The sequence below is a fragment of the Mesorhizobium sp. M0016 genome (genome assembly GCF_040324035.1).
Lineage (GTDB): Bacteria > Pseudomonadota > Alphaproteobacteria > Rhizobiales > Rhizobiaceae > Mesorhizobium.
Map to the genome: position 1 here is coordinate 1 of NZ_JAMYVM010000020.1, position 53,598 is coordinate 53,598.

The following is a 53,598-nucleotide window of genomic DNA, read 5'->3' on the forward strand; positions in this document are numbered from 1 at the left end:
ACAAGCATCTCAAATCCACCAACATGCTGGAGCGGCTCAACGAGGAAATCCGCCGGCGCACCTATGTCGTGCGCATCTTCCCCAATACCGAAAGCTGCCTGCGCCTGGTCAGGGCGTTGGCCGTCGAGACCAATGAAAACTGGATGGAGGCCAACCGATACATCAACATGGACGACCTGCGCGAGCACAAGAAGCTCGCTCTGCGCCAAGCCGCATGACCAGCATCATGGCCGCCCCATTTTGCAGAACTTGACGCACACAACCGCATCGAGCCGGCGGTGGTTCCACAGGGCATAGGCAAGGATGGTGCCCGCACCCAGCGCGCCCGGATATTGTCCCAGCGAGCCAGGCCGAGGCCGCCCAGCAGCGGCTTTCCACGATGGTGACCTGCCACAGTCGACCAGCGCCCTTCGATTTTACGACAGGCGCAATTTCGATCAAACTGGCCTCGCAAAAGCCGACAAAATGTGCCGCCAAATGCGAGGAGACCTATGAACCCGACCGAGAAAGCGCTGTGGTTTGTCGAGAGCCATCTGCCGGAAGCGATCTCGCTTGAGGATGTCGCGCAAAGCAGCGGCGTCTCGCGCTTTCATGTGACGCGCGCCTTTGGCGCCGCCACCGGCCGTTCGGTGATGGGCTATATGCGCGCGCGCCGGCTGACCGAAGCGGCGCGCAAGCTGGCCTCCGGCGCGCCCGACATCCTCGCGGTCGCGCTCGATGCCGGCTACGCCTCGCACGAAGCCTTCACCCGCGCCTTCCGCGATCAGTTCGGCACGACGCCGGAACTGGTGCGCGCGCAGGGCAGCCTCAGCAATCTCGACCTTGTGGAGCCGATCATGATGGACCAGTCCTTCCTCGCCTCACTGCCGCCGCCGCGCTTCGAGACCGGCCGTCCCTTCCTCATTGCCGGCCTCGGCGAGCGCTACAGCTGCGAAACCAGCGCGGCCATTCCGATGCAGTGGCAACGCTTTGGGCCCTATATCGGCAACATCCCGGGCGAGACCGGCGACGTCGCCTATGGCGTCTGCGTCAATGGCGACGATGCCGGCAATTTCGACTATATCGCCGGGGTCGAAGTTTCGGATTTCTCGGACCTGCCGAAGGAGCTTTCGCGGGTGCGGGTGCCGGCGCAGAAATACGCCGTGTTCACCCATGCCGAGCACATCTCCACCATCCGCCGCACCGTCAACACGATCTGGAACAAATGGCTGCCGGCCTCGGGGCACGATATAGCCGACGGCCCCGAATTCGAGCGCTACGGCCCGGAGTTCGATCCGCGCAGCGGCAATGGCGGACTGGAGATATGGGTCCCGGTGGCCTGAACGCCGCTACAGCTCCAGGTTCCAGTTCTGGCCGACCAGATCCTTGCCGAAGGCGTGATGGCGCTCTTCGTCCACCAGCCTGAACCCGGCACTCTCGTAGATGTGGCGGGCGGCGGTCAGGATGTCGTTGGTCCATAGGGTCAGCGTCGTGTAGCCCTTGGCACGAGCAAAGCCGATGCACTCCTGAACCAGCCGCTTGCCGATGCCGAGGCCGCGCGCCGATGGTTCGGCATAGAGCAGGCGCAGCTTCGCCACCGCGTCGGATTTGCGCACGACGAAGACCGAGCCGACCACCTCCCCTTGCCGTTCGGCAATCCAGCTGCGTTCCCATTCTGGATCGAAGGATTTTACGAAGGCGCCGAGGATTTCGGCGACCAGCGCCTCGTAGGTTTCGTCCCAGCCATAGTCCTGTGCGTAGATCTGTCCTTGGCGGCGCACCACCCAGCCGATGTCGCCGACCTGCAAGGGGCGCAGCATATACGGCACTTTGGACTCCGGGCTGTCGCCCAGGAGTTGCTGCACCGTCTGCATGGCCTTGACCAGCCGGTCCTGTTCGGCAGCAGGAAGCCGCTCCAGCAAGGCCGCGACCTGGTCGTGCGAAGCCCGGTTCAGCGGCGCGAAGGCCTGCCGCCCCACCGGCGTCAGCGTGATCGACGACTGCCGCGCATCCGACGCCAGCGGCGCGCGCGCAATCAGCTGCAGGTGCTCGAACTTCTTCAGGAGCCGGCTGACATAACCGGCGTCGAGGCCGAGATCGCGGATGAGATCGCTGGCGGTCAGGCCATCGCGATGCGCCAGTTCGTAGAGCACCCGCGCCTCGGTCAGCGAGAAGGCGCTTTTCAGCAGGCCTTCGTCGAGCAGACCTATCTGGCGGGTGTAGAAGCGGTTGAAAGCCCGCACCGCGTCGATGCGTTCCTTGCCGGGTTGATGATGGATCGTCATGGGAAGCCTCCTGCCCCATCAACGATCGGTCATTTATTTGACTTAGTCAAGTATCGAGGAGATGCTCCCCCGGTCGTGTCTCAGGCGATGGCGCGGCGGCGCCGTGCGATCAGGACGAACAGGCCGAGCAGCACAACGCTGGCCGCAGCACTGGCGGCGGCAAATTCCGGCACCGGCCGAAAATCCTTGCCGTCGATCAGCAGCGATGCCGCGACCGGGCCGATCGCCAGACCGAAAAGCTGGGCCGCCGGCACCAGAAGCACGGCCGTGCGCGTCTCGTCGGCGGTGATCGCCAGCCGGATCTGATAGGGCACGATGAACAGAAGGATGAAGCCCATGATCAAGGCCGCGACCCAGAAAACCGTCAGGCCGGGGCTGCCGGCGAGCATCACGGAACTGGCGACGGCGACCACGCCGATCGCCACGATGGCGAAGCGGTAATCGATGCGCGCCTCGAAGACGGTAGCCGTCATTGCGCCCAGCACCTGCAATGCGAGGTTGGCCGAGACGATCAGGCCGACGGTGCGGCCATCGATGCCGTATTGTGCGCCAAGTGGCTCGAGAAACGCCCAGACCGAGCCGAAGAACATGAAGTAGCAGAAGACGCTCAGCAAAGCGGCAAGCGAAGGAACGGTCAGCACATTGCTGAACTGTTCCTCCTTGGGCAGGTCGGCATAGCTACCCGGGACGATGAAGGCGACGGCCACCGAGGCGATGCAGACGACGGCAAGAACGATGAAGCCGCCCGCCGATCCGGCGGCCGGGATGACGTAAAGCGCCAGCAGCAGGGCAAGGGCGCATTGCGCCAGGGTCTGAAGGGTGACGAAGAAGCCGCCGATGCGCTCGGCCCGGCGTGAACGGGCGATCAGTTCCGTGGCGACCGCCACCAGCCCACCCTCGGCGAGGCCTGCCACCGCGCGGGCGGCAATCAGCGAGGTCGAGGTCAGCGCATAGGCGGTCGCCCCGTTCGCCAGCGCCAGCAAGAGCAGAAGGACGGCACTTTTCAAGCGCATATTGTGGGCGGACAGCATCATGGCGATGGCCGCCGATCCGATGCCGATGGCGATCATCTCCGCCGTGGCGACCAGCGCGAGTTCGTCACCGCTGACATGCCCTTCGGTGTAGAGCGCGCCGAGAAGCACCGGCTGCAGCCCGAGAATCAGCAGGCCGACCGAGCCGATCCACAATGCCGAGGCGAGCTGCGCCCCAGTCGGGTTGCCGACCAGCCAGTCGCCGTTCCCGGCATCGGCGTTACCAGCAGAAGTCACGGTCGCCTCCCAACGTCCTTGCCTGTCGGCAAAAAAACTGACAGTCTGTCAGCATTTAGAAACTGATACTCGATCATATTCGTTTGTCAATCAGTAGCGGGACTTGGCACCAACAAGGCTGGGGATGGTCTTGGCGATCGAATGGTCTGGGCGATCGAGAGGATGGCGGCATGAACGAAGCAGTGCAGATGACGACCGAACCGAGGCGCAGGCCCAAACAGGAGCGCAGCCGCGAGCGCATCGACGCCATCCTGTCGACGACCATGCGGCTGATCGGCGAGAAAGGCATCGACGCCGTCACCATGAAGGAAGTCGGCGCACAGGCCGGCGGGCCGATCGCCACCGTCTATCATTACTTCCCCAACAAGTCGGCGATCCTGGCGATGCTCTACGAGCGATTCTCCGAAGTGAGCCGCGCCCGGCTTGCCGCGATCGTTGCCGACGTCGGCGGGCTGAGCGACGTTATCGCTGCGGCCGACCGGCTGCTCGACGACTACTATGAGCGCGTCGCCGGCGACCCCGCCATTCAGGACCTGCAAAACGCCATCCAGGCTGACAAGGCGCTGAAGAATCTCGACATCGCCGAAACCCGGCGCCAGGCGACGATGTTCTGCGACCATGTCGGTCCCTTTCTCGCAGCCGAGCGACGCAATGAGTTCGGCCGTATGGTTTTCCTGATCTTCCAGCTGGCCGGCGGCGTCGTGCGCATGGCGCTGACCCAGAACCAGGAGGAAAGCCGCCACACCATTGAGGACTACCGGTCGATCATCCATACGCAGTTGGGACTGTTTCTCTAGCGCCCGATTCGACCCCGTCCGGTCTGGTGGATGAGGTTTTCGAAGCCGTCGGCCAGGTTGGCTGTGCCGGCGGCAACAATCTTCGACAGGTTCCTGGCGCGACCTGGGGTCTTGTTGGCATCGAGCAGCACGGCCCTGCCCTCATGCACGACAAAGTCGAATTTGCCATAGTCGAAGCCCAGCTTCCGACGCAAGGCGCGCAGTTCGTCGGGAACCGCAACCGGCTGCCGGCGGACGGTGTCGTCGCCCTTGACCAGGCGCTGCGGCGAGACATAGCGGGTGCAGCGCTCCCGATCGCCGCAGAATATCCAGAACCGCGCCGCAAACCCGTCGGGCTCGATTTCGGGAATGAATTTTTCCACGATCAGGTCGGCACGCCTGAAAATCTCCGGCGCCACATCGGCCAGCGAGGCATGCACCTGATAACGGTCGAAGGTCTGCGCGCCCGGGAAAGGCACTGCCTTGCCGGCGCGAACGGATTTTCGGTTGAGCTGCTCCTCGGGCGTCCCCCAATGATTGAGGTTGCTCTTGACGATGACCTGGCCGCTCCAGTTGGCACCCTCCTCGAGGATCGCACCACTGATGCGGCGCTTGGAAATGTCGGTTGCACCAAGATTGAGACAAATCGGAAATCCGCGCGCGTAGTCGACATAGTCCGATGGCGTCACTGTCGCGTCGACATGCAGGACGGCAATATCGGCGTTATGACTTGCCGAGGGTCCACGCATGATCTGCACGGAGTGACCGCGCCGTTTCAGCTCCGCCAGGACGTCGAACAGCATGTAGGGGCTGTCCTGGCGCAGCAGGAGGCCCCGCCGGCTCTGGAAGCGGTCAAATTCATGCGTTATGACGGCAATGCGGGCCATGGCCTTTCCTGCATGAGGTAACTCGCAAGGCAACCAACAGCCTGGAAGGAAATATGTCCAGCCTTTCCCCAAACCGTTCCGCATGACTGAGCATTGGGACGCAATTCGCCGTCATTGGCGGCTTCTCGGGTCGCCGCTGTGTCCGCCCCCGGAAGCTGTCGCCGCCTATGAGCGCGAACTTAGCCTGCAATCAGTCGATGTGGTGCTGCTCGGGGTCACGCCGGAGCTTGCCGGCCTCGGAAGGACCATGCTCGCGATCGACGAGTCCACTGCCATGATATCGGGCATCTGGCCGGGCGATACCGCCTCACGCAAGGCGGTGATCGGCAACTGGCTGGAGTTGCCGCTGGGCGACGAAAGCGCCGGGGCGGTGATCGGCGACGGCTGCCTGTCGGCGCTGGACTCCTCGGTTGCACGGCAGGCGCTGCTTGCCGAGATCGCGCGTGTGCTGAAGTCCGGTGGGCGGGCTGCATTGCGCGCCTATGCAAGTCCTCAGGTACAGGATGATCTGCAGGAGGTCCGGGCGCTGACGCTTTCCGGTGGTGTCGCGACCTTCCACGAACTCAAATGGCGCATTGCCATGGCTTGTGCTGGCAGCGATCCCGACCGCGCCATTCCGGTGCGGGCGATCCTCGATGCCTTCGATGCGCTGTTTGCCGACCGGGAGGCCCTTGCCGCGACGACCGGATGGGAGATGCCGGTCATCGGCACCATCGATGCCTATGCGAATTCGAAGACTGTCTACAGTTTCGCCCCGGCGGCGACGCTGGTCGAAGAGGCGAGCCGGTTTTTTGACAGTGTCCGCCTCGCGCCGACAGGGACCTATGGGCTGGCTGAACGCTGTCCGCTTCTGGTGCTTAAATCGCCGCGGCGCCGATAGGGTCTGCCGTCGGATCGCGGCACGGCTCCAATTGGCACAATTGTGCTCACCGTTCGCCTTGACTCTCGAAAGCCACGCGCTTATTTCAGCGCGACGTTAGCACTCTCCCCAGGTGAGTGCTAACGCACATCCGGCACCGCCGGATCGAGGAACAGCTCTCACCGTTCTCATTCGAGGAAGAAAAAATGGCAAAGTCGAAGTTCCGCCCGCTTCATGACCGCGTGGTCGTACGCCGGGTCGAATCCGAATCCAAGACCGCCGGCGGGATCATCATCCCGGATACGGCAAAGGAAAAGCCGCAGGAAGGCGAGATCATCGCCGTCGGCTCCGGCGCTCGCGACGAAGCCGGCAAGCTGGTCCCGCTGGACGTCAAGGCCGGCGACCGCATCCTGTTCGGCAAGTGGTCGGGCACCGAAGTCAAGCTCAATGGCGAAGACCTTCTGATCATGAAGGAATCCGACATTATGGGCATCATCGGCTGATTATCGGCCTCACCGTCAACTAATTTCGGGCTTGATCGCAAGCCCCCTGCCAGGAGCTAAAAAATGGCTGCTAAAGACGTAAAATTCTCCCGCGACGCCCGCGAGCGCATGCTGCGCGGCGTCAACATCCTCGCCGACGCAGTGAAGGTCACGCTCGGCCCCAAGGGCCGCAACGTCGTCATCGACAAGTCGTTCGGCGCACCGCGCATCACCAAGGACGGCGTCACCGTCGCCAAGGAAATCGAGCTTGAAGACAAGTTCGAAAACATGGGCGCGCAGATGGTCCGCGAAGTTGCTTCGAAGACCAACGACATCGCCGGCGACGGCACCACGACCGCGACCGTTCTGGCGCAGTCGATCGTCCAGGAAGGCCACAAGGCCGTTGCCGCCGGCATGAACCCGATGGATCTGAAGCGCGGCATCGACCTGGCCGTGACCGAAGTCGTCGCGGCTCTCGGCAAGGCTGCCAAGAAGATCAAGACCTCCGAGGAAGTTGCCCAGGTCGGCACGATCTCGGCCAATGGCGACGAGTCGGTCGGCGCCATGATCGCCGAAGCGATGCAGAAGGTCGGCAATGAAGGCGTCATCACGGTTGAAGAAGCCAAGACCGCCGAGACCGAGCTGGAAGTCGTCGAAGGCATGCAGTTCGACCGCGGCTATCTCTCGCCCTACTTCGTCACCAACGCCGACAAGATGGTTGCCGAGCTCGAGGACGTCTACATCCTCCTGCACGAGAAGAAGCTGTCCAACCTCCAGGCCATGCTGCCGGTTCTCGAAGCCGTCGTGCAGACCTCCAAGCCGCTGCTCATCATCTCGGAAGACGTCGAAGGCGAGGCTCTGGCCACGCTGGTCGTCAACAAGCTGCGTGGCGGCCTGAAGATCGCCGCCGTCAAGGCGCCGGGCTTCGGTGATCGCCGCAAGGCCATGCTGGAAGACATCGCCATCCTGACCGGTGGCCAGGTCATCTCGGAAGACCTCGGCATCAAGCTCGAGAATGTCGGCCTCAACATGCTCGGCCGCGCCAAGAAGGTGTCGATCTCCAAGGAGAACACCACCATCGTCGACGGCGCCGGCAAGAAGGCCGAGATCCAGGGCCGCGTTGCCCAGATCAAGCAGCAGATCGAAGAGACCACGTCGGACTACGACAAGGAGAAGCTGCAGGAACGTCTGGCGAAGCTCGCCGGCGGCGTTGCGGTGATCCGTGTCGGCGGCGCGACGGAAGTCGAAGTCAAGGAAAAGAAGGACCGCGTCGATGACGCCCTCAACGCGACCCGTGCGGCCGTGGAAGAAGGCATCGTTGCAGGCGGCGGCGTCGCTCTCCTGCGCGCTTCGGCGAACATCAAGGTCACCGGCGTCAATGCCGACCAGGCTGCCGGCATCAACATCGTTCGTCGTGCACTGCAGGCTCCGGCCCGTCAGATCGCTTCGAACGCAGGTGCTGAAGCTTCGATCGTCGCCGGCAAGATCCTCGACAACAAGGGCGCGACCTACGGCTACAACGCCCAGACCGGCGAGTATGGCGACATGATCGCCATGGGCATCGTCGACCCGGTCAAGGTCGTTCGCACCGCTCTCCAGGACGCGGCTTCGGTCGCCGGCCTGCTCGTCACCACCGAAGCCATGATCGCGGAGGCTCCCAAGAAGGAGTCGGCTGGCGGCGGCATGCCTGGCGGCATGGGCGGCGGCGGCATGGGCGGGATGGGCGGCATGGATTTCTAAGAATCCATAAAGCCGCCCATGAGCTAAAGTTGCTCAAGCCCGCAAGCGGGCTTGAGTGGCGGCATGGATTTCTAATCCAGCCAACCTGGCTTATGGATAAGGAAAGGGCGCCGAGAGGCGCCCTTTTTGTTTTAGAGACCAGTTAGTTAGGCCGCGCTCTCCGCCTGCCGCGCAACCTTGCCCGCAAGCACCGCCTGCTCGACGAATGCAGCCACCTCATCGGCCACCACCAGCACCGGTGCACGGTCGCGGGTGGCCCGCGCAATCACCATCAGCCCTTCCAGCGAGGATTCGATCAGCAGCGCCAAAGCGTGCGCGCGGCGTTCGGGCACCCCTGCCCTGACGAAGGCCTGTCGCAGCAAGCCGATCCATTGCTCGAAAGCCGATCGGCAGAGTTCCGCCAGTTCCGGCACATCGGTGGGTGAATCCAGCACCACCGGCGCGATGGGGCAACCCAGCGAAAAATCATTGTCCTCCAGCATGCGCCCGACCGACTGGTAGATGTGATGGACGGCCACTGCAGGATCGCTCTCGGCTGCCAGTGCTTCGCCCAGCCTTTTCGTGACGTCGGCAACGCTGTTGCGCGTCACCTCGATGACCAGTTGGTCCTTGCCGCCTGGGAAATGAAAATAGAGCGAGCCGCGCGGCGCCCCGCTGGCGCCCAGAATGTCGTTGAGCGAGGTGCCGTGATAGCCACGCTGCCTGAGCAACAGGCCTGTGGTCTCAAGTATGCGGGTGCGGGTGTCGTTGGCCATGTCAACCTCTGTCAGCAGTGACGCATTATAGGGCCTTGCCAAGAATATGACAATCGGTCTATATAATATGTAAATCAGTCTATATATTACAAGGAGAGTGACATGCGCAGCTACCGTCTTGAAGGGTTTGGTGGAACCGAATCCCTGGCGATGCGCGACGAGGCGCGGACGGAACCGAAACCGCATGAGATCGTGGTGCGAGTCCGCGCCGCCTCGCTCAATCGGCGCGACACGATGATCCTTGGCGGCACCTATCCGTTGCCGCCGCGGCAAGGCATCGTGCCGCTGAGCGACGGCGCCGGTGACGTCGTCGCAATCGGCGATGCCGCTACCCGTTTTGCCGTCGGCGACCGCGTCACCGGCAGCTACTTCGCCCGCTGGATCGATGGCCGCATCAATGCCGGTCTGATCGACCAGCTCGGCTGTACGCTGGACGGCATGCTGACTGAGTTTGCCGTGCTCGACGAACAATGGGCGGCGCGACTGCCCGATCATCTGAGCTGGCACGAAGCGGCGACGCTGACCTGCGCCGGCGTGACGGCCTGGAACGCGGTGACCGGGACCCGGATTCCGAAGCCTGGTCAATGGGTTCTCACCATCGGTTCGGGTGGCGTTTCGCTGTTTGCTCTGCAGTTCGCCAAGTTGCTCGGCTGCCGGGTTGTCGCCATCACATCGCGCGCGGAGAAGGCCGACAGGCTGCGGGCGCTGGGCGCCGACCTCGTTGTCTCCAGCACCGACATACCGGAATGGCGCGGCTGGGCGCGCGAGCAGACAGGCGGCATCGACCTCGTCGTCGAAACCGGCGGCCCGGCCACCTTCGCGCAGTCGCTGATTGCCAGCACGCTTTATGGACACATCGTGCTGCTGACGCTGCAGGACACTAGTGGCAGATCGATCGAGATGCCGGCAGCGCTTTATCAGCGCAGCCTCGTCACCATCAGCCGCCTGTTCGTCGGCAGCCGCAGCAATCTCGAGGCCATGCTGCGCGCCGTGTCGCAGCATCGCCTCAAGCCCGTTGTCGACAGGGTCTTTCCCTTTGCCGAAGCCCCCGAAGCGTACCGCCACTTCCAGCAGGGCGACGTGTTCGGGAAGGTTGTCATCGACTGCGCCTGACCCAATTGCCCGCTTTTCAACCCCGAACCAGGAGAACGACCATGACCATCCGTGAAGCTTCCGCAGAATGGCAAGGCACGCTGAAGGAAGGCGGCGGCCGTCTGCGGCTTGGCAGCGGCGTCTTCGAAGGCGCCTATTCCTTTCCGTCGCGGTTCGAGAACGGTCTGGGCACCAATCCCGAAGAGCTGATCGGGGCAGCACATGCCGGCTGCTTCTCGATGGCGCTGACCTTCGTCCTCGGCCAGGAAGGCCACGTCGCCCGCACCATCCGCACCGTCGCCAAGGTGCATCTCGGCGCGACCGCCGCCGGGCCGACGATCACCCGCATCGAGCTCGAAACGGAAGCAGAGATTCCCGGCCTTCAGCCTGCCGAATTCCAGCGTATGGCGGAGACGGCGAAGACGACCTGCCTTGTCTCTCGCGCTTTGGCCGGCGTTACAACCATCACCCTCAAGGCCGAGCTGGCCGCCACCACTGCCACGGACAATGAAAACCAGGAGGTATGAGATGAGCCAGGACAGCATCACGAGCATTCATCCGGGCGACCACTCTAGCCAGACGGCCGAGATCATGCGTCGCTTCAACGATGTGTTCCAGCTGCACGATCCGTCCGCGCTTGCCGAGTTGGTGGCGCAGGATTGCGTTATCGAAAACACCGTGCCGGCGCCGGACGGCGCCCGCCATGCCGGCAAAGAGGCATGCATTGACCTATGGTCGGCGATCGCCACCCAGCCCGGCACGCGCTTCGACCTTGAGGAAACCTTCGTCGCCGGTGAACGGGCGACGATCCGCTGGCGCTACTTCATGGCCGACGGCAACTCCATCCGCGGCGTCAACCTGATGCGTGTCGCGGACGAGCTGATCGTCGAGGCGATGGGTTACGTCAAAGGATAGAAGCGTTGCCCGGCACTCCCGTTCCCAGCCCGGAATCTCGCTCAAGTCGAGTTTCCGGGCCGGTTTTCTGGTCATTGGATGACGCGGTGCAGCTTCACCGTGGTGCTGGGACTGTTCTGGATGGTCTGGAAGATCACGCAATAGCGATCCGTGAGTTCGAGCAGTTGGTCGAGCTGACTTTGGGGAGCGTCGGTGTCGATGTCGAACCGCAAGCGGATTTCCTTGAAGCCGACTGGAACACCCGCAGTCACGCCGAGCGTGCCGCGAAGATCGACGTCACCTTCCGCGGAAACTTCGGCGGACCTGATCGGAATTTCGAGCACGGCCGCCGCCGCGCGCATCGAGACACCGGCGCATGCGATCAGCGCCTCCAGCAGCATGTCGCCGGAGCACAGTTCCTGGCCGCTGCCCCCGGCCATCGGATGGATGCCGGCAAGCGCCAGTCCGCGTCCGGTCTCGACCTTGCAGGTCACGGTGGACGCGTCGGCGACGCCTTTGGCCTTCAAGGTGAGGAACGCGGCCTTCGCATCCCTGCGATAGAGATCCTTGATCGGCTCCTGCGTGGCGCGAAATGTTGCGATTTCCATGAACAATCTCCTGTCTTGAATTGTCGTTGTCAAAAATGGCGAGCAGTGGCCGGGCCTTATTCCGGCACCGCGATGCCGGAGCCGCCGAGCTCAGCCGGAAAGTCCCTGAGCTTGGACAGCCCGTCCTTCATCGGCAGCACGGTCTCAGCGTAGTTGACGTGAACCCCAGGCGTGAATTTCACGCCTGGTATCGTTGCCGCATAGACATCGACCAGGCCGAGCGGCGGATGAACGGTCATCAGATGACCACCGCATTTGGTGCAGAACTGGCGATCGCTCATTTCGGTCTTCTCGAACCCGGACAGGAACTCCGCGCCCCTGGTGACCTTGACATTCTGAGGCTTACACAGCGTGAAGGCGTTCACGGGAGACGCCGACCACGATCGACACGAACCGCAATGGCAATAGCCCATTGCCTCGGCGGCTCCGTGCACTTCGATTTCCACGGCGCCGCAAAAACACTCGCCCTTATGTACCGTCATGACTTTTGTCCCTGGTTGGTTTCGACAGCACTCAGCGCCCACTCTCGGCAGCGCTTGAGCACCGGTGCAGGTTTAGGAGTTCTGGCCGCGAACTGAATGATACGGCGTCCGCCTCGCTTGACAGCGCGTCCGGAACTCGAAAGGGATGGCTAGCCGGGTGCGGGACGAAACGGAATGGCCGGGGATGCTCTGTCTGACCTGTTGAGGACGGTACGCCTTACCGGCGCGACGTTTTTTGACATTGAGGGCCACGAGCCGTGGGCCGTCTGCTCGCCGGCGCCATCGTCCATCCTGCCGAAGATCCTGCCCGGTGCGGACCATCTGATCTCCTACCATGTGGTAACGGCCGGTCGCTGCTTCGCGCGCATCGTCGGCCAGGAAGCGATCGCGCTGGAGGCCGGCGAAGTCGTCGTCTTCACCAGGAGCGACCCGCACATTATGTCCAGCAATCCGGCGCTGCGCGCCGATCCGCCGACAGCCGACGTTCTCGACATCGCAACATCCGGCCGGATGCCGTTTTACATCAACTGCGCCGGCGACGGCGCGACCTCGGCCAAGCTGGTTTGCGGCTATCTCGCCTGTGATGCACACCCTTTCAATCCACTGCTCGAGGCTTTGCCGTCGGTGATCAAGGCCGGAGATGCCAAAGGCGATGGCGGCTGGCTCAGCCAGTTCATCAACCTGGCTGTCACGGAGGTGGCGCAAAAGCGCGCAGGCAGTGAAACGGTGCTCACCAAACTGAGCGAACTGATGTTTGTCGACGTGTTGCGCCGCTACTTGGAATCGCTGCCGCCACAAACCACGGGATGGCTGGCTGGCCTGCGCGATCCGCACCTGGCGAGGGCACTGGCGCTGATCCACGACCGGCCGGCGCATAACTGGACGGTGGAGGCGCTGGCGAAGGACTCCGCGCTGTCGCGCAGCGTGCTCGCCGAACGCTTCACCAGGCTGGTCGGCATGCCGCCAATGCATTATCTCGCCAAATGGCGCATGCAGATCGCCTCGGAGCTGCTCAGCGCCGGCTCCAGCAACATGGCCAGCATCGCCGCTGAAATCGGATACGAATCCGAGGCAGCGTTCAGCCGCGCCTTCAAGAAGATGATCGGCCTTCCGCCCTCCGCCTGGCGTCTAGGCATCCGGACCGGATCCGGAACCGACGAAGAGTAGGCCGATGCCTGCCAGATCCTGTTCTATCGATCAGCAAGCGCCAGCTTGGCCCCAAGCATGACAAAGGCGCCGGCGAAGGTGCGGCGCATCCAGGTCAGCACCATCGGCCGCGACACGACATGGCTGCGGATCGAGGCGGCAAAGATGCCGTAAGCGACGAAGACGACGAAGGTCAGCAGCATGAAGACGCTCGAGAGCTCCAGCATCTTGGCAAATGCATTCGGTTCGGTCGTGCTGACGAATTGCGGCAGGAAGGCAAAGAAGAAGATCGACAGCTTCGGGTTCAGGATGTTGATCAGGATGCCGGAGGTGATGACCTTGGCTGCCGAGCGGGGTGCCGCGTTTTCATCGACGCTCAGGCCGCCCTTCTCCTTCAGCGTGTTCCAGGCCATGTAGAGGAGATAGGCGACGCCGAGATATTTCAGCGTCTCGAAGGCGACAGCACTTGTGTGCAGCAGCGCCGCCAGGCCGGTGATGGCGGCGGCCATATGCGGGATGATGCCAAGCGTGCAGCCGAATGCAGCAGTGATCGAGGCGCGCGCGCCTCGCGAAAGCCCGGCGCTCAGCGTGTAGAGAACGCCGGTGCCGGGCGAAGCCACGACGATCAGCGACGTCAACAGGAATTCGATGCTCATGGTTCCTCCAACGCCCTGCCCGTGGTGGAAGCTATCGGGGGATGTGGGATGAGGCAAGGTGGGCGTCGGCTAGATCGTTGGCATCCCGTGCGCCTTGCGCGCCATCAGGCAATCGTCGCCGCCAGGCATGCAGGCGTGGCAGACGTCCGGGCGGATCTCGTAGATGCCGCAGGCTGTGTGCTTGCCGATCTCGCCCGTAAGCGCCGAACAGCGCACGCCCTCGCAGCGCATCCCGGACAGGTCGGCGGACACGAACTTTTCCGGAATCCGGTCAAGTTGCGCATCGTCCTCGGTCGAGAAGCGCGGCCATTCGGCCGAGTAGGAACAGCAGGCGCCGCAGCTCTGGCAATCGAAAACCGGCTGGTCGTCCTGTTTTGACGACCGGATATCCCTGGCGGCCAACGCGACCAGCCCAGGTGCTGCGAGATTGCGATCGGCTTGGTGCGGCAAGGCGCTATTTCTTCTTGCCTGCCTTGCCCTTGGGCGTGGCGGCTGGCGCCTCGAACAGATCGGTTGCCGACGGTTCGGCGGCCTTCGGCGCGGCAGCGGGCTTGGCCTGCTTTGCAGTGGCAGCAGCCGGCGCTGCCGGCTGGTCCTTGGTGGAAAACTTTATGGCCATGTCAGTCCTCGTCGGAAAAGCGGGATGATGGTGCGCGCGGATTGCGCAAGCGGCCGATCAGCGCCGAGACCGCTGTGATGTTCATTTCCTCGGGCGACCAGTTCCTCGCCTCGGCAATGTGGTGCGCCGCCAGTTCGCGATGCGTGCTGCCGCTATAGGCGGCATCCTGGTAGGTCACGCGCTCCTGGGTCTTTTTGTCCTCGCGGACATATTCGACCAGATAGTTCGGGGCTTCGGCACGGCCGCGCACGCCGACGCGCACCTGGGCATCGCCATGCGCGCGCTTGCAGCGCTCGAGCTTTTCCAGCACACGGCGGACATATTCGACCGGCTTGTCCAGGCCCGGGACCATGGACGCTATGGTCGCATCGGCATCGATCGGCGTGGGCGGTACGCGCTTGGTGGCCATCAGCGTTTGCCTGCCCGCTTTGGCAGCGCCGCAAGGACTGCGGCCGCTGCCATGTCGTCGGCTTCCTTTTCCTTGCGCAGTTCGCGCAAGCGCGCGGTCTTGGCTTCGCGCGCCTCGCTGACGGCATCACGCTCGGACAGGATGCGGTTGAGTGACATCGACTGGGTTTGCGTCTTGCTGAACAGCGAGCCGGCCTGGTCGGCGGTCTTGGATTGAGTGGTCAAAACTTTCTCCTGTCGGGAGCCTGGTGCCGATAGAGCGAGAGCGGTCTTCGATTACGACCAAAGCAATACGGCAGCGGGGCAGTATGGGCGGTTCAGATTGCTGGAGCGTCCCTTAGCACGTTCCGGCCGGCGTGCGGCGCACTTTTAGCGGCACGACGCACAAAATGAAAAAGGCCAGGCACCGCCTGACCTTCCATGAAAGCGCCGCGCATCCAGTTGGATGCGCAAGGCGCTCCTTTCAGCCTTTCATCGGTGCCAGTACATCCGTGGTCACCGGAAGGCCGAATTCCTTATCAGGCCGCCTTCAACTGGTCGGCGGACATCTTGCCCGACTTGTTGTCGCGGGTCATCTCGTAGCCGAGCTTCTGACCCTCGACGATGTCACGCATGCCGGCGCGCTCTACGGCCGAGATGTGGACAAAAACGTCGGCGGAGCCGTCGTCAGGCTGAATAAAACCAAAACCTTTGGTGGCGTTGAACCATTTCACTGTGCCGGTGGCCATGAAGAACCCTTTCCCTGGCAAACATTCGTTCACCATCGTGCGACTGCACAACAGCGTTTTGTCTCGATTTTTGATGGGGAAGTTCGTCAAAGGCGCGCATCATGCGCGGATAACAAAAGTCGGTCAAACAAATATCGACATGTTTCTTATAGACTTCTTTTAGCGCCCAGTCAATTTCTGGTTTGGCCGGAGCCCAAATTCAACCTGAGGGTGCCTGAGGCATAAGCCTCAACTGACGAGGTGGCGGAGCGCAAGGCGTTCCCAAAAAATATTCCACGCCCCCGGAACCAATCGCAAGCCGGCGCATTTCCGTGGTGTCAGCAATTCAGAGAGCAATCTCAGTAATGCTGGCAAAAAGACGCTTCCCGCACATTAAACGGTGCGAGAGGCGTTCTTGTATGTGCCGTTATCTGACACAATTTCCAAGGGAAAACCGTTTCACACTTTTCCTTAAACTTACGCTCGCCTACAGGATCGCGCTGATCAGCGGCAGGATTTCGTAGCGGAAACCACGGCCGGAGTTCGACACCGGATCGCCGTCGGTGACCGCTCTTGCCTCGGCTTCGCTGCCGACACGCAGGATCAGCAGACCCCAAGGGCCGGCCGGGTCGGCGACCGGCCCGGCCAGGATCATGGTGCCCTCGGCAAGCTTGCCGCGCAGATAGTCGGCATGCCGGCCCATCAACTCCCTCTCCTCCTCCGTCAGGGTGAAGGCGAAGTCCGGCCGAGGCGGGATCAGCCGGCAGTGGAAGATTGTTGGCGCGGTAGTCTCACGCGGTCCATCATTGCCGGCCATCGGTCACTCACCGTGATGTCACTAGTGTCCTATTCGTCCGGGCCGGGTTCCGGCCAGGTCTCCTTCGCTGCTTCCGCATACCAGTGCCGCATCGCCGGCGTTGCCAACACGGCGTCGACATAGGCGCGCGTGTCGGGCGCGAGCTTGCCGCCATAGGTGTCGAAGCGGGTGACGACAGGTGCATACATGGCATCGGCCGCGGTGAAATGACCGAACAGGAAGGGGCCGCCCTTGCCGTATTGTTCCCGGCACTGGCGCCAGATCGTTTCGATGCGCGCGCGCTGCATGTCGCCTTCGGCGTCGAGCGGCTTGTGGGCCTTCGGCCGGCGCAAATTCATCGGCCAGCCATAGCGCACCTCGCGAAAGCCGGAATGCATCTCGGTCGCCACCGAGCGAGCCAAGGCGCGGGCGCCGATATCCTGCGGCCAAAGTTTTTTCTCAGGAAACAGGTCGGCCAGATATTCAAGGATGGCAAGGGTTTCCCAGACGATCCTGCCATTGTGATTCAACACTGGCACCAGGCCGGTCGGCGACACTTTCGCCAGATTGGCAAAAGTCTCGGGCGTGCGCAGGCGCACGAAACCTTCCTCGAACGGGATCTCCAGATGCTTCATCGCCACCCATGGCCTCAGCGACCAGGACGAAAAGCACTTGTTGGCGATGATGAGCGTAAATTCAGCCAAGGCGGTCTCCCCAAAATTTCGTCACACTAGTCACATGATACGACGCGGCAAAGCGTTTCGGCGACCATATAAGCGACCAGATGCGACGATGATCGCCGCCCAGGGAACCTAAGCCAAGCCGGCCCGTTTGCCTCCTGCGAATGAATCCCCGGAATCCCAGGAGATGCAAAGATGGTGAACAAGGATCAGGTTGCCGGCGTGGCCAAGCAGGTCAAGGGCTCGGTCAAGGAGGCCGGCGGCAAGGCGACCGGCAACAGGCAGACCCAGGCCGAAGGCACGGCCGACAAGACCGCCGGCAAGGTGCAGAAGGTCTATGGCGACGTGAAGGACAAGATCAAAAAGGCGCTCTGATTCGATCTTGCAGGCAATGAGGAAGGCGGCTCAAGGCCGCCTTTTTCTTGTCAGAGGCTGAGGCTCTTGCTGAAGGCGCTGGTGAACTTGACCCCGCCCCGGTCGCCCGCCGCCTCGCCCAGCACCACGTCCATGCCGTCCCCGGTTACCCTCACCAGCGCGAAGCCACCCATATAGGCAGCCTTCGGCTTGAACAGGTCGAGGCCATCGCTTTTGTAGATCATAGGCACTTCGTGCTGATGGCCATGGAAGATGGCGATGACATTGTAGCCCTTCAGCGCCGCCAGCATCGCCTGGCGGTCGGCCTCGCTCCACCAGTGCGGCGCGCCTGCGCCGTCATCGTCATAGGTGCGCTTGGCCGGATCCCAGCGCTCGACCGAGAAAGTGTCCCAGCCATAGTGCTGGAACAGGATGACGGGACGGCCATCCGCCGCGTAGATCGCCAGATCCTGCTTCAGCCACGGCAGGCTGCTCACCGCGCCATGGCCGGTGTCGCCGGCAAAGCGGTGAGTCTGGACGAGATGCAGGCCGCCCCAGTCCCAGGAATAGCAGTCGGTGTCGACATCGTATTCGGTGGCCGGCACCGGCGGCTTGAAGAACACGCCGGGGCGGTGGTTGATCTCGACATAGTCGCGCAATTCACGCCGGTACCAGTCGACATGGGGCGGCGAGCCGTTCTGGTCGAGATCGTGATTGCCGAGCCCGACATAGACCGGCATGTGCACGCGATCGGGGCCGACGCCCTGTTGATAGCGCTGGCTGAACTGCAAAAGCTGCGTGCCTTCGCTGGGCTCGGTGATCTGGCCGCCGCCATCGTCGGTGATGTCGCCGCCGACGACGAGGCCGAGCGGCGCGCCGATGCGGCTGCCGGCCGAATGCAGGCCAGTGGCGACGCCGTCGATCTCGGCCGGCCATTGCCGGTCGGCGAGGCCGTTGAGAGCGGCGACATTGCGCAGCAAGGCGGCGTCGGTCTTGCCTTCCTCCAGGCAGTTGGGGCTGAGGCCGCTCGACATGCGGCAGGCATGGACGTCGGCGATGAACAGAAAGGTGGCGTCGATGGGCTGGATGCGCTTGCCGGTCTGGCCAAGCGCGGCGCGCGGCAGCATGCCAGCCATGGTAAGGCCGGCTGCCTGTGCGAGGAAATTGCGACGGGAGAGGACGAGCTTGCGATTCATGACCTGAAATTCAGCACAGCCGGCGCCCCACCGTCCAGTTGCCAGGAATGGCAGGTCGACACGGCACTGTGGCTCTGGCATTTCTTGGGTCATGCTGGCGCGTAGCAAATACAAGCAGAGGGGGAGGATTTCATGAGAGCCGTTTCGATAGGCGTGGTGCTGGCTGGGTTGCTACCGGCGGCTGCGGTGCATGCCGCCGATTGTGTCGACGCAAAATCGGCCAAGGCCGGCTTCGTTCTGGAAATGCCTGGCGTCCGCAGCGAGTTTCGGCCGGTGGCCGGCGGCATGGTGTCCGTCGCCAACAACTACGAATCGCAATCGCCGCAGACACAGTTCCTGTTTGCCGGCCTGGTCGAAGTGTTTCGCGACAGCGATACCGGACGGGTGGCGACGATTCCGTTTTCCGATCTGCGAAAACTGTTTCCGCTGAAGACGGGAGCCAAGAGCACGATCGAATTCGTCGAGTTGTCGCCGAACAAGCAGCCGAAGAGCACCAAGACACTGAGCCTGGTCGTCAAGGGCAAGGAGACGTTCAGCGTCGGCGGCTGCAAATACAACGTGCTGGCGGTCACGGAGACCTTCAAGAACGGCGCCGGCGAAACGCTGGACACATTCACCGCGCTTTATGCTCCCGATCTGCAAGCGTCTCTCGCCCGGCGTTACGACGAAGGGACCAGCGCGGAATCGGTGAACGGTTACGAGACGATCAAGCCGCTTTCCAACTAGAACAGCGCAGTTCCGGCCTCAAGGTTTTCCCGGCCGCAGCAGGATCCTGCGACGCCGCTTCGCTCTGCTCGGGAATGGCGGCGTTGAGCTGCCCTGAAGTTCGGCCAGGCAATCGCGCAGCACGCTGGCATCCTGTGCCGCCTTGGCCATCGACATGGCGCCGGAATAGGCGGCGATGGCGAGTGCCGCAAAGCGCTCGGGGTCGGTGCCCTGCTCCCTCCCCGACTGCTGGTCGGCTCGCACCTTGTCGGCAACCGCCTGACGCCATCCGGCAAAGATATCGTCCAGAGCGGCGCGGAAATCCGGGTCAGCGAGCGACAGTTCATGCGCCAGATTGTTGAGCGGACAGCCGCGCACGAAGCCTTGCTGCTCAAGCTCGGTCGCCACCGCCTCGAACACCGCGCGCACGCCTTCGCGCGCCGAGCCTGCCGCCCGTACAGGGTTGATCCAGGTTTCATCGAGGGCCGCTGCCACGCGCTCCTCGATCACCGCCAGAGCGAGCGCCTTCTTCGTCGGGAAATGATGATGCAGCGCGCCGCCGCTGACGCCTGCGGTCGTCATCAACTCGCCAAGAGCGGATGCATGATAGCCACGCGCCTGGAACGACGCTTCGGCGATATCGAGCACCTTGTTGCGCAGCCCTTCGGGATCGTTGGTGCGTTTTCGCGGCGGCCCTTTCGGAGCCCGAGCAATCTCTGCTGACATTTGCCAACGATAGCAGATTGACAAAACAGGACAACCGGTCTGTTTTATAAACCGGATGATCATCCTGTTTTTGGAGACGACACAATGACCGTACCCCTGAATGCGCCTGCGACGGCAAGCCTGCTCGCTTCGCCTGTCGTCGAGTTGCGGCAGTACACGCTGAAGCCGGGCCGGCGCGAGACGCTGATCGACATCTTCGACAGTCGGTTCATCGAAGGCCAGGAACACGCCGGCATGACCATCATCGGACAGTTCCGCGACCTCGACCGCCCCGACATGTTCGTCTGGCTGCGCGGCTTCGATGGCATGGAAGCGCGGAAGCAGGCGCTCACCGCCTTCTATGACGGGCCGGTGTGGACGGCGCACCGCGACGCCGCCAATGCGACGATGATCGATTCTGACGATGTGCTGCTCTTGAAGGCGGCATGGCCAGGCGCCGGCTTCGATCTGTCAGGCGCGCAGCGAGGCGCCATGCCGGCGGATGGAAAGCCGAGCGCAGACGATGGCTTGACCGGTGTTGTTGTCATCCAGATTCATCATCTGCGGTCTGGCGCCGAAGCCGATTTCGCCGGCAATTTCGAAACGGATGCCGTTCCGGTCCTTATCGGCGCCGGCGGACGGTTGCTTGGCGCCTTCATCACCGAGCACGCCGAAAACAGCTTTCCCCGCCTGCCGGTGCGCTTGAGCGAAAACGTCTTTATCGCGGTGACGGGTTTCAACAGTCCCGAGGCGCATGCCAGTTACGAAGCCGCAGTTGCCGCTTCGCCCCAATGGCAAGCGGCCGATGTGACCTGGCGGACCGAAACCTTGCGCCTGACGCCGACGTCGCAGTCGCTGCTGCGGTAACCGGATCGGCACGCGGCCAACCGAAGTTCATACTGAGCGATAGGCCGGCGGCTTGACCGCCCTCGCCGATCGGCATTGCCTTCGTGACGCGGGCAACAGCGAGAGCATTCGATGCGACTTGGCCTTCAATGAGACTTTCTGGCAAGCGAGCACTGGTGACCGGCGGCTCGGACGGCATCGGCCTGGCGATATCGGAAGCTTTCTTGCGCGAGGGCGCCGACGTGCTGATCGTCGGTCGCGACACCAGCAAGCTCGAGACCGCCCGCGAGACACTTGCGGCGGCGGGCAACGTCGGCACCCAGTCGGCCGATCTCTCGACCTCGTCCGGCATCGATGCCGTGGTCGATCGCGCGAAAGCAACCGGCCCGCTCGACATCCTCGTCAACAATGCCGGCGTCGCTTATCTGGTGGCTTTCGAGACCGTCACCGAGCACCAATTCCAGCAATCCTTCGCGCTCAATGTGACGGCGGCGTTCTTCCTTACCCAGCGCCTGCTGCCGCATTTCGGCGCCGGCGCTTCGGTCATCAACATCTCGTCCTACTTCGCCAACAAGATGATCCCGAAGCGGCCATCGAGCCTGTATTCCTTGTCCAAGGGCGCGCTGAATTCGCTGACCAAGTCGCTGGCCTTCGAGCTTGGTCCGCGCGGCATCAGGGTCAATGCGATTGCGCCCGGCACGGTCGAGACCGCCATGCGGCGCAAGTCGATCGAAAACCTGCCGGCGGCAGCGCAGGCCGAGCTGAAAGCCTATGTCGAGCGCAGCTACCCGCTCGGCCGCATCGGCCAGACCAGCGATCTTGCCGGCATCGCCGTCTATCTCGCCAGCGATGAGGCGGCGTGGACCAGCGGCGGCATTTTCGCGATCGATGGCGGGTATACGGCGGGGTGACCGTTTGGACGGCCCTCTGCCTCGAACAAGCGGAGCACTTGACCAAACTTCCGATACCGCGTCTGTCTGCAGATTGAGCAATGCTTCAGACATTCGTGGTGCCATGCCGTCTATCGATCCACTGATCCTCTTCTACACAACGTTCTTCAGCAAACCCGTCGATATCGCGTCGATACAGTGCGAAATTCCCGGGCGGTGGACACTGGACAAACGACGGATTTCCGAGGCCGCGGCAGTCGTCTTCCATATTCCGAACTTTCGCGAAGTTGGCGATGCCTACAAATACCCTGGTCAATATTGGGTCGCCTGGTCGATGGAATGCGGCCAAAACTACAAGCGACTTGCCGACCCCAAAATCATGCGGCACTTCGATATCATCATGACGCATGAATCCCGGTCTGATGTCTGGGTACCCTACCTTCCGCGTGCGGTGTGGTGGAAAGATGCGCTGGCCAGACCAATCGTGCCGAAAACGGAAGAAGCGCCGGTCGCACTCTTCCAGTCGGCAGGCCTGAATTATAGCGGCCGAGTCGATTTGGCGAACGAACTGGCGCGCCACATCAAGATCGATTCTTATGGCCGATATCGCAACAACCGATCGGTCTCTGGCCCCGATCTGGGCTCGAAGACCAAGATCGAAACCATTGCGCGGCACAAATTCTGCCTGGCCATGGAGAACTCGATCGAGGCCGACTATGTCACCGAGAAAATCTATGACGCGTTCATGGCGGGCACGGTGCCGATCTACCTTGGCGCTCCCAATGTGGACGAGTTCGTTCCGGAGCACTCCTTTATTGACGCCAGTGCCTTCGCCAGCGCCAGCGATCTTGCAGCCTATCTCCAGCACCTGATCGCAACGCCGCAAGACTACGAGGCTTATTTCGACTGGCGCTCAAAGCCATTGCCCGACAATCTCGTCAAACGGGTGCAATCATTGGAAACACCCGCGTTCTGCAGACTGATGAGCGTCGTGCGCCAGCGTCTGGAGGCGCGGACAAGCACGCCTTCCGGACGGCGAACACTTCCGTTCGGCTATAGATCCTATCTCAGGACAAAGCTGCGCCGTTGGAGGAAAAAGGTTCCGAGCTGACGGTCCGCGATCAGGCGCGCTTTCAGCAAAATACGGAGGACAAAGAGCGTCTCTTGCGACGTCGAGACGGCTTCGACCTTGCCGCCATGCATCTTGGAAATCTCCGAGGCTATGTGGAGGCGCTCCCAGGGTGGACTTGAAATTCTCGGCTTCGCGATCCGAAGCTCGATCCGGATGCGATGCCGGATTTTGGTCGGGAAACTGAACAGAAGGACAAGTGCATAAGCTACCTCATCGCTGCTGTTGCCAGTGAGACGCCGGCACGGATGGTAGTTTGTGTGGCAGCGTCGCTCGTAGGTAGACGTGAATTGCGCATTGCTGATCCTGGGGGAAGTTTGCGTAGAGCAATCCGCCAGCTCGACATGATCTTATCGAGCTAAATCCGCAAGTTTCCGTCCACTTTATGGGATCAAGCCGCACTGAGGAGCAATTTCCTTCACACGAAAGTGGAGGGTGCAGGATCCCGAAGGGCGGCGCTACTGCTTCAACCGATTTACTGCCTGCCGGCCGCAATCTCTGCTTGAAGGCCATTGTGCAACGCGATACGCCGTTGCCGAATTCGATCGTCGGAGAGACAAGTGACCGCTGCCAGGACCAGAACCGAAACCGACACGTTCGGCCCCATCGAGGTTGCCGCCGACCGTTACTGGGGCGCGCAGGCGCAGCGTTCCCTCGGCAATTTCAGGATAGGCTGGGAAAAACAGCCGGCCTCGATCGTGCGTGCGCTCGGCATCGTCAAGCGAGCGGCGGCGGAAGCCAATATGGAGTTGAAGCGGCTCGATCCGGCAGTCGGCAAGGCGATCATCGAGGCGGCGCAAGAGGTGATCGACGGCAAGCTGAACGATCATTTCCCGCTGGTCGTCTGGCAGACCGGCTCGGGCACGCAGTCCAACATGAACGCCAACGAGGTGATCTCCAACCGGGCGATCGAACTTCTGGGCGGCGTCATGGGCTCGAAGAAGCCGGTGCACCCTAACGACCACGTCAATATGAGCCAGTCGTCGAACGACACCTACCCGACAGCCATGCACATCGCGTGCGCCGAGCGCATCGTGCACGATCTGCTGCCGGCGCTGAAGCATCTCCACGCTGCGCTCGAGGTCAAGACGAAGGCCTTCGCCCACATCATCAAGATCGGCCGCACCCATACGCAGGACGCGACACCCCTCACGCTGGGCCAGGAATTTTCCGGCTACGCCGCGCAGGTGGCCTCTTCGATCAAGCGCATCGAGATGACGCTGCCCGGCCTGCAGGAACTGGCGCAGGGCGGCACCGCCGTCGGCACCGGCCTCAACGCGCCGGTCGGCTTTGCGGAAAAGGTGGCGGCGCGCATCGCCGAAATCACCGGCATCACCTTCGTCACCGCGCCGAACAAGTTCGAGGCGCTCGCCGCGCATGATTCCATGGTGTTCTCGCATGGCGCCATCAACGCGGCGGCCGCCGCCCTCTTCAAGATCGCCAACGACATCCGCTTCCTCGGCTCCGGCCCGCGCTCGGGCCTCGGCGAACTGTCGCTGCCGGAAAACGAGCCGGGTTCCTCGATCATGCCGGGCAAGGTCAACCCGACCCAATGCGAGGCTCTGACGCAGGTCTGCGTGCAGGTGTTCGGCAACAACGCCTCGCTGACCTTCGCCGGCAGCCAGGGCCATTTCGAGCTCAACGTCTATAACCCGCTGATGGCCTACAACTTCCTGCAGTCGGTGCAGCTGTTGGCCGACGCTTCGATCTCCTTCACCGACAATTGCGTCGTCGGCATCGAGGCGCGCGAAGACAACATCAAGGCCGCGCTCGACCGCTCGCTGATGCTGGTGACAGCGCTGGCGCCGACGATCGGGTACGACAATGCCGCCAAGATCGCCAAGACCGCGCACAAGAAGGGCACCACCTTGCGCGAGGAAGCACTGGCCACCGGGCTGGTCAGCGAGGCAGACTACGACCGGCTGGTGCGGCCGGAGGACATGACGCATCCGGGTTAAGCGATTCCAGGGGAAGTGCCTTCCTCGAAGCGCGCAGCCCTTCCTCTTTGGAATTGCGTCAACTAGAAATCCGAATTGTGTGGCGGGACAATTTGCTCCCGCCGCTGCTGGCCGCGACAAGAATTTTGCGTCGGTCGAACGATCCCGAAATGTACATCCTGTGAACAATGTGTCGCCGGACTGGCGGCTTTGGTGAACAGTCGGCTTGGTCTATCTGACCGGGACATCAACCCTTTTCGGAGAGCCACCATGTCCATCAACACTTCCGCTGCCGGCGCCGGCATCGCGTCCAACAGCTCCACCACCATCCTGCTCGGCCGCATCCTGCTCGCCGCCATCTTCCTGCTTTCCGGCTTCGGCAAGCTCACCGCCATTTCCGGCACCGCCGGCTATTTCGGCGCGATGGGCCTGCCGGTGCCGACCATAACGGCCATTGTCGTCGGCCTGATCGAATTGCTCGGCGGCCTTGCCGTGCTCGTTGGCTTTCAGACCCGCATCGCCGCCTGGGTGCTCGCGGTCTTCACCATCGCCTCGGCCTTTGTCGCCCATACCGGCTGGGCCGACCAGAACCAGATGATCCATTTCCTGAAGAACGTCGCCATCACCGGCGGTTTCCTGCTGCTGGCTTCCTCGGGCCCTGGCGCCTACTCGATCGACGCCAAGCGCGGCTGAGCTTTCCCTCCCAAGCCTGAAAAAAGCGGCGTGGAATTTTCCACGCCGCTTTTTCGTTGTCTGCCCAAGCGCGCGCCCGTCCCATCCCTGCTAGGATCGGTCTCGAAACAGCCGGCGGACAGACAACGGAGATGACCATGCCCCGCGATGCATTGCTTCTGATTTCCCGGCTGCTGCTCGCCGCCCTGCTCGTTCCCTCCGGCTACCACGCGCTCGCCGACATTGCCGGGACGACCGGCTATTTCGCCGGCCTCGGCATGCCATTGCCGACGCTTGCTGCCTGGGGCACCGGGCTGTTCGAGTTGATTGCCGGTCTCTTGATACTGGTCGGCTTTCAGACGCCGGTCGTTGCGATACTTCTTGCCGCTTTCTGCATCGTTGCAGGCTCCATCGGCCACTACGGCCAGGGCGGCGATGACCCGATGCTCACCTTCCTGCACCAGCAGATGCTGATGAAGGATATTGCCATCGCCGGTGGATTCCTGGCGCTAGCCATGGCCGGCGCCGGGGCCTGGTCGATCGACGGGCGCCGCGCCGCGGTCTGATATCGTCAAATATCGTCCCAGGTTGATCCCTCGCCGAGGCAGGTCGACCCCCACTCCGTCTCGGCTCCGCCGAGCCACCTCTCCCCCGATCGACGGAGTAGAGGAAGGGCTCGAGCCTATTGCCGCCAACGCTTTCCAACGAGGCTCCCTTCCTTTCCCTCCGGAGGGGGAAGGTGGCGGTGCGAAGCAGCGACGGATTGAGGAAGCCGGTCCTCGAACGCGAGGCCGACGACGACATGGTTTTGCTGTCAGGCCGCGCCTACTTCACCGACACGCTCTGCCCACCCTCGACCGCCAGCACCAGCCGGCGGTTGGTGATCCGCGCCAGTTGCGCCAGCCGTCCGGCCGGGCGTTCGCCGTAAAGATCGGAAAGTGAGGCCGGTAGCACCAGCGCCAACGTGCCATTGCCGCGGTTTTCCCATTTCAGCCGCGGCATGACGCCGGGCATGGCCGCAGTCAGCAGATAGACGACGCGCAGCACCGCCGCTAGGATGCGGGCGCGCTCGAGATAGCGCGGCGTCGCCAGGCCGCGGATTTCCGGCGCCGCATCGTTGAACACGCCTTCGTGGCGGAACAGGCCGACCAGCGCCAGGAAGGCTCGGCCGGGGTGATCGACGCCAATGAAGGAGGCGTGGGCAATGATGTTGAGCGACTGCTTGCCGCGATATTCCGGGTGTGCGCGCCAGCCTATATCGGCCAGCAGACAGGCAGCGTGGCGATAGCGCGCCTCATCCTCCGTCTCGTCGATGCCGAAGGCGGCAAAGGTCTTGTCCGTCCATTCGACAAGCTCATGCGCATGGGTGACCGAGCGCGACCGCAGCCGCGCCAGTTCCTCCGAAGCGGAGACCAGCGGATCGGCCTTCTGCTCGGCAGGGTCGAGCAGCGAATAGAGAAACCCTTCGCGCACGCCCAATGCCGAGACGATGATCTTCGACGGCTGCATCGCCGCCATGATCTCCTGCAGCACGACCGCGCCATAGGGCAGCAGCGAACGGCGGTTCTTCGACACGCCTTCGATGCCCTTGACCTTCTCGATCTCGCCTTTCGCCACCTGCTTCAGGAAATTGGCGGCGCTGTCGACACCGATCTCATAGTGGTGCATGACGCCAAGGGGGTAGTTGGTCATTTCCATGTGCAGCCGGGCAAGGTTTCGCCAGGTGCCGCCAACGGCGTAGAAGGGCCGTCCCTGCCCGCCCTTCAACAATTTGGCGCGCGCCAGTTCGTCGCGGGTGATCTTTGTCGCCTGGGCGAGCGAATTCCTGGCCATGTCCTGCAGCCGCAGGCCACCCAGCGGCAGCGTGATGCCGTCGCCGATCGCCTCGCCATTGATGTCGATAAGCTCCAGGCTGCCGCCGCCAAGATCGCCGGCAATGCCATTGGCGGGGTGGAAGCCCGAAATGACGCCAAGCGCCGAATAATGCGCCTCCTGCCGGCCAGTGAGCACGCGGATCTCGGTCTTGAGCACATCCTGGGCCCGGTGGATGAAATCGGGGCCGTTGATCGCTTCGCGGGCCGCGGCCGTTGCCAGCACAAACATGTGCTCCGCACCCGCCTGGTCGGAGAGCGCGCGGAAACGGCGGAACTCCTCCATCGAGCGCGTCACCGCCTCGGGATCGAGCTTGCCGGTCGAAACGATGCCGCGGCCGAGACCGGCCAGCATCTTTTCGTTAAACAGCAAGGTCGGCGAGCGCGCCAGCCCTTCATAGACGACAAGGCGGATCGAGTTCGAGCCGATGTCGATGATGGACAGCGGCCGGCGATCCTGCAGCCGGCCTTGGGACGTTGAAATCATCAGCCGGTGTTCTTCTTGCGACGCTTGAACTGCGCGATGCGCTTGGGCGCATGCGACTTCAGCGCGTCACCCCGTCCCGACAGGCTCGGATTGGTCATGAAATATTCCTGCGCGTTGAACGGTTCCTCACCCTCCTCCAGCACGACGCGCCGGGAGGTTCCGTCAGCCAATACGTCGAAACTTTGCTGGTTGTCCATGATGTTGCCCAGCATGATCTGGCCAAGGATCTGTTCATGCACCGTTGGATTGGTGATCGGCACCATGGTCTCGACGCGGCGGTCGAGATTACGTGGCATCAAGTCGGCCGAGGCGATGTAGACGATCGCCTCGTCCGACGGCAGGCCATGGCCGTTGCCGAAGCAGTAGATGCGGCTGTGTTCGAGGAAGCGGCCGACGATCGACTTGACCCTGATGTTTTCCGACAGGCCGGGCACCTGCGGCCGCAGGCAGCAGATGCCGCGCACGACGAGATCGATCTCGACGCCGGCACGGCTGGCGTCATAGAGCGCGTCGATGATGTTGGGATCGACGAGCGCGTTCATCTTCATCCAGATGCGCGCCGGACGGCCAGCCAGCGCGTAGGCGACCTCGTCGGCAATGTGCTTGAGGATACGGCTGCGCAGCGTAAACGGCGAGATGGCGATCCGCATCTCATCGGTCGGCTCGGCATAGCCGGTGATGAAGTTGAACAGCTGGGCGACATCGCGCGCGATCGTCGGATCGGTGGTGAAGAAGGACAGGTCGGTGTAAATGCGCGCTGTCACCGGATGGTAGTTGCCGGTGCCGAGATGCACATAGTTACGCAGCTTGCCGTCCTCGCGCCGCACCACCAGCGACATTTTCGCATGGGTTTTGAGTTCGAGGAAGCCGAACACGACCTGGACGCCGGCGCGTTCGAGGTCGCGCGCCCAGCGGATGTTGGCTTCCTCGTCGAAGCGCGCCTTGAGCTCGACCAGGGCGGTCACCGACTTGCCTGCCTCGGCCGCGTCGACCAAGGCGCGCACGATCGGGCTGTCGTTGGAGGTGCGGTAGAGCGTCTGCTTGATCGCCACCACCTCAGGGTCGGCCATCGCCTGGCGCAGGAATTGGACCACCACGTCGAAGGATTCATAGGGGTGGTGGACGACGATGTCCTTCTCGCGGATGGCCGCGAAACAGTCGCCGCCATGCTCGCGGATGCGCTCGGGAAAGCGTGGATTGTAGGGGGTGAACTTCAGGTCGTCGCGCGGCACGGCGACGATCTCGGAAATCTGGCTGAGCGCCAGCGGGCCGGTCAGAACGCTGATGCGACTCGAAGAGACGCCAAGCTCGCCGGCGACGAACTCGCGCAATTCGCCGGGCATCGACTTGTCGAATTCGATGCGGATGACCGAACCGCGGCGGCGGCGCTTCAGCGCCGTCTCGAACAGGCGCACGAGATCTTCCGACTCTTCCTCGACCTCTATATCGCTGTCCCGGATGATGCGGAAGGTGCCTGAACCCTTGACCTCATAGCCGGGGAACAGCTTGCCGATATAGAGGCCGACAGCCTCCTCCAGTGGAATGAAGCGAACGTGCTGCTTGCGGTCGGGCAGACGGATGAAGCGCTTCAGCGCCACCGGCAGGCGCAGAAGCGCGCTCATCTCCTCGCCATTCTTGCGATGGCGCAATTGCAGCGCCATCGAGAAGCCGAGATTGGGAATGAACGGAAACGGATGCGCCGGGTCGATCGACAGTGGAGTCAGCACCGGGAAAACCTGGTCCTGGAAATGGTCTTCCAGCCAGACTTTTTCATCCTTGGTCAGTGCATCGCGGGTGATGCTCTCAATGCCTTCCTTGTTGAGCAGCAACATCAGCGCCGAAAGGCTATTCTGCTGGTCCTCCTGCAGCCGCTCGACCTCGCGCAGTAATTGTTCCAGCTGCTGCTCCGGCGTGCGGCCGTCGGGGCTCTTGAGCGCAATGCCTTCGCGCACCTGGCCCGCAAGGCCGGCGACGCGGACCATGAAGAATTCATCGAGATTGGCGGCCGAAATCGACAGGAAACGGACGCGTTCGAGCAGCGGATGGTGCTCGTTCTGTGATTCCTCGAGCACACGCCGGTTGAACTGCAGCCAGGAGAACTCACGGTTGACGAACCGATCGGGGTTGCCGCCCTCGGGGCTCGCCACCTCGACATTGATGAATTCGCTCTGCACCGGCTTCAGTTCGTTCATGGTTCCTGCTCTTCCCCGCCAACCGTCCCTTGGAGCGCCGCTGGACGTGCCATGCCTCTAACACGCTTTTGTGACGCATGGCCCTTCGGCGAAAACCGTTCCGATTTCAGGGACATGCACTTAACCGGCTCACCGTATCCTCTGACAGGCTTTTGCGACAGTTTCATTTCATCGATCTTGCAAACAGGCCTGTTATGTTCCAGATGCTTTTCGACGAGATCAAGGAGACGACGATGGCAGGCGGTTCCATTCCCCACTTCCAGAACGATGCGGGCCATCCGGCAATCGACATCGGCGTCAAGGAATTCATGTGCACCGGCGCCAACCCGCCCTTCGACCATCCACACGTGTTCCTCGACATGGGCGACGACAATGAAAAGGTCTGTCCCTACTGCTCGACGCTCTACCGCTATTCGGCGAAGCTGAGGGCGACGGAAACGCTGCCGGCTGGTTGCCTTTATATCGACCAGGCCGCCTGATCCTTCCGCGACAAGCCCGATGGAAGACATCAGGTCCCGGCAGGTCATAATCGCCGGGGCCGGCATCGCCGGGCTGACCGCTGCCCTTGCCTTCGCCGGACGGGGTTATCCGGTAAAGCTGATCGAACAGGCACAGCACCTAGAAGCGGCCGGCGCCGGCATCCAGCTTTCGCCCAACGCAACACGCATTCTTGGAAAACTCGGCGTGCTCGACCGACTGCTGCCCGCAGCGTTGCGGCCGGAAGCGGTCGTGCTCAAGGACGCCGGGACGCTGCGCGAACTGGCGCGGGTACCGCTCGGGCACGCCGCCGAAGCGCGCTGGCAGTCGCCCTATCTTGTCGCCCATCGCGCAGATCTGCAGGCAGCGCTGCTGGGGCAAATGGCTGAACGGTCGCAGATTGAGCTCATCACCGGCGCCCGCGTGACCGGCATCGTCAAAGACGCGCAATATGTCGCCGTGACCGCCGAAGTGGACGGCCGCGAGATCGAGGCACGCGGCAAACTGCTGGTCGGCGCCGACGGCGTCTGGTCGGCGGTCCGGGCGCAACTCGCAGGCGAGGACTTCGTCAAAAGCCGTTTTTCGGGCGAACTCGCCTGGCGAGTCACGATCGCGGCCGACGGTGCGGCCGGAGAAGGCTTTGTCGCGATCGGCGCCGCCGACTGCGTCACCACGTTCCTGCATCCTGGCTTCCACATGGTCGCCTACCCCGTCAGCAAAGGCCGGGCCTTCAATCTCGCCGCCTTCACCAAGGGTGAGCGCATGGCCGAAGGTTGGTCGGGCCATGCCGATCCCGCGATCCTCACGGCTGCCCTGCGCGGCACCGCGCCGGGCCTGACGAAGCTTGTGGCACTGGCCGGCCCATGGACGGCCTTTCCGATCCACACCGTCGAACAACAGCGGTGGACGAGCCCGCGGGGCATCGCGCTGATCGGCGACGCTGCGCATGCGATGACGCCGTTTGCCGCACAGGGCGCGGCAATGGCGATCGAAGATGCCATCACGCTTGCCGACGCTATCGCCGATTTCCCTGGCGATCTGCCCAGAAGTTTTCAAATCTGGGAAAATCTTCGGCGGCCGCGTGTCGCCAAGGCCGCGCGTCGTGGGGCCGTAAACCGCCTCGCCTGGCATGCTGCCGGCCCGGTGGCGATCGCCCGCAATCTGTTCCTGGCCATGCGCTCGCCCGACAAGCTCGCCGCCGACCTCGACTGGCTCTATGGATGGCGAGCGGACACTCGGCAGTCTAGATCGTCGACGTAGCGATCCTTCCCACTCCCCTCTGTCCTGCCGGACATCTCCCACTCAAGGGGGGAGATTGGATGTCGCCGTCGCCTTCGCCAAAATCGCCGGCGTTGCAGCAGGAGCGCGGGCAAAACGGCTGATCTCCCTCTTGCGGGGGAGATGGCCGGCAGGCCAGAGGGGAGTGCTGTCCCGCTGACTTCAAAAGATCCAACACTGTCGCGGTGCGATGAAGGACTGCTAGTTATAAAACCGCATTGAAAATCCCAGCGAGGCCGGCAGCGGGTTCCACCAGCCGGTGCGCAGGCCGGCGGTGCGCAGGCCGGCGGCTGTCCAGGTGTTACAGCCGACAAGCGCGTTGAAATGGCCGTTCGCCTCGAAGAAGCGGTCGAAGCTGGAATAGGCGGCGTTCTCGATGACGACCGGACCATGCGGCCCTTGCTGGAAACTCGCGTCGATATAGTCGAGCAGCGCTGCAAAACGTTCCTCATCGATGTCAAAACCGGTGACAGCAGGGTGCGGCTCGGCGATGGCCCCGGCGATATCGACATGCATGACCGAGGCGTCCAGTGTCAGCGCCTTGAGGACGGGCACTGCTTTCAGCTGCGACCAGCTCGGCGTCTCCAGATAGAAGGCCCGGCCGCCCCAGCCAAAGACGATGTAGCGCACTTCCGGGGCGTCGACAGGGATGCCGGCAGCGACCAGGAAATGGAAGCGCCGGCGCACCTCGTCATCGACGGGAATGGCGATGTCGGTGTGGATCGGATTCTCCAGCACCAGAATATGGCGCGTGCCCTCACCCGCTGCTGACGCCGGCCACAGCGGACGCGGCACCAGCGTGCCGAGCGTGGCAGCGAGCGCGACCACGATAATCAGCATGGCCACGAAACGCAGGGCTTTTCTCATGCGGCGGCGGCTTTGTGTTTCAATGGAGAAGATCGACCCCAGATAGCAAAAGAGCCCGGCCGCATTGCGGCCGGGCTCTTTTGGTTCGCATGAAAATGCTCAGTGCAGGATCTGCGACAGAAACAGCTTCGTGCGCTCGTGGCGCGGATGGTCGAAGAACTCGGCCGGCGTGTTCTGTTCGACGATCTGGCCCTGATCCATGAAGATCACCCGGTTGGCGACTTTGCGGGCAAAGCCCATTTCGTGGGTGACGCACAGCATGGTCATGCCTTCCTCGGCCAGGCCCACCATCGTCTCCAGCACTTCCTTGATCATTTCTGGATCGAGCGCCGAGGTCGGCTCATCGAACAGCATGATGCGCGGATTCATGCACAGCGAACGCGCGATCGCCACGCGCTGCTGCTGGCCGCCCGACAGCTGGCCCGGATATTTGTTGGCCTGTTCGGGGATCTTGACGCGCTTGAGGAAGTGCATCGCGATTTCCTCGGCCTGCTTCTTCGGCGTCTTGCGCACCCAGATCGGTGCCAATGTGCAGTTCTCCAGGATGGTCAGATGCGGGAACAGGTTGAAGTGCTGGAACACCATGCCGACCTCGCGGCGCACCTCGTCGATCTTCTTGAGATCGTTGGTGAGTTCCTTGCCGTCGACGATGATCTTGCCCTTCTGGTGCTCTTCCAGCCGGTTGATGCAGCGGATCATGGTCGATTTGCCCGAGCCCGAAGGACCGCAGATGACAATGCGCTCGCCGCGCATCACCTTGAGGTTGATGTCCTTCAGGACATGGAACTCGCCATACCATTTGTGCATGCCGATGATGTCGATTGCGACATCGGTGGTCGAGATGTGCATCTTCTTGGCATCGACCTTGATCTCTTCGGCGCTGACCGCGTTTTCTATGACCATGGCAGGTTCCCCTTTTTGTTCTGTCTTTTAGCTATGATGCATGTCGTTGTCCCAAAACCGCTAAACACTTTTGGGCGACATGCATCAACGTTTGTGGCCGGTGTCGAGCCGGCGTTCCGTGTACATCGAATAGCGCGACATGCCGAAGCAGAACAGCCAGAAGACGAAGGCTGCAAAGATGAGACCGGATCTCGCGGTCTGTGGCGTCGCCCAATTGGCGTCCGAGAAGTTCTGCTTGACGACGCCAAGCAGGTCAAACATCGAGATGATGATGACGAGGCTTGTGTCCTTGAACATACCGATGAAGGTATTGACGATGCCGGGGATGACCAGCTTCAGTGCCTGCGGCAGCACGATCAGCACCATCTTCTGCCAGTAGCCCAGGCCAAGCGAATCCGCACCCTCATACTGGCCCTTGGGGATCGCCTGCAGGCCGCCGCGCACCACTTCGGCCATATAGGCGGCGGCAAACAGCGAGACGCCGATCAGCGCCCTGAGATATTTGTCGAACGAAACCCCGGCGGGCAGAAACAGCGGCAGCATGACGCTGGCAAAGAACAGAACGGTGATCAGCGGGATGCCGCGAACGAACTCGATGAAGACCACGCACAGTGTCTTGACGATCGGCATCTTGGAGCGCCGGCCGAGCGCCAGCACGATGCCCATCGGCAGCGACACGGCAATGCCGACAAAGGACAGACTCAGCGTCACCAGCAGCCCGCCCCATAGCTGGGTCTCCACATGCGGCAGGCCGAAGATGCCGCCGACCAGGAGCACGAACGCGATGATCGGCAGTGCCAGGAATAGAAGAATGGCGTTCAACCCCTTCCGCGGCACGCGTGGCATCAGCAACGGCACCAGCAGCGCCACGAACAGGACGGCGACCAGGATCGGCCGCCAGCGCTCTTCCAGGGGATAGCGGCCAAGCATCAACTGGCCGAACTTCGCGTTGACGAAGGCCCAGCAGGCGCCTGACCAGCCGTCCGGCTGGATGCCGCCTTGCGCCACCGTGGCGCATACAGTCCGGTCCGGCCCCGTCCACTGGGCGTTGATGAAGGCCCAGTTGACGACGGGCGGCACGATCATCACCACCAGCGCAATAGCCACTACAGTCAGGATGACGTCGCCCACCGAACCGATCAGGTTCTTGCGAACCCAGGCCAAAGGCCCCCGCACGCCGGCCGGGGCTTGTTGAGCGAGTGCCATTTCGGTCCGCACCCAGGAGGTATCATGTTCCTGCATGGTCTTACCTCTCCACCAGCGCCATCCTGGCGTTGACCACATTCATCACCGCCGACGTCACCAGGCTGATGATGAGATAGACGACCATCATGATCAGCACACCCTCGACCGCTTGACCGGTCTGATTCAGCACTGTGCCGGCGATCGCCGTCAGGTCGGGGTAACCGATGGCAATGGCCAGCGACGAGTTCTTTGTCAGGTTGAGATACTGGCTGGTCAGCGGCGGGATGACGATCCGCATGGCTTGGGGAACGACGACAAGCCGCAGGATAGATCCCGGCCGCAGCCCCAAGGCGCCAGCCGCTTCGGTCTGACCCTTGCTGACGCCGAGAATGCCGGCGCGCACGATCTCGGCGATGAAGGAGGCCGTGTAACAGGACAGCGCCAAATAGAGAGACAGGAACTCCGGCCCGATCTGAAAGCCTCCGGTCAGGTTGAAGGTCGATTGTTTTGGAAAGTCGAAGCTCAAGGGAAAGCCGCTCAGTGCATAGGCCAGGAGCGGAAGGCCGACGATCAGCGCCGCCGAAGTCCAGAATACGGGAAACTGCTGGCCGGTTGCCATTTGCCGCTGGCGTGCCGTGCGCGCGACAAAAAAAGCCATGGCGATGCCGACAAGCAAGGCGACAAACATCAGCCAGGAGCCGTCGCCCCAGATAGCGCGCGGAAAATAGAAACCGCGTTGGTTGAGGAAAGAGCCGAACGGCAAATTGAAACTGTCGCGAGGCGCCGGCAGTACCGCGAGCACGCCTGAATACCAGAAGAAGATCACCAGCAGCGGCGGGATGTTGCGGAACACCTCGACATAGACCGTGCAAATCTTGCGAACCAGCCAGTTGCGCGATAACCGGCCGACGCCGACAATGAAGCCAATGATGGTCGCGGTGATAATGCCGGCAACGGCGACGATAATGGTGTTGATAAGCCCGACGACAATGGCCTGGCCATAGGTCGAATCGGAATCATAAGCGATGGGCCTGACTGGAATGTCAAAGCCTGCTCGGTTGTTCAGGAAGCCAAAACCGGAAGTAATATGCAGGCGCTGCAGGTTGACGATGACGTTGTGGACGATCCACCAGACGCCCGCCACCAGCAAGATGACAACCACCGCCTGGAAGAAAAACCCGCGGACTTTCGGATCGTTGATGAAGGAACCGCGGCTCGGCTCCTCGCGAAGAACTTCCTGCGACGCCATTGCTCATCCCCTGGAAAGAGAAACCGGAAGGCAGATGATCTGCCTTCCGGATCACATTTCGATCAGCGGATCGGCGGTGCGTATTGCAGGCCGCCCTTGGTCCACAGCGCATTGATGCCTCGCGCGATCTTCAGCGGGCTGCCGGTGCCGACATTGCGCTCGAACATCTCACCGTAATTGCCGACTGCCTTGACGATGTTGACGACCCAGTCATTGCTCACGCCAAGGTCGGTTCCGATCTTGGTTTCGGCTTCCTGACCGAGCACGCGCTTGATCTCCGGATTATCGGAGGTCTTCATCTCTTCGACATTGGCCTGGGTGATGCCCAGTTCCTCTGCCTGCAACAGGGCGAAGTAGGTCCACTTGACGATGTGGTACCACTGGTCGTCCCCCTGGCGTACGGCGGGGCCGAGCGGCTCTTTGGAGATGATCTCGGGCAGCACGACATGGTCGGCCGGCGCACTCAGCGTCAGGCGGATGCCATAGAGGCCGGATTGGTCGGTGGTGTAGACGTCGCAGCGGCCGGCGTCATAGGCAGCGTTGACCTCTTCCAGCTTTTCGAAGACGACCGGGTTGTACTCCATCTTGTTCGCCTTGAAGTAATCGGCGAGGTTGAGCTCGGTCGTGGTGCCGCTCTGCACGCAGACTGCCGCACCTGAAAGCTGCAGCGCCGAATTGACGCCAGGCAGTTTCTTGGCGTTGATCATGAAACCCTGGCCGTCATAATAGGTGACGCCGATGAAGTTCAGGCCAAGCGCGGTATCGCGATTGATGGTCCATGTGGTGTTGCGCGACAGGAGATCGATCTCGCCCGACTGCAACGCGGTGAAGCGCTCCTTGGCGCTGAGCGGCGTGAACTTGACCTTGGAGGCATCGCCGAAGACTGCACCAGCGACAGCGCGGCAGAAATCCGCGTCGATGCCTTTCCAATCGCCTTTGTCGTCAGGCGCCGAGAAGCCGGCCAGGCCCGTCGAGACACCGCACTGGATGAAGCCCTTCGCCTTGACGGTATCGAGCGTTGTCGCCGACGCGGCCGAAGCCATCCATCCAAGCGCAGCGGCACCGAGAATGCCAATTGCAATATGTTTCATAACCCACAGACCCTTTTCTGTTTTCAGGTAAACCCTGATCCTCAGGCAAATCCTGATCTTTTCCCGCGTGAACCCGGCTCCCATCCGGCTCATTCCGGAACCTCGCGTCGTAACCGACGCCCGGCCCCTCCCATTCACGAACTGCATCGAAGGCGATTATCTCTGTGAGGTCAAGGGAAATGACCGTTTCACGACAGCTTTGAAAACCAATTGCCGCAAATGCCTGAATTGCAGACAACAGCATCAGGAAAGCAGCAAGCCCCGCAAATAAAACCGGCAAAGTCCGTCGACGCTAATCCACATCCACTCATGAAATCCGCGGCTCTGGATCGCCACGCTTTCCAGACTATTCATGGGGGAATTGGCCTATGCAAAGGGCACCGCCTGGCGGGCGCCCGCTGTTGCACGGCCAATGCCGCCGCTCTATGGCTAGCGCTTTCACCACAAGGCGAAGAGAAATGGCGACTGACGGCAACGAAATGGGTATCAACACGCGGCTTGCCCATTCGGGCAACAATCCGCACGACTATTTCGGCTTCGTCAATCCGCCGATCGTGCATGCCTCGACCGTGCTCTATCCCAATGCGTCGGTGATGGCGGCGCGCAGCCAGAAATACACCTATGGCACACGCGGCACGCCGACCACCGATGCGTTGGCGCATGCGATCGACGCGCTGGAAGGCTCCGCCGGCACAATAATCGTGCCGTCGGGCCTGGCGGCGGTGACCGTCCCGTTGCTGGCGTTTCTCTCGGCAGGCGATCACATCCTGATTGTCGATTCCGTCTACCATCCGACCCGCAATTTCGCCGACACGATGCTGAAGCGGCTGGGTGTCGAGGTCGAGTATTACGATCCGCATGCCGGCGCCGGCATCGCCAGCTTGATCAAGCCGAACACCAAAGTCGTGTTTACGGAATCACCGGCCTCCAACACCTTCGAGGTGCAGGACGTTCCGGCGATCGCCAAGGCGGCGCATGAAACGGGCGCCATCGTCATGATGGACAACACCTGTGCAACGCCGCTCTATTTCCGTCCGCTCGACCACGGCGTCGATATCTCGATCCATGCGGCGACGAAATATCCGGCCGGGCATTCGGACGTGCTGCTGGGCACAGTGTCTGCCAATGCCAACTGCTGGAAGCAGCTTTGCGAGACGTTCTACACGATGGGCTGCTGCGCCGGCCCCGACGACGTCTACCAAGTCCTGCGCGGCCTGCGCACGATGGGCGTTCGGCTGGATCACCATCAAAAGAGCGCGCTTTCGATTGCCACCTGGCTTGAAGGCCAGCCCGGCGTGGCCCGCGTGCTGCACCCGGCGCTTCCCAGCCACCCCGACCACGCGGTGTGGAAGCGTGATTTTTCCGGCTCGAGCGGCATCTTTTCCATCGTGCTCAAAGGCGGCGGCCAGAGACAGCAGCATGCCTTCCTCGATGCGTTGAAAATCTTCGGTCTCGGCTATTCCTGGGGCGGCTATGAGAGCCTTGCCGTGCCGGTCTTCCTCGGCGACCGTACCGTCGCCAAGGGCCCCTATGACGGCCCGCTGATCCGGCTGCAGATCGGGCTCGAGGATGTCGAGGACCTCAAGGCCGATATCCTGCGCGGGCTGGAAGCGGCCGCTGCGGCATGACACCAGCAAACTTGCGAAGCTGATTCCGCTGGTCGCCCAACCCGTTGAAAGGGTTGGCGAGCGACTTTCGCAGGCGATCGACGTCGCAAAGCCGCTCATGGGTCGACCAAGCGCAATGTTATTTCCCCAATGCGCGCTTTTTCGGATCGGTTTGACTTTCAAAATCGTCGGTCCAACGCCATTGCAGGCGCTGCGCGCACAATTCCAGCCTGACTGAGCTTGCCATGGCCTTTCGTCTCTTTGTCCCCATTCTCGCCGGCGCGACGCTGCGCGAGCGCCTCATCGCCTGCATCGGGGCGATGATCGGCATTGCGCTGACCGGCGCGATCGGCGCGCTGGTGCTTGGCAATGGCCCGCATGTGCCGCTGCTGGTGGCGCCGATGGGGGCGTCGGCGGTGCTGCTGTTTGCGGTGCCTGCAAGCCCGCTGGCGCAGCCATGGTCGATCATCGGCGGCAATACAATATCGGCGCTGGTCGGCGTGATCGTGGCCCATTTCGTCCATCAGCCCGTTCTCGCCACGGGCATTGCCGTGGCGATGGCGATCGCCGCCATGTCGTTCTCGCGCTGCCTGCATCCGCCGGGCGGAGCCGCCGCACTGACCGCCGTGCTCGGCGGGCCGGCCGTGATCGGTGCGGGCTTCCTGTTTCCGTTCGTGCCGGTGGCGCTGAACTCCATGATGCTGGTCGCGCTCGGCTATGCTTTCCACAGGCTGTCGCGACGCAGCTACCCGCATGTGCCGGCCCCTGCCCCGAAAAGCACGCACGGAACCATCGATCCGCCGGCTCAGGAGCGCATCGGCTTCCGGGCCGAGGACATCGATGCCGCGCTGGCTGCGCTCGACGAGACCTTCGACATCGACCGCAACGATCTCGAACAGCTGCTGCGACAGGTCGAACTGCAAGCGGCGATGCGCGCACACCGAACCATGTTGTGCGAGGACATCATGTCCCGCGACGTGATTTCGGTCGATGAACACGCGTCCGCTGATCGGGCGCGTCATCTGCTGCTCGACCACAATATCCGCACGCTGCCGGTTGTCGACAAGGACGCCAGGCTGGTCGGCACCGTTGGATTAAGGGAATTGGCGCGAGCCGACGAAGCCGTCGGAAGCGTTACCTCGACAGCGTCGACCGCCGCCGCCGGTACGCCCGCCATGGCGCTGCTACCGGTGCTCACCGACGGCCGCACCCATGCAGTCATCATCTTGGACGGGGACAGCCGCATCCTTGGCCTGATCACGCAGACCGACCTGCTTGCGGCCACGGCGCGAGTGCAGGCTGCTGACAAGCCGCTGGCGGAAGCAGTATTCTAGGCGCCGTCGGAGCCGGGCGAAAATGGCCGGGAACCTTTTGCCGGCGATGTCATCCAATGTCTATCGAGGTTTCGGACGGGGATTGGATCGAGGAACTGGCCATGCCTGCTATGTCTGTACCAATGCCCACGGCTGCTTCAAGCGAGATGCTTCTCGTGCGCCGCGCGCTGGCACGCGAAGGCAACGCCTTCCGCATCATCATGAAGACCCATAATCAGCGGCTCTATCGCATCGCTCGCGGGGTGGTGCGCAACGATGCCGAAGCCGAGGACATCGTCCAGGAGGCCTATGTCAGAGCCTTTGCCCATCTCGATGCCTTTCGCGGGGAGTCCTCATTGGCCACCTGGCTGTCGCGCATCGTCATCAACGAGGCGCTCGGCCGTCTGCGCAAAAGGCGGCGGACGGTGGCGAAAAACCCGCAAGCCGAAATCATCCAGTTCCCCCTCAATCCCAGCGACGATCCGGAGCGGACGATGGCGCAGCGGCAGATCCTCGAGTTGGTGGAACGGGCGACCGACAGCCTACCCGATGTTTATCGGACGGTGTTCGTGGCGCGGGTTATCGAGGGGCTCAGTATCGAGGAGACCGCCGAGCTGCTTGGCGTGCGGCCGGAAACCGTCAAGACAAGGCTACACCGCGCCCGCGCCCTGGTACGCAAGGCACTCGACGACCAGATCGGGCCGGTGCTGCTCGACGCCTTCCCGTTTGCCGGCCGGCGCTGCGACAGGCTGACCAGCGCCGTCATGCAGCGGCTCGGCCTGGAGAGCTGATCATCGGCTGATTTGGCCGATTTCCCCGGGAACGTTTGCCGCCGCTGCGCATCCAATGACCGTCAACTCAAAAACATGGCCCGGCGCGATCCCGCGTCCGGGCGAAGGAGATGCCATGCTTACCCGACACACCGCCGCCCTCGCTGCCTTGCTGCTGCTTGGCGCTGCCCCGCTCGCGCAAGCCGCCGACAAGCCGACGGACCCGCAGATCGCCCACATCGCCTACACGGCAGGCGTCATCGATGTGGAAGCCGCCAAGCAGGCGATCAAGAAATCGAAGACCAAGGAGGTCGTGGATTTCGCCAACGACATGGTGCGCGACCACGAAGCGGTCAACGCGCAGGCACTGGAACTGGTAAAGAAGCTGAAGGTGACGCCGGAAGACAACGCAACCAGCCAGGCGCTGACCAAGGCTGCGGCCGAGGAGCGGGCGAAGCTCGCCAAACTCGACGGCGCAGCCTTTGACAAAGCCTATGTCGACAACGAGATCGCCTACCACAAACAGGTCGACGGCGCGCTTGAAACCCTTTTGATCCCATCGGCCAGCAATGCCGAGTTGAAGAGCCTGCTGCAGACCGGCCTGAAGATTTTCCAGGGCCATGAACAGCACGCCGAGCATGTTGCAGGTATGCTGAAGTAAGGACCAGGCCATGTCGAAACGGCTGCTATGGATTGCACTGGCGCTGGTCTTCGGGACCTCACCCGTGCAGGCCGAAACCATCCAGGTCACCATCGACAAGCTTGTCTTTTCGCCGGCCACCGTCGAGGCGAAGGTCGGCGACACGATCAAGTGGGTGAACAAGGACGTGTTCGCACATACGGCTACCGTCAAGGGTGGCTGGGAAGTGATGATCCCGCCGAAGGCAACAGCGAGCCTGACCCTGCGGAAGGCGGAAGCGGTCGAATATTTCTGCCGCTTCCACCCCAACATGAAAGGTCATGTGGCCGTGACGGCGCCTTGATCCCGGTCCGCAAGCCCGTCCTGCTGCGTTGAGGCTCGCCTGGCTTCATCCGGCCGGGTGATGTGCGTCCACGAGCCGTGACAGCCCGGCTGGCGGCGTGCGATCCAGGCATCCAGCCCTTCGCGCAGATCAGCGGTCGGAGCCATGCGGGCGAACTGCTCGGCCTCGACAGCCAAGCCATCCGCGATGCTCTGGTTCAGGCCGCGCGCCACTGCTGTGAGGATCGAGGCAATTGCTGCAGGAGAATGCCTGGTCATGCGCCGGGCGAGATCAATTGCGGCGGGCATCAGCTCCTCATGCGGCACCACCTGATTGACGAGGCCGAGTTCGAGGGCGCGCGGCGGCGGGAACCAATCGCCGGTCAACAGCAGCTCGAGCGCCCGCTTGCGCCCTGCCAGCCTCGGAAGCCGCTGCGTGCCGCCGAAAGCAGGCGGCATTGCAAGGTTGATCTCAGGCTTGGCGAACAAGGCGCGGTCGCTGGCGATAGCGAGCGGCACGGCTTCGGTGATCTCGCAGCCGCCGCCGAAGGCGATGCCGTTGACGGCGGCGATGACGGGCTTGCGGAACGCCTCCAGCCTTGCGGTCAGGCGCTGTCCGCGCATGACGAAGTCGCGCAGGGCAACGTCGACGCCGATGTCCACGCTGCCTGAGAATTCATGGATGTCGCCGCCGGCGGAGAAGGCGCGCTCTCCTGCTCCAGTGAGGATGACGGCGCGGATGGCATCGTCGGTCTCGACGGCATCGAGGAGCGCAAGCAGGCGATCAATCAGCGCATAGTTCAAGGCGTTGAGCTTTTCCGGCCGATTAAGTGTGAGGATGGCGATCCCGTTGCGGGCCTCGGTGAGCACAAGCTCGGTCATGTCTTTTCCTTCCCTGTGTTTGTCGACGGAGAGGATCAGGCTTTCGGTTGTATGTATATTCACTAGTCGGTATACTTGCGTATGAGCCAAGCACCAAGCCCTACCCGCAAACGCATTGTCGATGCCGCAACGAAGCTGTTCTATGCCGAGGGGATCGGCCGCGTCAGCGTCGATGCAGTGGCGGAAAAAGCCGGGCTGACCAAGCGCACGCTCTACTATCATTTCAAGAGCAAGGACGATTTGATCGCGGCCTATCTCGACGGTCGCGACCAGCCGAACCTCAAGCAGATGGCCGGCTGGTTCGAGACGGCCGAAGGCGATGTCGAGCGCAAGGTCGAGGCGATTTTCACCAATCTGGCGCGCGTGGCGAAGCACCCGAAATGGAGAGGCTGCGGCTTTCTGCGCACGGCAGCCGAACTCGCTTCCATGCCCGGACACCCGGCCGTTAAAGCGGGCGCGCGGCATAAGCAGAATTTCGAGACCTGGCTGGCCGGCGAACTCTCAGGCCACGGCGTCGACGAGCCGCAGACCCTGGCGCGCGAAATCGTGCTTTTGATGGACGGCGCGTTCTCGATCATGCTGATCCACCGCAACCCCGACTATGTCGAGGCGGCCGGACATGCCGCTGCAACGCTGGTTCGGGCAAGGTCAGGATCGGCGACTATCCGCTAGAGCGTTCATCGTTTAATGAAGACGGCGAAACACGCTATCTCTTTGTTTTGACGCAATTCCGGACCGAAAAACCGCTTCACACTTTTTCCTGGAATTGCTCTAGAATCCAGCCGCCAGCCATGCCGTCCCGACGGCAAGGGTCAGCAGCGTCAGTGGCAGGCCGACCTTGAAGAAGGCTGAGAAGGACAGCTGCGTGCCGGCCGCCCGCGCCTGTTCGGCGACGATCAGGTTGGCGACTGAGCCGAGCAAGGTGAAGTTGCCCGCCAGCGTCGAGCTCATCGCCACCACCAGCCAGGCACGCCCGGGGTTTTCAAGGCCGGGTATGAATGGCCGCAGCGCCAGCACGGCCGGAACATTGCTCATGATGTTGGAGAGCACCGCGGTGAAGCCCGATAGACGCCAGACGTCGTCCAGCCCGAGGTTCTTGGCCGAGGCGATGATGTCGGGCGTCAGCAGCGTCTTTTCGGCGCCGGCGACAACGATGAACAGGCCGGCGAACATGAACAGCAGCGGGCCGTCGATCTCGCGGTAGATGCGGGCCGGCTTGATGGCGCGGGTGAGCAGCAGGATGGCCCCGCCGATGAGCGCTGCCTTGGCAATCGGAACGCCGGCGAAGAAGGCGATGGCCAGGCCAATGCAGACAACCACCGCCTTCAGCACCTGTCCCGGCAGCATGCGGCCGCGATAGACTTCCGGGTTGAGATCGGCGGGGCGGGCGAATTCGGCGCGGTAGACGATGCGCACGATGACGACGACCGCGACGAGGCCGAAGAGGGCAACCGGCGCCAGGGCGGCCGAAAAGGCTGGGTAGGAAATTCCCGACAGCGCGCCGATGACCATGTTCTGCGGGTTGCCGGTGATGGTGGCGACGCTGCCGCAGTTGGACGCGGTGGCGGTGGCGATCAGATAGGGAATGGGATTGCGATTGATGACACGGGTGACGTGGACGACGATCGGCGCCATGACCAGGCAGATGGCGTCGTTGACCAGGAACGCCGACAACACGCCGGTCAACAGCGTCACCATCACCAGCAGCACGAAAGGCGCGTGCGCATGCTCGATAGCGTAGGCGCCAAGCGCCCGGAAGGCGCCGGACACCTTCAGATGCGCCACCACGATCATCATGCCGAGCAGCAGCGTAATGGTGTCGAAATTGATGGCGCGATAGGCATCTTCCATACTGAGTGCGCCGATGGCGATCATCGCCGCCCCCCCCAGCAAGGCGATCCCTGCCCGGTCGAGACGGAGGCCTGGAATACGCCCGACTGCGACGCCGGCATAAGTCAGGACAAGGATCAAAAGTGCCGCTGCGCCCATCAATGTCATTGGCAGACATCCTTGTCCAAACGAACCGACGCAGGAACGGACTGTTCCCGCTCAGGCATTTGCCGGGCAGCTTTAACGCCGCTCCAGCAAAGCGAAAGCCTATAACGATCCGAATGCGAAAATCGGTGGGCAAAATCGCGGGTCGACCGATGCCGGGAGCAACCGGAGCTTGATCTTGAGACGGCCGAAATTGGGAATGAGACACGCGCGGCGGACTGCGGCGGACTGAGATCGCCATCCGCGAAACTTCCCCCTCGGAAGGCTCGTGATCTATGTGATTAAATTCTAATTTAGGCTTTCCGGGTATGGATAGCTTAGCCGTATTTCGGCCTTGGGGTTTCAGATGGTCCAGGTTCTTGAGAGGGAATGCCGTGTCTCGGAAAACGAGGCTCTGCTGGCGCGTCCGATAGAATGTCCACAATGCCACGGAACCCGCAAGGTGTTTGTCTGTGCCCGGTGGGCGAGCTCGAACGGCCATTGCTGCCCTGGAGGAACACACCGGCTCAGGTGCCCCGGTCACAGCGTCACGTGCATGGAGTGCGAAGAGAACCTTGAGCGTATCTGAAAGCGATCGCGACCATTTCCTGTTCGGAAAACGCAAAAAGCCCGCTCCGGCGAACCGGAGCGAGCTTTGCAACCATACGCCAAGAGTACCCTGCTGAGACCAGTACCCTGCCGAGAGCCGACCCGCTTTGCGTTTCCGCCACTGCAATAAATTGGTAGCGGCACTTCCAGAAAAAGCGATTGTTGGCTAACCGCCGTCGGATTACTCGCCCGACTGGCCGTCGCCAGTCACACTGCTGCCCAGAATTCCAAAGTCCTGAGACTTAGTTCCTTGTCCCGCAGTCAGGAATCCATCCGCATCCAGGCCGCGCCGCAGCAGTTCCCGCACCGCCGCGGACCGGCTTGGCATGCGCTTTTCGAAGCGCCAGTTTTCCAAGGCAGCCAATTCCTCGGCTGTCAGCATGATCTGCAGTCGCTCGGGTCGTTCCAGCTCGGCCATTCGCGCCTCCAACCGTCAAGACCAAAAATATGGTGAGTTAGTATGTGTCTCAATTGCAGTATAGCTAGGGGTCCCCGTGCAGCGCGTCAAGAGAGGCTGATGGGTGACTCACATACAAGACCAACGATGAGGAAGACACGCCGATAGCACAACCCGCGCAGTCTGCTAACTACTTGATTTACCTGAGAATATTTTATATTCTTCTTGCCATCGGAAGGTCGTTGGCGCATCTTGACCACGACGGGACAACCGGCTCCTGAAAGGAAGGTTTCCATGCGCTACGGATATTCGGCTCGGCTACGGGAGGATCTCAATTCACGGGTCCTGGGCGCGCTGCGCTCGCGCGGAATGGTCAATATTGCGGTGGTTGCCGAGGACATACGATTGCGTAACCTGGACGAGAACGTCGCCCTTGAAGATGTCGAGCGGCTTGTGATGCAGACGGCCCAACTCTACGGCGCGGTGATGGAATTGGACGGACTGACCTCCGTCGAGGCGGGGAGATTGACTTCGCTTGCCGACGATAAGCACGAACTGTCTGGCATCGGCAATTCCGACACCACAGGCGGCCAAACCGCTCCCCTGCTGGGATTGTCCTAAGGCGCGACCCGCTCTTTCAATCGACAAAATCCGCGAGAGAGATTTGGACCGAGCGCAGCGGCGCCTGGAGCGTCCAGACGACGCCTTGTTCCCCAAATTCCAGTTGTCCGGTGCCGCTAAGCGCTTGTGGTGCAACCCGCTTGAGCACGACGGAGCCAAAACCGCGGCGCGTCGTCCCACTCAGGTTCGGCGGCCTCGTTGTAGAAGGTGATGCGGCCCTGTGTGTCGATGGTGTAGGCTGCAACGGGCAACGCTTCCAACAAACTGGCGGGCCCGACACCTGGGATTCCAATCCCCGCATGTTGGATGACGTATTCCCCTACCCCAAATTCCCCACCTGCTCGATTTGCCCGTTCCGCGGTAGCTGAGATGCACGTGCGAGGTTTCGGTTCCCGTCGTCCCCTTGGGACGGCAATTGTTCTCCTCAGAAAAGGCGATCACCCGCCGGGCGGCGCCGGATCTCAGGGCTCGCGCAAATGTCGACAACGAAGCGCAACTCAGGCCGTCTTTGTCGGAAGCTCGTCAACCCGAGGCGGTTCTCCCGTTAGCCCCGCCTGACGCCAGCAACAAGTTGCCTGGAACTGTGTCGCCGATGGCAAACGACAACATTGCGGCAAACAGGCCCTGATCGGCATCCAGCTTCAAAGGCCGCGGAACGTTGTTTCGCAGCCTTTACGCTGCGCCGATGGCTTCGCATCGACAGGAACCAATCAAGGGCCAGAGCGTTTGCCGCTGCGTACTCTTCTCAGACGTAGCCAGACGGAGTGAGGGACATGGCTTCATCGGTACTTATCGGCATTCTGATCACTTTCCTGGTGATCATCCTGGTGCTCTATCTCATCCAGCGTCTGCCGCTCGATGGCCGCACGAGGCAGATCGCGCAGATCGTTGTCATCATTATCGGCATCATTTCGCTGTTGAAGTACCTGGCCGTATTTTAGGATAAGGATCGCCATGACATCCCAAACAATCGCATGGATCATTGGAACGGCGTTGTTTGCAGCAACAAGCACGGCCTACGCCCGACCCGACACGCGTTCGATGAGCTGCGAGGAGACGCAGCACCTGATCCAGAGCCATCACTCGGCGGTGTTGACGACCGGCCGGAATACTTACGATCGCTATGTCCGCCAATACGGCAACGAGTGCGACTGGCCGGAGGTGCCGGTCGCTGCCTCCGTTCCGACACGTGATGGCCAGTGCCGTGTCTATTGGTGCCGGGAACCGGTGTTCGATTTCCCGAACTGACATATCCAGCAGCCTTGCGGCGGTCGTTGCCATGGCGCTCCCGGGTTCAGACGATGCATTGCGCGAGGCGACATGGAACCCTTGCGCCGCGCGTGAATTGATTGTGCGCATGGCGCTGCAAGATGTAGCGGTGTGATGCCCAACCAGATGGAGGAGCGGTCATGCCCAATGATACAAGGCGGAGCGGCAGCTGCCTGTGCGGCGGCATCCAGTTTTCGGTGACGGGAGATCCCTTTCGGATTGGCCTTTGCCATTGCAAGGACTGCCGCAAGGCTAGCGGGTCGGCTTTTTCGGCGTTTGCAGTGTGGCCGCTCGAGGCGTTCGAAACGACGGGTATCGTCAACAGCTACGGCGACAGAAGTTTTTGTCCCACCTGCGGCGGCCGGGTCCCTTTGGTTCGTGAGAATGAGGTGGAAGTGACGATTGGCAGCCTCGATGAGGTGCCCACCGAAGGGCTGGAGCCCAGCTATGAACTCTGGGTCAATCGCCGTGAGCACTGGTTGCAACCCTTGCCTGCCGCCCGGCAAATCGAGCACGACCGGGTCGATGACGAGCCGACAAACCGGACAGCCGAACCGATTTCTGACGGTGTCGAGACGCCGTCTAGCTTGCCGCAACGCAAGTCGGCCTAGCGCGAGCGGCGCAGACAGCCGGCAGGCAGGAAATCGTTCTCGAAACCGCCCGATGCCGACAGGGCCGGGTCCGACAACATTTCACCCGGTAGAAGCCAAACGCAAAAAGCCCGCCTTGGCGTCAGCCAAGGCGGGCGGTAGATCATCCGGCCTGCGCTGCCGTGGAACGATGGGTTGGCCAAAGCCCTGGGCTGAGACCCGGTGCCGTTTGTAAGCGGCGATTGACTACGGAGCGGCCCGGTCAGCTGGAATTCGTCTTGTGGTTGCAACCATGGTACGTTTTGTTTGGAAACGAGAGCTTAAGACCACGCAATATCGTTACGTCAACTACGCTGCCCAAGTATCTCGTGGTGTGAACTGGAGGAACCTTCCTGACTTGTACAAAAGAACGCTTTGTTTATTTTGTTTCCGTCACATAGTGTAGCGAATCTTGAAGCCGGATGGGGCGGCTTTCATGCAGCCAGCGCCTTCGCAGGATTGCGGTCCGCACGTGCAATATCCACTTCACGGCAATCTTCATGCAAGCATAGCCAGCGCAAAGTTCATACGCAGACCTTGGGGGGCACCGATGGACCAGCCGAGCAAAATGGAGAACCTGCAGTTCGCGCAAGGGATACTGCGGGAGCTTAGGCAGAAAGCCGAAGCCGACGGCGAGAAGCTTCTGACTTATCTCATCGACATGGCCTACCTTGAAGCCAGCGACCGCATCCGTGCACATTGGGTCGGCAATCACGAGCCCGAAAACCGCAGGGCCAAGGGGTAGTGTCAAGGGGTAAACCCGAAACGGGGCTATGGTTGCCCCCACGGGGCGTTTTTAACCAGACGCCTGGGGCCGGCGAGACCATTGGTCAGTTGGCGATACCGGCTGAGATGTCAGCCAGAGCCTCCCTCACCCGAGTTTCGCTGACGCCGCGCGTGTCCTTGACCCAGCTGGGCGTCGAAAGCGGCGGTTCGATAAAGCGAACATGGTTGTTTACGGGCCCATGCACATAGGGGCGATTCAGCCCGTAGATGAGCGCGCATGGGACGTTCAGGGCAGCGGCGGCGTGGGAAATCCCGCCATCAACCCCGAGGAACATGGTTGACGCAGCGATCTGGCACATCGCGTCAGCAATCGACGGGGTCGAGGTGAAGTCGATTGCCTCAGGAATGGCGGCGCGGATTTTTGCGGCACCGGCGTGCTCGCGCGGTCCGCCCACAATCCAGATTGCCCAGCCGCGATCATGATGGTCTCTGGCGATCGAAATGAAGCGCTCGACGGGCCATGAGCGGAAATTCTCAATGTCGGCAGTATAGAGCGCCAGTGCCGGTCGGTCGGCATCGATCTTCTTGTGCTGGCGCCATTCGTCCAGTTCGGCCGGATCGACCACAAGCCGGGGCGCCGGCCACTCTGCGCCCGCAGCCGGCTTTTCGCCAAGCGAGGCAATCGAGCAGACCTCCTCGAACAGCCGCGTCTTGCGGGGTCCGAAGGCCCATAGATGGGCCAACCAGCCGGCGGGGAAGCGATTGAGGAGGCCGAATTGCAACTCCTGCGGATAGCCGATGCGCTCCTCTATTCCGGCCATGAACGCCATCAGCGCCGCCTTGGTGCTGCTGGTCATCAGATAGGCCGTACGGTAATTTTCCTTGCGCAACTCGCCAACCAGGCGGCTGCGCTCGCCAAAACCGGGGCGCTGATGACGCTTGGCAAGCGCCCAGCCCTTCCTGACATGCGGCATCAGGCGCGCCAGCGGCGCTGCAACGGGCGAGGTGACGACATCTATGGGGCGATCAGGAAATCGCGCGGCAATGATCTGGATGGCGGAATGGCAACGGACGAAGTCGCCGACCGCGGGGAAGCCGACGAAGAGGATTGGATCGCCGGTCGTCAAGGAAGCGCTTCGCCGTCAAGGATGCGGGCATAGAGATCCAGATAGCCGCGCGCCGCTTTTTGGATGGGAAATCTCGTCGCGGCCGATTCGCGGCATTGCTGAGGCGTAAGGTCGGCGACGGCCTCGAAAGCGGCCGCAAATTCTTCATCGGTCTCAAAGAAGCGCCCGCTGTCGGCATCGACCGTCTCGGGCAATGCGCCTCGCGTCGTCGTCAGCACCGGAGTGCCGCACAACATGGCTTCGACCGGTGCGTTGCCGAACGGCTCCTCCCAGGCGATGGGGTTGAGGAAGGCTCGCGCTTCGCCGAGAAGGCGAAGCTTCGGCTCGCCGTCAACGATTCCGTGGAAACGGTATCGCCTGCCAAGGCTCTTGAAAAACAACCCTTCGCGGCGGGTCTGACTTCGGCCCAGCAGTTTCCAACGCGAGCCACCGGCGATATCGAGACCGAAATCGAATTTTTTGGCGAGATCGACGGCGCGGTTGAGGCCTTTGCTTGATCGTGCAATGCCGGCGAGAAATAGCAGGCGGTCGCCCTTTGCAGCCGACAAACGATAGGCGTCCACCGGAAAGCCATTGTAGACGAATGTCTCGCGCCCATGCTGGCGGGCATGATTGGCGCTGATAAAGCTCCAGTTCGCAACTGGCATGGGCTGGTCCGGCATAAAGCCGCGCTGCGTATTCAGCGTTGGAAATGGCACCTCGACGGGCCAACTATGGGTGTGGACGATTTGCGTGTCGCGCGGAATGGCTGCCCGGCATTCGGCATCGGTCGAAGCGTGCCGGACTTCGAAGAGCGGGTGGCTGGAGCCAGGGCCAGCGATCACCACGACTTCGTGTCCGAGACGAACCATCTCCGTGGCCAGCCATTCGACCTGACGCTGAATCCCACCGTAACCTCGGCAGGGTATTACGCCCTTCAAAACGAGCGTCACCCGCATTGACCTTGCCTCACAATGCTCTCAAAGACGGCCCAGTTGCGTCACGGGCTGGGCATTGTCAAGGTCGCGCCAGAAACGCAAAAAGCCGCGGCGGCCTCGATCGGGTTACGGAATCGTTAATCAGCGCTTGCTACTATACCGGATGACCAAGAATCTCGGCAATGCACCCAGGACCATCTCCAGGCAACAGCCAAAGACCTCCGCTCTTGGTGGGCTGACGCCCGCCCTGTTTCCCCTTGTGGTCGTCGCGCTCGGATACATGATCGGTCGGCAATTCTTCGGCTTCTAGGGCGACTCGTCTAGGCGCGCACGGTAAAGGCTCGCGCCACGCGGGGGACGCCGTCAATGTCCACCCAACCTCCAAAATCAACCGGCGGCACCGTACGCCGCTACCCACTGCCCCGCACGTAAGCAAATTTTGTGCAATCACGGGAACGTGATATTCACTGATCACCGGACAAGGGGGCGCTGATGAGGTGTCTGGTGATCAATCTTGATCGTTCTCGCGATCGGCTGGCGCATGTCGCGTCCGAGTTCGGCCGGATCGGAGTACCATTTGAGCGTGTCTCCGCCATCGATTGCCCCGATTGCTGCTCTGTCGCCAAAAGCCCGCTAAGCGCTGCTGAGGTTTGCTGTTTCCTGAGCCACCGCTCGTGTTGGGAGATCGTTGCGAACGGCGCGGATCAATATGGCGCGGTTTTCGAGGACGACATCGTTTTCGGCGCTGGCGCCGGCTCGCTGCTTGCTTCCGATCGATGGGTGCCACGCGATGCCGATGTGATCAAGCTGGAAACGCATTTTGCCAAAGTGAGGGTCGGACGCAAGGAAGTCGCTCTCGATGATGGGTTTTCGCTTGCCAGACTTTATGGGCTGCACGCGGGCGCCGCAGGCTATGTCCTCTCCAGATCGGCAGCGCAAAGATTGCTGCGCAGGACCATGCATCTGAGAGGAGAGGTCGACTTCGTTCTTTTTCACCCAGGATTCATGACCTGCTCGGTCAACCGAATCTATCAGATCATGCCGGCGCTTTGCGCACAGCACCATTTTGTTTCGGGACGAGAGCGCCTTCCAAGCCTCGTGCGACGGCCCGGGAGGCGGCCAAAGCCGTTTCTCGATCGAATTGTTGGAGAAGCGGTGCGAACCTTCGCCTATCTTCGAAACCAGAGCCTGACCGGAACAAAGAAGATCGAGGCCGTCGCGTTCTCAGACTCTGAGGTCGACGACAAACCCGTCCACGGCGCGTTCGTCTATGGGCAGCCCGAGCACGGCCACCTCTACGAGGCGGCCGGCATACCGATCGCGCGGAAGAATAGTTCGACCGCCAGATAAGCAGACGATAGCGGCTGCGTTACGAAACAGCCTTTTCGCGGACCGGAAGCTTCCAGCCCGGCCTGACAAAGTGGCAGGTATAGCCGTTGGGGTATTTCTCGAGATAGTCCTGATGCTCTGGCTCCGCCTCCCAGAAATCGCCCGCCGGCGCAAGCTCGGTGACGACCTTGCCCGGCCACAGTCCAGAGGCATCGACATCGGCGATGGTGTCTTCGGCGACGCGCTTCTGCTCGTCGCTGGTGTAGAAGATCGCCGAGCGATAGCTCATTCCGACATCGTTGCCCTGGCGGTTCCTGGTGGTCGGATCGTGGATCTGGAAAAAGGATTCGAGCAATGTGCGAAAGCTGATCCTGGCCGGATCGAAAACGATCTCGATGGCTTCGGCATGGCTGCCGTGGTTGCGATACGTGGCGTTGGGCACATCGCCACCGCTATAGCCGACGCGGGTAGAGATCACGCCGGGACAGCGCCGGATCAAATCCTGCATGCCCCAGAAACAGCCGCCGGCAAGGACTGCACGTTCGGTGGACGTCGCCATATCATACCTCCATTGGATTGCTCCTTAGGTAGGCATTGTCGCTGGCTTCTTCCAGCATCTCAAGTGCATCACTCGTTGCCGGCCGAGCCGAACCGCCGCACGAGGACCTCGAAGACGATGTCGGAAATCCACATGGCCGAGACGCCGATCAAAAAGGCGGCGGCGAGCGTCGTGGTGTCGTCGGCCGGATCGGGGATAGGCATGCCGGTTGCCCTGAACCAGGCGACGGCAGGCAGCGTCAGATACGCAGCCGCCAGCGCCCCGCAGATCGGCGAGGCAATCATCTCGCGCAGCTTGTAGCGATGGCGCGACAGTGCTCGCAGCACGCCGCCAGCTAGCCCGGCGGCGACGACCGGCCCCTTGATGCCGAGCATGTCGAAGAGGTTGTGCATCGGCTAAGGCCTCCATCCGCAGAGCTTTTGTCCCTTGCGGTTGTGCGCCAGGAGCGCTCTCGCCTCGGCGTCCGACAGGACGTCGACGGCTTCGGCCGACAGGCGCAGCGGGCTCGAAATCGCGCAGAAGCCGCCCGAAGCAGTCGTGCACCCGGCAAGCGCCACAAGCAGCGCAAGCATCAGTCCCTTGCCCATGATTTCAGCTCCTTTCGAACAGCGTCCGCCGGCAGTGCGCCGACGTCGTTCTGCACCTGCTCAGCGACCGCGCGCGCCGCGGCCTCAGCGGCCGCCAGTTTGCCGCGCTCGGCCCTGGCGCCGGCCAGCCGCTGGTGAGCGCCCCAGCAAAGGGCGGCGATGACCGAT

General features: G+C 62.2%; 64 protein-coding genes (1 of these 64 only partly in view). 32 read left to right on the forward strand and 32 right to left on the reverse strand.

Going from position 1 to position 53,598, the window contains the following annotated elements:
* Both NKJ88_RS24225 and NKJ88_RS24230 read left to right on the forward strand, forming a co-directional pair.
* Positions 1-218, forward strand: a 218-nt coding sequence (locus tag NKJ88_RS24225; RefSeq protein ID WP_023690563.1) for an IS256 family transposase, incomplete at its 5' end; no start/stop codon positions are given.
* 273 nt (positions 219-491) lie between these two features.
* Positions 492-1,322 carry an AraC family transcriptional regulator gene (locus NKJ88_RS24230; RefSeq protein ID WP_352445829.1) on the forward strand — a complete coding sequence of 277 codons (831 nt, stop codon included), beginning with the start codon at positions 492-494 and terminating at the stop codon, positions 1,320-1,322.
* 6 nt (positions 1,323-1,328) lie between these two features.
* Here NKJ88_RS24230 and NKJ88_RS24235 read toward each other — a convergent pair whose 3' ends face one another.
* On the reverse strand, positions 1,329-2,264 hold the full coding sequence (locus NKJ88_RS24235) for a bifunctional helix-turn-helix transcriptional regulator/GNAT family N-acetyltransferase (RefSeq protein WP_352445831.1): 936 nt from the start codon (positions 2,262-2,264) through the stop codon (positions 1,329-1,331).
* An 80-nt stretch (positions 2,265-2,344) separates the two neighbouring features.
* Positions 2,345-3,532: an MFS transporter gene (locus tag NKJ88_RS24240; protein WP_352445833.1), complete on the reverse strand. Its 1,188-nt coding sequence runs from the start codon at positions 3,530-3,532 to the stop codon at positions 2,345-2,347.
* 170 nt (positions 3,533-3,702) lie between these two features.
* Between NKJ88_RS24240 and NKJ88_RS24245 the strand changes: the two genes are divergently transcribed.
* Complete coding sequence (locus NKJ88_RS24245) at positions 3,703-4,329, forward strand: TetR/AcrR family transcriptional regulator (protein WP_352445835.1); 627 nt, start codon at positions 3,703-3,705, stop codon at positions 4,327-4,329.
* On the opposite strand, the gene NKJ88_RS24250 is transcribed toward NKJ88_RS24245, so the two are convergent.
* Positions 4,326-5,195, reverse strand: a complete 870-nt coding sequence (locus NKJ88_RS24250) for a hypothetical protein (RefSeq protein WP_023715203.1) — start codon at positions 5,193-5,195, stop codon at positions 4,326-4,328. The two genes, NKJ88_RS24245 and NKJ88_RS24250, sit on opposite strands and share 4 nt — an antisense overlap.
* Before the next feature lie 82 nt (positions 5,196-5,277).
* Here NKJ88_RS24250 and NKJ88_RS24255 point away from each other — a divergent pair, with 82 nt between their 5' ends.
* The 3 genes from NKJ88_RS24255 (at position 5,278) to groL (ending at position 8,276) form a co-directional block, all read left to right on the forward strand.
* Positions 5,278-6,075: a class I SAM-dependent methyltransferase gene (locus NKJ88_RS24255; protein WP_352445837.1), complete on the forward strand. Its 798-nt coding sequence runs from the start codon at positions 5,278-5,280 to the stop codon at positions 6,073-6,075.
* A 185-nt stretch (positions 6,076-6,260) separates the two neighbouring features.
* Positions 6,261-6,557, forward strand: coding sequence for a co-chaperone GroES (gene groES, locus NKJ88_RS24260; RefSeq protein WP_006203049.1), 297 nt, complete (start codon positions 6,261-6,263; stop codon positions 6,555-6,557).
* Between the two features lie 63 nt (positions 6,558-6,620).
* On the forward strand, positions 6,621-8,276 hold the full coding sequence (groL, locus tag NKJ88_RS24265; protein WP_023709705.1) for a chaperonin GroEL: 1,656 nt from the start codon (positions 6,621-6,623) through the stop codon (positions 8,274-8,276).
* Positions 8,277-8,422: 146 nt separating this feature from the next.
* On the opposite strand, the gene NKJ88_RS24270 is transcribed toward groL, so the two are convergent.
* On the reverse strand, positions 8,423-9,031 hold the full coding sequence (locus tag NKJ88_RS24270) for a TetR/AcrR family transcriptional regulator (protein WP_352445839.1): 609 nt from the start codon (positions 9,029-9,031) through the stop codon (positions 8,423-8,425).
* 102 nt (positions 9,032-9,133) lie between these two features.
* Here NKJ88_RS24270 and NKJ88_RS24275 point away from each other — a divergent pair, with 102 nt between their 5' ends.
* The 3 genes from NKJ88_RS24275 to NKJ88_RS24285 are packed head-to-tail and all read left to right on the forward strand — an operon-like array spanning position 9,134 to position 11,038.
* Entirely contained in the window at positions 9,134-10,144 is a 1,011-nt protein-coding gene (locus NKJ88_RS24275; RefSeq protein ID WP_352445841.1) for a zinc-dependent alcohol dehydrogenase family protein, read from the forward strand.
* Between the two features lie 41 nt (positions 10,145-10,185).
* Entirely contained in the window at positions 10,186-10,650 is a 465-nt protein-coding gene (locus NKJ88_RS24280; RefSeq protein WP_352445843.1) for an OsmC family peroxiredoxin, read from the forward strand.
* Between the two features lies 1 nt (position 10,651).
* Positions 10,652-11,038, forward strand: a complete 387-nt coding sequence (locus tag NKJ88_RS24285) for a nuclear transport factor 2 family protein (RefSeq protein ID WP_023697709.1) — start codon at positions 10,652-10,654, stop codon at positions 11,036-11,038.
* Between the two features lie 71 nt (positions 11,039-11,109).
* Here NKJ88_RS24285 and NKJ88_RS24290 read toward each other — a convergent pair whose 3' ends face one another.
* Positions 11,110-11,625 carry an OsmC family protein gene (locus NKJ88_RS24290; RefSeq protein ID WP_023671510.1) on the reverse strand — a complete coding sequence of 172 codons (516 nt, stop codon included), beginning with the start codon at positions 11,623-11,625 and terminating at the stop codon, positions 11,110-11,112.
* A 56-nt stretch (positions 11,626-11,681) separates the two neighbouring features.
* Complete coding sequence (locus NKJ88_RS24295) at positions 11,682-12,107, reverse strand: GFA family protein (RefSeq protein ID WP_352445845.1); 426 nt, start codon at positions 12,105-12,107, stop codon at positions 11,682-11,684.
* A gap of 174 nt (positions 12,108-12,281) precedes the next feature.
* On the opposite strand from NKJ88_RS24295, the gene NKJ88_RS24300 reads away from it, so the two are divergent.
* Positions 12,282-13,274 carry an AraC family transcriptional regulator gene (locus tag NKJ88_RS24300; protein WP_352445847.1) on the forward strand — a complete coding sequence of 331 codons (993 nt, stop codon included), beginning with the start codon at positions 12,282-12,284 and terminating at the stop codon, positions 13,272-13,274.
* 23 nt (positions 13,275-13,297) lie between these two features.
* Here the strand turns inward: NKJ88_RS24300 and NKJ88_RS24305 are convergent, their stop codons facing one another.
* From NKJ88_RS24305 to NKJ88_RS24340, 8 genes are all read right to left on the reverse strand, one after another.
* Positions 13,298-13,909 carry a LysE family translocator gene (locus NKJ88_RS24305; RefSeq protein WP_023689918.1) on the reverse strand — a complete coding sequence of 204 codons (612 nt, stop codon included), beginning with the start codon at positions 13,907-13,909 and terminating at the stop codon, positions 13,298-13,300.
* A 69-nt stretch (positions 13,910-13,978) separates the two neighbouring features.
* The gene (locus tag NKJ88_RS24310) at positions 13,979-14,311 is read right to left on the reverse strand and encodes a YkgJ family cysteine cluster protein (protein WP_023671506.1); all 333 of its coding nucleotides are present in this window, start codon (positions 14,309-14,311) and stop codon (positions 13,979-13,981) included.
* 52 nt (positions 14,312-14,363) lie between these two features.
* Positions 14,364-14,528 (reverse strand): hypothetical protein, encoded by a 165-nt coding sequence (locus NKJ88_RS24315; RefSeq protein WP_023671505.1) that lies wholly within the window; start codon positions 14,526-14,528, stop codon positions 14,364-14,366.
* A gap of 1 nt (position 14,529) precedes the next feature.
* Positions 14,530-14,937 carry a hypothetical protein gene (locus NKJ88_RS24320; protein ID WP_023671504.1) on the reverse strand — a complete coding sequence of 136 codons (408 nt, stop codon included), beginning with the start codon at positions 14,935-14,937 and terminating at the stop codon, positions 14,530-14,532.
* Positions 14,937-15,161, reverse strand: a complete 225-nt coding sequence (locus NKJ88_RS24325; protein WP_023689917.1) for a hypothetical protein — start codon at positions 15,159-15,161, stop codon at positions 14,937-14,939. Before NKJ88_RS24325 ends, NKJ88_RS24320 begins: the two co-directional genes overlap by 1 nt.
* Positions 15,162-15,454: 293 nt before the next feature.
* A complete protein-coding gene (locus NKJ88_RS24330) occupies positions 15,455-15,664 on the reverse strand; it encodes a cold-shock protein (protein ID WP_023671502.1) in 210 nt (69 codons plus the stop codon).
* 466 nt (positions 15,665-16,130) lie between these two features.
* Positions 16,131-16,460, reverse strand: coding sequence for a YciI family protein (locus NKJ88_RS24335; protein ID WP_023705709.1), 330 nt, complete (start codon positions 16,458-16,460; stop codon positions 16,131-16,133).
* A gap of 29 nt (positions 16,461-16,489) precedes the next feature.
* Positions 16,490-17,143, reverse strand: a complete 654-nt coding sequence (locus NKJ88_RS24340; RefSeq protein WP_023705708.1) for a glutathione S-transferase family protein — start codon at positions 17,141-17,143, stop codon at positions 16,490-16,492.
* Positions 17,144-17,314: 171 nt separating this feature from the next.
* Here NKJ88_RS24340 and NKJ88_RS24345 point away from each other — a divergent pair, with 171 nt between their 5' ends.
* The gene (locus tag NKJ88_RS24345) at positions 17,315-17,494 is read left to right on the forward strand and encodes a CsbD family protein (RefSeq protein ID WP_023671498.1); all 180 of its coding nucleotides are present in this window, start codon (positions 17,315-17,317) and stop codon (positions 17,492-17,494) included.
* Positions 17,495-17,544: 50 nt separating this feature from the next.
* On the opposite strand, the gene NKJ88_RS24350 is transcribed toward NKJ88_RS24345, so the two are convergent.
* Positions 17,545-18,669, reverse strand: coding sequence for a metallophosphoesterase (locus tag NKJ88_RS24350; protein WP_352445850.1), 1,125 nt, complete (start codon positions 18,667-18,669; stop codon positions 17,545-17,547).
* A gap of 132 nt (positions 18,670-18,801) precedes the next feature.
* Between NKJ88_RS24350 and NKJ88_RS24355 the strand changes: the two genes are divergently transcribed.
* Entirely contained in the window at positions 18,802-19,395 is a 594-nt protein-coding gene (locus NKJ88_RS24355) for a hypothetical protein (RefSeq protein WP_023689912.1), read from the forward strand.
* 18 nt (positions 19,396-19,413) lie between these two features.
* Here NKJ88_RS24355 and NKJ88_RS24360 read toward each other — a convergent pair whose 3' ends face one another.
* The gene (locus NKJ88_RS24360; protein WP_023689911.1) at positions 19,414-20,100 is read right to left on the reverse strand and encodes a TetR/AcrR family transcriptional regulator; all 687 of its coding nucleotides are present in this window, start codon (positions 20,098-20,100) and stop codon (positions 19,414-19,416) included.
* 84 nt (positions 20,101-20,184) lie between these two features.
* On the opposite strand from NKJ88_RS24360, the gene NKJ88_RS24365 reads away from it, so the two are divergent.
* The 6 genes from NKJ88_RS24365 to NKJ88_RS24390 all read left to right on the forward strand — a co-directional run bounded on the left by NKJ88_RS24365 (position 20,185) and on the right by NKJ88_RS24390 (position 26,119).
* On the forward strand, positions 20,185-20,946 hold the full coding sequence (locus tag NKJ88_RS24365) for an NIPSNAP family protein (RefSeq protein WP_352445852.1): 762 nt from the start codon (positions 20,185-20,187) through the stop codon (positions 20,944-20,946).
* A gap of 128 nt (positions 20,947-21,074) precedes the next feature.
* Positions 21,075-21,836: an SDR family NAD(P)-dependent oxidoreductase gene (locus NKJ88_RS24370; RefSeq protein WP_352445853.1), complete on the forward strand. Its 762-nt coding sequence runs from the start codon at positions 21,075-21,077 to the stop codon at positions 21,834-21,836.
* 103 nt (positions 21,837-21,939) lie between these two features.
* Positions 21,940-22,926 (forward strand): glycosyltransferase family 10 domain-containing protein, encoded by a 987-nt coding sequence (locus tag NKJ88_RS24375; RefSeq protein ID WP_352445855.1) that lies wholly within the window; start codon positions 21,940-21,942, stop codon positions 22,924-22,926.
* A gap of 578 nt (positions 22,927-23,504) precedes the next feature.
* A complete protein-coding gene (gene fumC / locus NKJ88_RS24380) occupies positions 23,505-24,902 on the forward strand; it encodes a class II fumarate hydratase (RefSeq protein ID WP_023743009.1) in 1,398 nt (465 codons plus the stop codon).
* A gap of 249 nt (positions 24,903-25,151) precedes the next feature.
* Complete coding sequence (locus NKJ88_RS24385) at positions 25,152-25,574, forward strand: DoxX family protein (protein ID WP_023671490.1); 423 nt, start codon at positions 25,152-25,154, stop codon at positions 25,572-25,574.
* A 137-nt stretch (positions 25,575-25,711) separates the two neighbouring features.
* Positions 25,712-26,119 carry a DoxX family protein gene (locus tag NKJ88_RS24390; RefSeq protein ID WP_023712732.1) on the forward strand — a complete coding sequence of 136 codons (408 nt, stop codon included), beginning with the start codon at positions 25,712-25,714 and terminating at the stop codon, positions 26,117-26,119.
* 259 nt (positions 26,120-26,378) lie between these two features.
* Here NKJ88_RS24390 and ppx read toward each other — a convergent pair whose 3' ends face one another.
* Positions 26,379-27,911, reverse strand: coding sequence for an exopolyphosphatase (ppx, locus tag NKJ88_RS24395; RefSeq protein WP_023820015.1), 1,533 nt, complete (start codon positions 27,909-27,911; stop codon positions 26,379-26,381).
* A complete protein-coding gene (locus tag NKJ88_RS24400; RefSeq protein WP_023700662.1) occupies positions 27,911-30,103 on the reverse strand; it encodes an RNA degradosome polyphosphate kinase in 2,193 nt (730 codons plus the stop codon). Before NKJ88_RS24400 ends, ppx begins: the two co-directional genes overlap by 1 nt.
* 233 nt (positions 30,104-30,336) lie before the next feature.
* Between NKJ88_RS24400 and NKJ88_RS24405 the strand changes: the two genes are divergently transcribed.
* Together NKJ88_RS24405 and NKJ88_RS24410 are read left to right on the forward strand one after the other, a co-directional pair.
* Positions 30,337-30,582 (forward strand): zinc-finger domain-containing protein, encoded by a 246-nt coding sequence (locus tag NKJ88_RS24405; RefSeq protein WP_023705697.1) that lies wholly within the window; start codon positions 30,337-30,339, stop codon positions 30,580-30,582.
* A gap of 19 nt (positions 30,583-30,601) precedes the next feature.
* Positions 30,602-31,840: an FAD-dependent monooxygenase gene (locus NKJ88_RS24410; protein WP_023824490.1), complete on the forward strand. Its 1,239-nt coding sequence runs from the start codon at positions 30,602-30,604 to the stop codon at positions 31,838-31,840.
* A 219-nt stretch (positions 31,841-32,059) separates the two neighbouring features.
* On the opposite strand, the gene NKJ88_RS24415 is transcribed toward NKJ88_RS24410, so the two are convergent.
* From NKJ88_RS24415 to NKJ88_RS24435, 5 genes are all read right to left on the reverse strand, one after another.
* Complete coding sequence (locus NKJ88_RS24415; RefSeq protein WP_023824489.1) at positions 32,060-32,725, reverse strand: TIGR02117 family protein; 666 nt, start codon at positions 32,723-32,725, stop codon at positions 32,060-32,062.
* A 99-nt stretch (positions 32,726-32,824) separates the two neighbouring features.
* Positions 32,825-33,628, reverse strand: a complete 804-nt coding sequence (locus NKJ88_RS24420) for an amino acid ABC transporter ATP-binding protein (RefSeq protein WP_023671483.1) — start codon at positions 33,626-33,628, stop codon at positions 32,825-32,827.
* An 84-nt stretch (positions 33,629-33,712) separates the two neighbouring features.
* Entirely contained in the window at positions 33,713-34,870 is a 1,158-nt protein-coding gene (locus NKJ88_RS24425; protein ID WP_023700666.1) for an amino acid ABC transporter permease, read from the reverse strand.
* A gap of 4 nt (positions 34,871-34,874) precedes the next feature.
* Positions 34,875-36,062 carry an amino acid ABC transporter permease gene (locus NKJ88_RS24430; RefSeq protein ID WP_023671481.1) on the reverse strand — a complete coding sequence of 396 codons (1,188 nt, stop codon included), beginning with the start codon at positions 36,060-36,062 and terminating at the stop codon, positions 34,875-34,877.
* Positions 36,063-36,124: 62 nt separating this feature from the next.
* The gene (locus tag NKJ88_RS24435; RefSeq protein ID WP_023671480.1) at positions 36,125-37,153 is read right to left on the reverse strand and encodes an amino acid ABC transporter substrate-binding protein; all 1,029 of its coding nucleotides are present in this window, start codon (positions 37,151-37,153) and stop codon (positions 36,125-36,127) included.
* 458 nt (positions 37,154-37,611) lie between these two features.
* On the opposite strand from NKJ88_RS24435, the gene NKJ88_RS24440 reads away from it, so the two are divergent.
* From NKJ88_RS24440 to NKJ88_RS24460, 5 genes are all read left to right on the forward strand, one after another.
* Positions 37,612-38,781: a cystathionine beta-lyase gene (locus NKJ88_RS24440; RefSeq protein WP_352445860.1), complete on the forward strand. Its 1,170-nt coding sequence runs from the start codon at positions 37,612-37,614 to the stop codon at positions 38,779-38,781.
* A 224-nt stretch (positions 38,782-39,005) separates the two neighbouring features.
* Positions 39,006-40,094, forward strand: a complete 1,089-nt coding sequence (locus NKJ88_RS24445; RefSeq protein ID WP_023700669.1) for an HPP family protein — start codon at positions 39,006-39,008, stop codon at positions 40,092-40,094.
* A gap of 101 nt (positions 40,095-40,195) precedes the next feature.
* Positions 40,196-40,864 carry an RNA polymerase sigma factor gene (locus NKJ88_RS24450; protein WP_023743964.1) on the forward strand — a complete coding sequence of 223 codons (669 nt, stop codon included), beginning with the start codon at positions 40,196-40,198 and terminating at the stop codon, positions 40,862-40,864.
* Positions 40,865-40,979: 115 nt separating this feature from the next.
* Positions 40,980-41,504, forward strand: a complete 525-nt coding sequence (locus tag NKJ88_RS24455) for a DUF4142 domain-containing protein (protein WP_023697729.1) — start codon at positions 40,980-40,982, stop codon at positions 41,502-41,504.
* A 10-nt stretch (positions 41,505-41,514) separates the two neighbouring features.
* Positions 41,515-41,826 carry a cupredoxin domain-containing protein gene (locus NKJ88_RS24460; protein ID WP_023671475.1) on the forward strand — a complete coding sequence of 104 codons (312 nt, stop codon included), beginning with the start codon at positions 41,515-41,517 and terminating at the stop codon, positions 41,824-41,826.
* On the opposite strand, the gene NKJ88_RS24465 is transcribed toward NKJ88_RS24460, so the two are convergent.
* Positions 41,802-42,686, reverse strand: coding sequence for a crotonase/enoyl-CoA hydratase family protein (locus NKJ88_RS24465; protein ID WP_023697731.1), 885 nt, complete (start codon positions 42,684-42,686; stop codon positions 41,802-41,804). The two genes, NKJ88_RS24460 and NKJ88_RS24465, sit on opposite strands and share 25 nt — an antisense overlap.
* A gap of 81 nt (positions 42,687-42,767) precedes the next feature.
* On the opposite strand from NKJ88_RS24465, the gene NKJ88_RS24470 reads away from it, so the two are divergent.
* Complete coding sequence (locus NKJ88_RS24470) at positions 42,768-43,358, forward strand: TetR/AcrR family transcriptional regulator (protein ID WP_023700673.1); 591 nt, start codon at positions 42,768-42,770, stop codon at positions 43,356-43,358.
* Between the two features lie 99 nt (positions 43,359-43,457).
* Here the strand turns inward: NKJ88_RS24470 and NKJ88_RS24475 are convergent, their stop codons facing one another.
* Together NKJ88_RS24475 and NKJ88_RS24480 are read right to left on the reverse strand one after the other, a co-directional pair.
* Entirely contained in the window at positions 43,458-44,684 is a 1,227-nt protein-coding gene (locus NKJ88_RS24475) for an anion transporter (protein WP_352445864.1), read from the reverse strand.
* 766 nt (positions 44,685-45,450) lie between these two features.
* Positions 45,451-45,687 carry a hypothetical protein gene (locus NKJ88_RS24480; protein WP_023671471.1) on the reverse strand — a complete coding sequence of 79 codons (237 nt, stop codon included), beginning with the start codon at positions 45,685-45,687 and terminating at the stop codon, positions 45,451-45,453.
* 273 nt (positions 45,688-45,960) lie between these two features.
* Here NKJ88_RS24480 and NKJ88_RS24485 point away from each other — a divergent pair, with 273 nt between their 5' ends.
* The 5 genes from NKJ88_RS24485 to NKJ88_RS24505 all read left to right on the forward strand — a co-directional run bounded on the left by NKJ88_RS24485 (position 45,961) and on the right by NKJ88_RS24505 (position 48,930).
* Complete coding sequence (locus NKJ88_RS24485) at positions 45,961-46,287, forward strand: hypothetical protein (RefSeq protein ID WP_023727873.1); 327 nt, start codon at positions 45,961-45,963, stop codon at positions 46,285-46,287.
* Between the two features lie 773 nt (positions 46,288-47,060).
* Positions 47,061-47,228 (forward strand): Thivi_2564 family membrane protein, encoded by a 168-nt coding sequence (locus NKJ88_RS24490; protein ID WP_023671469.1) that lies wholly within the window; start codon positions 47,061-47,063, stop codon positions 47,226-47,228.
* Positions 47,229-47,241: 13 nt separating this feature from the next.
* Positions 47,242-47,535 (forward strand): hypothetical protein, encoded by a 294-nt coding sequence (locus tag NKJ88_RS24495; protein WP_023814798.1) that lies wholly within the window; start codon positions 47,242-47,244, stop codon positions 47,533-47,535.
* A gap of 161 nt (positions 47,536-47,696) precedes the next feature.
* Positions 47,697-48,167 (forward strand): GFA family protein, encoded by a 471-nt coding sequence (locus NKJ88_RS24500; RefSeq protein WP_023814799.1) that lies wholly within the window; start codon positions 47,697-47,699, stop codon positions 48,165-48,167.
* A gap of 568 nt (positions 48,168-48,735) precedes the next feature.
* Positions 48,736-48,930, forward strand: a complete 195-nt coding sequence (locus NKJ88_RS24505; RefSeq protein WP_352445867.1) for a hypothetical protein — start codon at positions 48,736-48,738, stop codon at positions 48,928-48,930.
* Between the two features lie 85 nt (positions 48,931-49,015).
* On the opposite strand, the gene waaF is transcribed toward NKJ88_RS24505, so the two are convergent.
* Together waaF and NKJ88_RS24515 are read right to left on the reverse strand one after the other, a co-directional pair.
* Positions 49,016-50,038, reverse strand: coding sequence for a lipopolysaccharide heptosyltransferase II (gene waaF / locus NKJ88_RS24510; RefSeq protein WP_023727870.1), 1,023 nt, complete (start codon positions 50,036-50,038; stop codon positions 49,016-49,018).
* Positions 50,035-50,976: a glycosyltransferase gene (locus NKJ88_RS24515; protein ID WP_023808296.1), complete on the reverse strand. Its 942-nt coding sequence runs from the start codon at positions 50,974-50,976 to the stop codon at positions 50,035-50,037. The genes waaF and NKJ88_RS24515 overlap by 4 nt, the downstream gene beginning before the upstream one ends.
* Before the next feature lie 483 nt (positions 50,977-51,459).
* On the opposite strand from NKJ88_RS24515, the gene NKJ88_RS24520 reads away from it, so the two are divergent.
* A complete protein-coding gene (locus tag NKJ88_RS24520) occupies positions 51,460-52,305 on the forward strand; it encodes a glycosyltransferase family 25 protein (protein WP_352445869.1) in 846 nt (281 codons plus the stop codon).
* Positions 52,306-52,324: 19 nt separating this feature from the next.
* Here NKJ88_RS24520 and msrA read toward each other — a convergent pair whose 3' ends face one another.
* The 4 genes from msrA to NKJ88_RS24540 all read right to left on the reverse strand — a co-directional run.
* Positions 52,325-52,843, reverse strand: a complete 519-nt coding sequence (gene msrA, locus NKJ88_RS24525) for a peptide-methionine (S)-S-oxide reductase MsrA (RefSeq protein WP_023814803.1) — start codon at positions 52,841-52,843, stop codon at positions 52,325-52,327.
* Positions 52,844-52,911: 68 nt separating this feature from the next.
* Complete coding sequence (locus tag NKJ88_RS24530; RefSeq protein ID WP_023814804.1) at positions 52,912-53,235, reverse strand: hypothetical protein; 324 nt, start codon at positions 53,233-53,235, stop codon at positions 52,912-52,914.
* 3 nt (positions 53,236-53,238) lie between these two features.
* The gene (locus NKJ88_RS24535) at positions 53,239-53,430 is read right to left on the reverse strand and encodes a hypothetical protein (RefSeq protein ID WP_023671459.1); all 192 of its coding nucleotides are present in this window, start codon (positions 53,428-53,430) and stop codon (positions 53,239-53,241) included.
* A protein-coding gene (locus tag NKJ88_RS24540) for a hypothetical protein (RefSeq protein ID WP_023684348.1) crosses the window boundary here: on the reverse strand, positions 53,415-53,598 show its 3' portion. Its footprint extends 56 nt past the window's final position; 184 of the gene's 240 nt are visible here — the last part of the coding sequence; the start codon falls outside the window, past its right edge — the gene reads right to left on this strand; its stop codon occupies positions 53,415-53,417. The genes NKJ88_RS24535 and NKJ88_RS24540 overlap by 16 nt, the downstream gene beginning before the upstream one ends.

Coding starts and splice junctions, on each gene's coding strand:
- NKJ88_RS24315 (WP_023671505.1), bottom strand. CDS start 14,528: ATGGCCATAAAGTTTTCCACCAAGGACCAGCCGGCAGCGCCGGCTGCT.
- NKJ88_RS24290 (WP_023671510.1), bottom strand. CDS start 11,625: ATGGAAATCGCAACATTTCGCGCCACGCAGGAGCCGATCAAGGATCTC.
- NKJ88_RS24505 (WP_352445867.1), top strand. CDS start 48,736: ATGGACCAGCCGAGCAAAATGGAGAACCTGCAGTTCGCGCAAGGGATA.
- NKJ88_RS24295 (WP_352445845.1), bottom strand. CDS start 12,107: ATGACGGTACATAAGGGCGAGTGTTTTTGCGGCGCCGTGGAAATCGAA.
- NKJ88_RS24490 (WP_023671469.1), top strand. CDS start 47,061: ATGGCTTCATCGGTACTTATCGGCATTCTGATCACTTTCCTGGTGATC.
- NKJ88_RS24425 (WP_023700666.1), bottom strand. CDS start 34,870: ATGCAGGAACATGATACCTCCTGGGTGCGGACCGAAATGGCACTCGCT.
- NKJ88_RS24255 (WP_352445837.1), top strand. CDS start 5,278: ATGACTGAGCATTGGGACGCAATTCGCCGTCATTGGCGGCTTCTCGGG.
- NKJ88_RS24305 (WP_023689918.1), bottom strand. CDS start 13,909: ATGAGCATCGAATTCCTGTTGACGTCGCTGATCGTCGTGGCTTCGCCC.
- NKJ88_RS24245 (WP_352445835.1), top strand. CDS start 3,703: ATGAACGAAGCAGTGCAGATGACGACCGAACCGAGGCGCAGGCCCAAA.
- NKJ88_RS24285 (WP_023697709.1), top strand. CDS start 10,652: ATGAGCCAGGACAGCATCACGAGCATTCATCCGGGCGACCACTCTAGC.
- msrA (WP_023814803.1), bottom strand. CDS start 52,843: ATGGCGACGTCCACCGAACGTGCAGTCCTTGCCGGCGGCTGTTTCTGG.
- NKJ88_RS24460 (WP_023671475.1), top strand. CDS start 41,515: ATGTCGAAACGGCTGCTATGGATTGCACTGGCGCTGGTCTTCGGGACC.
- NKJ88_RS24250 (WP_023715203.1), bottom strand. CDS start 5,195: ATGGCCCGCATTGCCGTCATAACGCATGAATTTGACCGCTTCCAGAGC.
- NKJ88_RS24350 (WP_352445850.1), bottom strand. CDS start 18,669: ATGAATCGCAAGCTCGTCCTCTCCCGTCGCAATTTCCTCGCACAGGCA.
- NKJ88_RS24435 (WP_023671480.1), bottom strand. CDS start 37,153: ATGAAACATATTGCAATTGGCATTCTCGGTGCCGCTGCGCTTGGATGG.
- NKJ88_RS24430 (WP_023671481.1), bottom strand. CDS start 36,062: ATGGCGTCGCAGGAAGTTCTTCGCGAGGAGCCGAGCCGCGGTTCCTTC.
- NKJ88_RS24445 (WP_023700669.1), top strand. CDS start 39,006: ATGGCCTTTCGTCTCTTTGTCCCCATTCTCGCCGGCGCGACGCTGCGC.
- NKJ88_RS24475 (WP_352445864.1), bottom strand. CDS start 44,684: ATGACATTGATGGGCGCAGCGGCACTTTTGATCCTTGTCCTGACTTAT.
- groES (WP_006203049.1), top strand. CDS start 6,261: ATGGCAAAGTCGAAGTTCCGCCCGCTTCATGACCGCGTGGTCGTACGC.
- NKJ88_RS24485 (WP_023727873.1), top strand. CDS start 45,961: ATGCGCTACGGATATTCGGCTCGGCTACGGGAGGATCTCAATTCACGG.
- NKJ88_RS24535 (WP_023671459.1), bottom strand. CDS start 53,430: ATGGGCAAGGGACTGATGCTTGCGCTGCTTGTGGCGCTTGCCGGGTGC.
- groL (WP_023709705.1), top strand. CDS start 6,621: ATGGCTGCTAAAGACGTAAAATTCTCCCGCGACGCCCGCGAGCGCATG.
- NKJ88_RS24500 (WP_023814799.1), top strand. CDS start 47,697: ATGCCCAATGATACAAGGCGGAGCGGCAGCTGCCTGTGCGGCGGCATC.
- NKJ88_RS24390 (WP_023712732.1), top strand. CDS start 25,712: ATGCCCCGCGATGCATTGCTTCTGATTTCCCGGCTGCTGCTCGCCGCC.
- NKJ88_RS24410 (WP_023824490.1), top strand. CDS start 30,602: ATGGAAGACATCAGGTCCCGGCAGGTCATAATCGCCGGGGCCGGCATC.
- NKJ88_RS24330 (WP_023671502.1), bottom strand. CDS start 15,664: ATGGCCACCGGCACAGTGAAATGGTTCAACGCCACCAAAGGTTTTGGT.
- NKJ88_RS24270 (WP_352445839.1), bottom strand. CDS start 9,031: ATGGCCAACGACACCCGCACCCGCATACTTGAGACCACAGGCCTGTTG.
- NKJ88_RS24280 (WP_352445843.1), top strand. CDS start 10,186: ATGACCATCCGTGAAGCTTCCGCAGAATGGCAAGGCACGCTGAAGGAA.
- NKJ88_RS24415 (WP_023824489.1), bottom strand. CDS start 32,725: ATGAGAAAAGCCCTGCGTTTCGTGGCCATGCTGATTATCGTGGTCGCG.
- NKJ88_RS24375 (WP_352445855.1), top strand. CDS start 21,940: ATGCCGTCTATCGATCCACTGATCCTCTTCTACACAACGTTCTTCAGC.
- NKJ88_RS24335 (WP_023705709.1), bottom strand. CDS start 16,460: ATGGCCGGCAATGATGGACCGCGTGAGACTACCGCGCCAACAATCTTC.
- NKJ88_RS24300 (WP_352445847.1), top strand. CDS start 12,282: ATGGCCGGGGATGCTCTGTCTGACCTGTTGAGGACGGTACGCCTTACC.
- NKJ88_RS24365 (WP_352445852.1), top strand. CDS start 20,185: ATGACCGTACCCCTGAATGCGCCTGCGACGGCAAGCCTGCTCGCTTCG.
- NKJ88_RS24530 (WP_023814804.1), bottom strand. CDS start 53,235: ATGCACAACCTCTTCGACATGCTCGGCATCAAGGGGCCGGTCGTCGCC.
- NKJ88_RS24470 (WP_023700673.1), top strand. CDS start 42,768: ATGAGCCAAGCACCAAGCCCTACCCGCAAACGCATTGTCGATGCCGCA.
- NKJ88_RS24440 (WP_352445860.1), top strand. CDS start 37,612: ATGGCGACTGACGGCAACGAAATGGGTATCAACACGCGGCTTGCCCAT.
- ppx (WP_023820015.1), bottom strand. CDS start 27,911: ATGATTTCAACGTCCCAAGGCCGGCTGCAGGATCGCCGGCCGCTGTCC.
- NKJ88_RS24235 (WP_352445831.1), bottom strand. CDS start 2,264: ATGACGATCCATCATCAACCCGGCAAGGAACGCATCGACGCGGTGCGG.
- NKJ88_RS24355 (WP_023689912.1), top strand. CDS start 18,802: ATGAGAGCCGTTTCGATAGGCGTGGTGCTGGCTGGGTTGCTACCGGCG.
- NKJ88_RS24385 (WP_023671490.1), top strand. CDS start 25,152: ATGTCCATCAACACTTCCGCTGCCGGCGCCGGCATCGCGTCCAACAGC.
- NKJ88_RS24320 (WP_023671504.1), bottom strand. CDS start 14,937: ATGGCCACCAAGCGCGTACCGCCCACGCCGATCGATGCCGATGCGACC.
- NKJ88_RS24360 (WP_023689911.1), bottom strand. CDS start 20,100: ATGTCAGCAGAGATTGCTCGGGCTCCGAAAGGGCCGCCGCGAAAACGC.
- NKJ88_RS24450 (WP_023743964.1), top strand. CDS start 40,196: ATGCCTGCTATGTCTGTACCAATGCCCACGGCTGCTTCAAGCGAGATG.
- NKJ88_RS24370 (WP_352445853.1), top strand. CDS start 21,075: ATGAGACTTTCTGGCAAGCGAGCACTGGTGACCGGCGGCTCGGACGGC.
- NKJ88_RS24405 (WP_023705697.1), top strand. CDS start 30,337: ATGGCAGGCGGTTCCATTCCCCACTTCCAGAACGATGCGGGCCATCCG.
- NKJ88_RS24275 (WP_352445841.1), top strand. CDS start 9,134: ATGCGCAGCTACCGTCTTGAAGGGTTTGGTGGAACCGAATCCCTGGCG.
- NKJ88_RS24515 (WP_023808296.1), bottom strand. CDS start 50,976: ATGCGGGTGACGCTCGTTTTGAAGGGCGTAATACCCTGCCGAGGTTAC.
- NKJ88_RS24465 (WP_023697731.1), bottom strand. CDS start 42,686: ATGACCGAGCTTGTGCTCACCGAGGCCCGCAACGGGATCGCCATCCTC.
- NKJ88_RS24420 (WP_023671483.1), bottom strand. CDS start 33,628: ATGGTCATAGAAAACGCGGTCAGCGCCGAAGAGATCAAGGTCGATGCC.
- NKJ88_RS24230 (WP_352445829.1), top strand. CDS start 492: ATGAACCCGACCGAGAAAGCGCTGTGGTTTGTCGAGAGCCATCTGCCG.
- NKJ88_RS24495 (WP_023814798.1), top strand. CDS start 47,242: ATGACATCCCAAACAATCGCATGGATCATTGGAACGGCGTTGTTTGCA.
- NKJ88_RS24400 (WP_023700662.1), bottom strand. CDS start 30,103: ATGAACGAACTGAAGCCGGTGCAGAGCGAATTCATCAATGTCGAGGTG.
- NKJ88_RS24480 (WP_023671471.1), bottom strand. CDS start 45,687: ATGGCCGAGCTGGAACGACCCGAGCGACTGCAGATCATGCTGACAGCC.
- NKJ88_RS24455 (WP_023697729.1), top strand. CDS start 40,980: ATGCTTACCCGACACACCGCCGCCCTCGCTGCCTTGCTGCTGCTTGGC.
- NKJ88_RS24345 (WP_023671498.1), top strand. CDS start 17,315: ATGGTGAACAAGGATCAGGTTGCCGGCGTGGCCAAGCAGGTCAAGGGC.